The 57671-nt window shown below is 39.6% G+C and carries 41 protein-coding genes, 4 tRNA genes, 3 rRNA genes and 2 pseudogenes (2 of these 50 running past the window's edge); 43 read left to right on the forward strand and 7 right to left on the reverse strand.

Features of this window, described 5'->3' with window-relative positions; genetic code table 11:
* Positions 1–1098 carry the 5' portion of an ATP-dependent nuclease gene (locus V6668_RS30760; RefSeq protein WP_338709161.1) on the reverse strand. The gene continues 639 nt to the left of window position 1, outside the view, so 1098 of the gene's 1737 nt are visible here — the first part of the coding sequence; its start codon is at positions 1096–1098; its stop codon lies off the left edge, out of view.
* Positions 1099–1889: 791 nt separating this feature from the next.
* Here V6668_RS30760 and V6668_RS30765 point away from each other — a divergent pair.
* The 7 genes from V6668_RS30765 (at position 1890) to V6668_RS30795 (ending at position 7284) form a co-directional block, all read left to right on the forward strand.
* A 16S ribosomal RNA gene (locus V6668_RS30765) occupies positions 1890–3442 on the forward strand.
* A 311-nt stretch (positions 3443–3753) separates the two neighbouring features.
* Positions 3754–6679, forward strand: a 23S ribosomal RNA gene (locus tag V6668_RS30770).
* Positions 6680–6757: 78 nt separating this feature from the next.
* A 5S ribosomal RNA gene (gene rrf / locus V6668_RS30775) occupies positions 6758–6874 on the forward strand.
* Together the 16S, 23S and 5S rRNA genes with 4 tRNA genes alongside form the textbook arrangement of a ribosomal RNA operon.
* A 93-nt stretch (positions 6875–6967) precedes the next feature.
* Positions 6968–7039 (forward strand) — tRNA-Glu (locus V6668_RS30780).
* Positions 7040–7045: 6 nt separating this feature from the next.
* Positions 7046–7122: transfer RNA gene (locus tag V6668_RS30785), tRNA-Met, on the forward strand.
* 6 nt (positions 7123–7128) lie between these two features.
* Positions 7129–7202: transfer RNA gene (locus V6668_RS30790), tRNA-Trp, on the forward strand.
* A gap of 9 nt (positions 7203–7211) precedes the next feature.
* A tRNA-Lys gene (locus V6668_RS30795) sits at positions 7212–7284 on the forward strand.
* A gap of 471 nt (positions 7285–7755) precedes the next feature.
* Here V6668_RS30795 and V6668_RS30800 read toward each other — a convergent pair.
* The 4 genes from V6668_RS30800 to V6668_RS30815 are packed head-to-tail and all read right to left on the reverse strand — an operon-like array spanning position 7756 to position 9852.
* Positions 7756–8292 carry a phage tail protein gene (locus tag V6668_RS30800; protein WP_338709162.1) on the reverse strand — a complete coding sequence of 179 codons (537 nt, stop codon included), beginning with the start codon at positions 8290–8292 and terminating at the stop codon, positions 7756–7758.
* Between the two features lie 17 nt (positions 8293–8309).
* Positions 8310–8807: a phage tail protein gene (locus tag V6668_RS30805; protein ID WP_100529038.1), complete on the reverse strand. Its 498-nt coding sequence runs from the start codon at positions 8805–8807 to the stop codon at positions 8310–8312.
* 30 nt (positions 8808–8837) lie between these two features.
* Entirely contained in the window at positions 8838–9347 is a 510-nt protein-coding gene (locus tag V6668_RS30810; protein ID WP_100529039.1) for a phage tail protein, read from the reverse strand.
* Positions 9340–9852: a GNAT family N-acetyltransferase gene (locus V6668_RS30815; RefSeq protein WP_100529040.1), complete on the reverse strand. Its 513-nt coding sequence runs from the start codon at positions 9850–9852 to the stop codon at positions 9340–9342. Before V6668_RS30815 ends, V6668_RS30810 begins: the two co-directional genes overlap by 8 nt.
* 335 nt (positions 9853–10187) lie before the next feature.
* Between V6668_RS30815 and V6668_RS30820 the strand changes: the two genes are divergently transcribed.
* The 6 genes from V6668_RS30820 (at position 10188) to vanG (ending at position 20365) form a co-directional block, all read left to right on the forward strand.
* Positions 10188–15239, forward strand: a complete 5052-nt coding sequence (locus V6668_RS30820) for an Ig-like domain-containing protein (protein ID WP_338709163.1) — start codon at positions 10188–10190, stop codon at positions 15237–15239.
* Between the two features lie 108 nt (positions 15240–15347).
* Positions 15348–16442 carry a hypothetical protein gene (locus V6668_RS30825; RefSeq protein WP_091037026.1) on the forward strand — a complete coding sequence of 365 codons (1095 nt, stop codon included), beginning with the start codon at positions 15348–15350 and terminating at the stop codon, positions 16440–16442.
* A 466-nt stretch (positions 16443–16908) separates the two neighbouring features.
* Positions 16909–17073: a hypothetical protein gene (locus tag V6668_RS30830; RefSeq protein ID WP_165789932.1), complete on the forward strand. Its 165-nt coding sequence runs from the start codon at positions 16909–16911 to the stop codon at positions 17071–17073.
* A gap of 259 nt (positions 17074–17332) precedes the next feature.
* Positions 17333–18487 carry an alanine racemase gene (gene alr, locus V6668_RS30835; RefSeq protein ID WP_100528075.1) on the forward strand — a complete coding sequence of 385 codons (1155 nt, stop codon included), beginning with the start codon at positions 17333–17335 and terminating at the stop codon, positions 18485–18487.
* A gap of 139 nt (positions 18488–18626) precedes the next feature.
* Positions 18627–19259: a D-alanyl-D-alanine carboxypeptidase family protein gene (locus V6668_RS30840; RefSeq protein WP_279303091.1), complete on the forward strand. Its 633-nt coding sequence runs from the start codon at positions 18627–18629 to the stop codon at positions 19257–19259.
* A 53-nt stretch (positions 19260–19312) separates the two neighbouring features.
* A complete protein-coding gene (vanG, locus tag V6668_RS30845; protein WP_338709164.1) occupies positions 19313–20365 on the forward strand; it encodes a D-alanine--D-serine ligase VanG in 1053 nt (350 codons plus the stop codon).
* A 193-nt stretch (positions 20366–20558) separates the two neighbouring features.
* On the opposite strand, the pseudogene V6668_RS30850 reads toward vanG, so the two are convergent.
* Positions 20559–20975: pseudogene (locus tag V6668_RS30850) on the reverse strand (5-methyltetrahydropteroyltriglutamate--homocysteine S-methyltransferase); the annotation flags it as partial.
* Between V6668_RS30850 and V6668_RS30855 the strand changes: the two are divergent.
* The 19 genes and pseudogenes from V6668_RS30855 to V6668_RS30945 all read left to right on the forward strand — a co-directional run.
* Positions 20961–21421: pseudogene (locus V6668_RS30855) on the forward strand (IS3 family transposase); the annotation flags it as partial. The pseudogenes V6668_RS30850 and V6668_RS30855 overlap by 15 nt on opposite strands.
* A 530-nt stretch (positions 21422–21951) precedes the next feature.
* Positions 21952–25059 carry a hypothetical protein gene (locus V6668_RS30860; protein ID WP_338709165.1) on the forward strand — a complete coding sequence of 1036 codons (3108 nt, stop codon included), beginning with the start codon at positions 21952–21954 and terminating at the stop codon, positions 25057–25059.
* Between the two features lie 905 nt (positions 25060–25964).
* A complete protein-coding gene (locus tag V6668_RS30865; RefSeq protein WP_100528079.1) occupies positions 25965–26528 on the forward strand; it encodes a hypothetical protein in 564 nt (187 codons plus the stop codon).
* 299 nt (positions 26529–26827) lie between these two features.
* The gene (locus V6668_RS30870; RefSeq protein WP_100528080.1) at positions 26828–27262 is read left to right on the forward strand and encodes a hypothetical protein; all 435 of its coding nucleotides are present in this window, start codon (positions 26828–26830) and stop codon (positions 27260–27262) included.
* 246 nt (positions 27263–27508) lie between these two features.
* On the forward strand, positions 27509–27913 hold the full coding sequence (locus V6668_RS30875) for a TrbC/VirB2 family protein (protein WP_223200059.1): 405 nt from the start codon (positions 27509–27511) through the stop codon (positions 27911–27913).
* A gap of 104 nt (positions 27914–28017) precedes the next feature.
* Positions 28018–28332: a PrgI family mobile element protein gene (locus tag V6668_RS30880; RefSeq protein WP_091037044.1), complete on the forward strand. Its 315-nt coding sequence runs from the start codon at positions 28018–28020 to the stop codon at positions 28330–28332.
* 75 nt (positions 28333–28407) lie between these two features.
* Complete coding sequence (locus tag V6668_RS30885) at positions 28408–29283, forward strand: hypothetical protein (protein WP_338709166.1); 876 nt, start codon at positions 28408–28410, stop codon at positions 29281–29283.
* The gene (locus tag V6668_RS30890) at positions 29231–31282 is read left to right on the forward strand and encodes a VirB4 family type IV secretion system protein (RefSeq protein ID WP_223200057.1); all 2052 of its coding nucleotides are present in this window, start codon (positions 29231–29233) and stop codon (positions 31280–31282) included. The genes V6668_RS30885 and V6668_RS30890 overlap by 53 nt, the downstream gene beginning before the upstream one ends.
* Positions 31282–33711 carry a hypothetical protein gene (locus V6668_RS30895; RefSeq protein ID WP_149847005.1) on the forward strand — a complete coding sequence of 810 codons (2430 nt, stop codon included), beginning with the start codon at positions 31282–31284 and terminating at the stop codon, positions 33709–33711. The genes V6668_RS30890 and V6668_RS30895 overlap by 1 nt, the downstream gene beginning before the upstream one ends.
* A 65-nt stretch (positions 33712–33776) precedes the next feature.
* Positions 33777–35651, forward strand: a complete 1875-nt coding sequence (locus V6668_RS30900) for a bifunctional lytic transglycosylase/C40 family peptidase (protein ID WP_338709167.1) — start codon at positions 33777–33779, stop codon at positions 35649–35651.
* Positions 35652–35679: 28 nt separating this feature from the next.
* Complete coding sequence (locus tag V6668_RS30905; protein ID WP_338709168.1) at positions 35680–36162, forward strand: hypothetical protein; 483 nt, start codon at positions 35680–35682, stop codon at positions 36160–36162.
* 46 nt (positions 36163–36208) lie between these two features.
* Positions 36209–36676, forward strand: coding sequence for a hypothetical protein (locus V6668_RS30910; RefSeq protein WP_188310593.1), 468 nt, complete (start codon positions 36209–36211; stop codon positions 36674–36676).
* Between the two features lie 287 nt (positions 36677–36963).
* Positions 36964–37665 (forward strand): hypothetical protein, encoded by a 702-nt coding sequence (locus V6668_RS30915; protein ID WP_338709169.1) that lies wholly within the window; start codon positions 36964–36966, stop codon positions 37663–37665.
* A 192-nt stretch (positions 37666–37857) separates the two neighbouring features.
* Positions 37858–38055, forward strand: a complete 198-nt coding sequence (locus V6668_RS30920) for a hypothetical protein (RefSeq protein ID WP_091037065.1) — start codon at positions 37858–37860, stop codon at positions 38053–38055.
* Positions 38056–38283: 228 nt separating this feature from the next.
* Positions 38284–40503 (forward strand): S-layer homology domain-containing protein, encoded by a 2220-nt coding sequence (locus V6668_RS30925; protein ID WP_338709170.1) that lies wholly within the window; start codon positions 38284–38286, stop codon positions 40501–40503.
* Positions 40504–41211: 708 nt separating this feature from the next.
* Positions 41212–41574, forward strand: coding sequence for a helix-turn-helix domain-containing protein (locus V6668_RS30930; protein WP_149846999.1), 363 nt, complete (start codon positions 41212–41214; stop codon positions 41572–41574).
* Entirely contained in the window at positions 41568–42437 is an 870-nt protein-coding gene (locus V6668_RS30935) for an ImmA/IrrE family metallo-endopeptidase (protein WP_149846998.1), read from the forward strand. The genes V6668_RS30930 and V6668_RS30935 overlap by 7 nt, the downstream gene beginning before the upstream one ends.
* A complete protein-coding gene (locus V6668_RS30940; RefSeq protein ID WP_149846997.1) occupies positions 42434–43183 on the forward strand; it encodes a hypothetical protein in 750 nt (249 codons plus the stop codon). Before V6668_RS30935 ends, V6668_RS30940 begins: the two co-directional genes overlap by 4 nt.
* Before the next feature lie 1502 nt (positions 43184–44685).
* Complete coding sequence (locus tag V6668_RS30945) at positions 44686–45642, forward strand: tyrosine-type recombinase/integrase (protein WP_338709171.1); 957 nt, start codon at positions 44686–44688, stop codon at positions 45640–45642.
* Positions 45643–45788: 146 nt separating this feature from the next.
* On the opposite strand, the gene V6668_RS30950 is transcribed toward V6668_RS30945, so the two are convergent.
* Positions 45789–46214: a hypothetical protein gene (locus tag V6668_RS30950; RefSeq protein WP_100528098.1), complete on the reverse strand. Its 426-nt coding sequence runs from the start codon at positions 46212–46214 to the stop codon at positions 45789–45791.
* Positions 46215–46538: 324 nt separating this feature from the next.
* Here V6668_RS30950 and V6668_RS30955 point away from each other — a divergent pair, with 324 nt between their 5' ends.
* From V6668_RS30955 to V6668_RS31000, 11 genes are all read left to right on the forward strand, one after another.
* Positions 46539–47552: a G5 domain-containing protein gene (locus V6668_RS30955; RefSeq protein ID WP_338709172.1), complete on the forward strand. Its 1014-nt coding sequence runs from the start codon at positions 46539–46541 to the stop codon at positions 47550–47552.
* 527 nt (positions 47553–48079) lie between these two features.
* Positions 48080–49378, forward strand: coding sequence for a sensor histidine kinase (locus V6668_RS30960; protein WP_100528100.1), 1299 nt, complete (start codon positions 48080–48082; stop codon positions 49376–49378).
* Positions 49379–49513: 135 nt separating this feature from the next.
* Positions 49514–50155, forward strand: a complete 642-nt coding sequence (locus V6668_RS30965) for a flagellar brake protein (RefSeq protein ID WP_091037139.1) — start codon at positions 49514–49516, stop codon at positions 50153–50155.
* A gap of 216 nt (positions 50156–50371) precedes the next feature.
* Positions 50372–50671 carry an AbrB/MazE/SpoVT family DNA-binding domain-containing protein gene (locus V6668_RS32270; protein WP_422395299.1) on the forward strand — a complete coding sequence of 100 codons (300 nt, stop codon included), beginning with the start codon at positions 50372–50374 and terminating at the stop codon, positions 50669–50671.
* A gap of 411 nt (positions 50672–51082) precedes the next feature.
* On the forward strand, positions 51083–51616 hold the full coding sequence (locus V6668_RS30970) for a hypothetical protein (RefSeq protein WP_100528102.1): 534 nt from the start codon (positions 51083–51085) through the stop codon (positions 51614–51616).
* A gap of 45 nt (positions 51617–51661) precedes the next feature.
* Positions 51662–52174 carry a hypothetical protein gene (locus tag V6668_RS30975; protein ID WP_100528103.1) on the forward strand — a complete coding sequence of 171 codons (513 nt, stop codon included), beginning with the start codon at positions 51662–51664 and terminating at the stop codon, positions 52172–52174.
* 256 nt (positions 52175–52430) lie between these two features.
* On the forward strand, positions 52431–52817 hold the full coding sequence (locus V6668_RS30980) for a hypothetical protein (RefSeq protein ID WP_091037154.1): 387 nt from the start codon (positions 52431–52433) through the stop codon (positions 52815–52817).
* A gap of 202 nt (positions 52818–53019) precedes the next feature.
* Positions 53020–53718, forward strand: a complete 699-nt coding sequence (locus tag V6668_RS30985; RefSeq protein ID WP_338709173.1) for a DsbA family protein — start codon at positions 53020–53022, stop codon at positions 53716–53718.
* Positions 53719–54375: 657 nt separating this feature from the next.
* On the forward strand, positions 54376–54951 hold the full coding sequence (locus V6668_RS30990) for a hypothetical protein (protein ID WP_338709174.1): 576 nt from the start codon (positions 54376–54378) through the stop codon (positions 54949–54951).
* An 862-nt stretch (positions 54952–55813) separates the two neighbouring features.
* A complete protein-coding gene (locus tag V6668_RS30995) occupies positions 55814–56926 on the forward strand; it encodes a hypothetical protein (RefSeq protein WP_338709175.1) in 1113 nt (370 codons plus the stop codon).
* 605 nt (positions 56927–57531) lie between these two features.
* On the forward strand, positions 57532–57671 hold the start of the coding sequence (locus tag V6668_RS31000; protein ID WP_338709176.1) for a hypothetical protein. The gene runs 1411 nt beyond the window's last position; 140 of the gene's 1551 nt are visible here — the first part of the coding sequence; the start codon lies at positions 57532–57534; its stop codon lies off the right edge, out of view.

Here is a 57671-nt window from a genome sequence, read left to right on the forward strand (position 1 = left end):
TTGTGAATCATGCTTGCTAAAATGCCTAATTGATTCTAATGGTGCAAAGCTAGCAATGTAGGGTGAATGAGTACTGATTATTTTCTGACCATTAAATGATGCCATTTGTTTTAAAATGTTTCTCTGTGCCTGAGGATGTAAGTGTGATTCAGGCTCCTCCAGTGCTAAGATACTCCAAAAAGGTAAGTTCTTTTCTTGGTTAACTCCCTCAATCCATGAAGCATAACTACGAAAAGCGAGTAAAGTTGCCCAGCTCCTTGTTCCCATGCCATGATATTCAAGTGGAAAGCTATCATCACCTGGCTCACTAAAGAGAACGTCAATACCTCGATATATATCTCTGATCTTTCTTACTATAGGTGTTATTTCAACGCCATTGTGTTCTCCCGATGAAAACAGATTTAGCTCTTTTAGATTCTGCTGTAAATGTGCCAAAATGGTACTGTTGCTAACAATCTCTGTGTTTAATCTTAGAAGATCAGCTTCGATGCGTTCCAATTGATCTTCATTTAGATTAATGTCGGAAATTAGTTTACCCCAAAAGGAATGAGGATTTCGCATTTCTCTATGGATATCTCTCTGTGCGTCTAGATACAACAAAGGTAGTTTTTCCATGATACTTAATGGAATTTTATCTAAAACAGTTGATGTCCACCATTCGTCAGGATTCTCGTTCCAATCGGATAGAAAATGTTGTTCCAATGAGAAGTCTCTTTTTAATTCATCAAATTTGATTGTAGTTCTAATAGCAACGTATTCTGAATCATTTTGATCCGTTCGTATCGCGTTTGCTCCCCAGTGACTCGACCATGTTTCATCAAAAAATTGAACTCTCTTTGAGTCTTGCCCTGTGGGTGTAATTAAAGTATCTATAGTAGAACTCTGTTCAGTCGCTATCAGTTTATCTACAGTGGCATGAAAGTCTTCTTTACGAATAAGTTTGCGATCTAACCCGAATACAAGCTCTAATGCTTTTAAAAATGATGTTTTACCTGAATTATTCGTCCCGACTAGTATCGTGAGAGGGGACAATTTAACTTTTATATCTTTCAGCGCTCTAAAATTTTTTATTCTGACTTCGTGCAAGATTATACTCATTGTTCCCTCCAGTAGTATCGTTTAAACTAGATAAGCATATGATATTCGACACATTCTTAAATACACCTGTAAGCATGGATAAGTGATATTACTATTATTCTATTTTTACTTGTTGAGAGAGTCAGCACTAATTTATGTATTAGTATTAAACATTCACTCTTGTTTAAGATAGATTATATCGTTATGGAAGCTCTTGGAGATGATGAAAGGAATTAATGTCTGGATCGGTAAGAACGGAACAAGAGAAATACAACAATGAAACTAGGGGATTTAATAGGATTTACTAAGTAGTAGCTAGTACTTATTGTAATCTCAACAATGTTCGTAGATTATCATTAACAAAAATAGATATACACGTTACACGCATAGGGGCTGCCTGGAGGAATGGATTTTGATATTTCGTACGTATGAGTTTTATAACTCAACAAGGGAGCTAAAAGAAACGAATATACATACTTGGAGCCGGAAGTATGGTTAATAAGCAATCTTATAATTTACATCATATTAATTAGGGTTAAGTCTGGTGCATTAAATCTTCTGCCGTAAAGAGCTGATAAAAAAATAAAAAGACTTTACAAACAAATCCTAAACATGATATATTACTTATCCGGCCAAGAAATGGTCGACAAAACAAGTTTGATCTTTGAAAACTGAACAACGAGTGAGTAAACATTCTGCTTGCAGAATGAACGCAAAAGTTTGAGACAAGCCTTGGCTTGAATCGACTGGAGCACAAAAGAGATTTTTAATCTCGTCAGATTCAAAATGAGCTTATCGCTCTTTTCAATACTTTATTGGAGAGTTTGATCCTGGCTCAGGACGAACGCTGGCGGCATGCCTAATACATGCAAGTCGAGCGGACTTGAAGAGAAGCTTGCTTCTCGGATGGTTAGCGGCGGACGGGTGAGTAACACGTAGGCAACCTGCCCTCAAGTTTGGGACAACTACCGGAAACGGTAGCTAATACCGAATAATTGTTTTCTTCGCCTGAAGGAAACTGGAAAGACGGAGCAATCTGTCACTTGGGGATGGGCCTGCGGCGCATTAGCTAGTTGGTGAGGTAACGGCTCACCAAGGCGACGATGCGTAGCCGACCTGAGAGGGTGATCGGCCACACTGGGACTGAGACACGGCCCAGACTCCTACGGGAGGCAGCAGTAGGGAATCTTCCGCAATGGGCGAAAGCCTGACGGAGCAATGCCGCGTGAGTGATGAAGGTTTTCGGATCGTAAAGCTCTGTTGCCAGGGAAGAACGCTTGGGAGAGTAACTGCTCTCAAGGTGACGGTACCTGAGAAGAAAGCCCCGGCTAACTACGTGCCAGCAGCCGCGGTAATACGTAGGGGGCAAGCGTTGTCCGGAATTATTGGGCGTAAAGCGCGCGCAGGCGGTCATTTAAGTCTGGTGTTTAATCCCGGGGCTCAACCCCGGATCGCACTGGAAACTGGGTGACTTGAGTGCAGAAGAGGAGAGTGGAATTCCACGTGTAGCGGTGAAATGCGTAGATATGTGGAGGAACACCAGTGGCGAAGGCGACTCTCTGGGCTGTAACTGACGCTGAGGCGCGAAAGCGTGGGGAGCAAACAGGATTAGATACCCTGGTAGTCCACGCCGTAAACGATGAGTGCTAGGTGTTAGGGGTTTCGATACCCTTGGTGCCGAAGTTAACACATTAAGCACTCCGCCTGGGGAGTACGGTCGCAAGACTGAAACTCAAAGGAATTGACGGGGACCCGCACAAGCAGTGGAGTATGTGGTTTAATTCGAAGCAACGCGAAGAACCTTACCAGGTCTTGACATCCCTCTGATCGATGCAGAGATGTATCTTTCCTTCGGGACAGAGGAGACAGGTGGTGCATGGTTGTCGTCAGCTCGTGTCGTGAGATGTTGGGTTAAGTCCCGCAACGAGCGCAACCCTTATATTTAGTTGCCAGCACTTCGGGTGGGCACTCTAGATAGACTGCCGGTGACAAACCGGAGGAAGGTGGGGATGACGTCAAATCATCATGCCCCTTATGACCTGGGCTACACACGTACTACAATGGCCGGTACAACGGGCTGCGAAATCGCGAGATGGAGCCAATCCCAACAAAGCCGGTCTCAGTTCGGATTGCAGGCTGCAACTCGCCTGCATGAAGTCGGAATTGCTAGTAATCGCGGATCAGCATGCCGCGGTGAATACGTTCCCGGGTCTTGTACACACCGCCCGTCACACCACGAGAGTTTATAACACCCGAAGTCGGTGGGGTAACCGCAAGGAGCCAGCCGCCGAAGGTGGGATAGATGATTGGGGTGAAGTCGTAACAAGGTAGCCGTATCGGAAGGTGCGGCTGGATCACCTCCTTTCTATGGAGAATCGTTTCCTGCAACGGAAACATTCAAATACGCAGCTTAGCTGCAAAACACTCACTCGTTGTTCGGTTTTGAGAGCTCAAACTCTCAAACAGCTTGCTTTTGCATGGAGCTTGTTCTTTGAAAACTAGATATCGAAACGAAACAAACGCGAATTAGAACATTCCTTTTTAGCTGAACTTGTGTTAAACAAGTTTCAATAAAAACGGTAGTCAAATTGCTTTTGTGAGGGTATCGGGTGAGAGCGACTTTTGGCTTTGCGCAAGCAAAACAAGGGAAGCGAGCGACCGAAACCGGAACAAAATGGTTAAGCTACTAAGAGCACACGGAGGATGCCTAGGCGCTAGGAGCCGATGAAGGACGTGGCGAACAACGAAACTGCCTCGGGGAGCTGTAAGCAAGCTTTGATCCGGGGGTGTCCGAATGGGGAAACCCAGCTGGGGTAATTTCCAGTTACTCACAACTGAATACATAGGTTGTGTAGAGGCATACCAGGGGAACTGAAACATCTAAGTACCCTGAGGAAGAGAAAACAATAGTGATTCCGTCAGTAGCGGCGAGCGAACGCGGAGAAGCCCAAACCAGAGAGCTTGCTCTTTGGGGTTGTGGGACGTCTCACATGGAGTTACAAAGGAACCGGTTAAGCGAAGAGGTCTGGAAAGGCCCGCCAAAGAAGGTAAAAGCCCTGTAGTTGAAAGTCTGTTCCCTCCGAGACGGATCCCGAGTAGTGCGGGGCACGTGAAACCCCGTATGAATCCGGCAGGACCATCTGCCAAGGCTAAATACTTCCTAGCGACCGATAGTGAAGCAGTACCGTGAGGGAAAGGTGAAAAGCACCCCGGAAGGGGAGTGAAATAGAACCTGAAACCGTGTGCTTACAAAAAGTCAGAGCCCGTTTTAGGGGTGATGGCGTGCCTTTTGTAGAATGAACCGGCGAGTTACGTTCCCGTGCAAGGTTAAGGTGAAGAGCCGGAGCCGCAGCGAAAGCGAGTCTGAATAGGGCGACTTAGTACGTGGACGTAGACCCGAAACCGGGTGATCTACCCCTGTCCAGGGTGAAGGTGCGGTAACACGCACTGGAGGCCCGAACCCACGCATGTTGAAAAATGCGGGGATGAGGTGGGGGTAGCGGAGAAATTCCAATCGAACTCGGAGATAGCTGGTTCTCCCCGAAATAGCTTTAGGGCTAGCCTCGGAAAACAGAGTCGTGGAGGTAGAGCACTGATTGGGTGCGGGGCCCGCAAGGGTTACCAAGCTCAGTCAAACTCCGAATGCCATAGACTTACTTCCGGGAGTCAGACAGTGAGTGCTAAGATCCATTGTCAAAAGGGAAACAGCCCAGACCATCAGCTAAGGTCCCCAAGTGTGTGTTAAGTGGGAAAGGATGTGGAGTTGCACAGACAACCAGGATGTTGGCTTAGAAGCAGCCATCATTGAAAGAGTGCGTAATAGCTCACTGGTCGAGTGACTCTGCGCCGAAAATGTAACGGGGCTAAACACACCACCGAAGCTATGGCTTGATGCTTTGCATCAGGGGTAGGGGAGCGTTGTATAAGGGTTGAAGGTGTACCGTAAGGAGCGCTGGACATTATACAAGTGAGAATGCCGGTATGAGTAACGAAAAGATCAGTGAGAATCTGATCCGCCGAAAGCCTAAGGGTTCCTGAGGAAGGCTCGTCCGCTCAGGGTAAGTCGGGACCTAAGGCGAGGCCGAAAGGCGTAGTCGAAGGACAACAGGTCGAAATTCCTGTACCACCGTAAGCCGTTATGAGCAATGGGGGGACGCAGTAGGGTAGTGACGCGGACTGATGGATGTCCGTCTAAGCAGTAAGGCTGATGTGTAGGCAAATCCGCACATTGTAAGGCTGAGCTGTGATGGGGAGCGAAAATTATAGTAGCGAAGGTCATGATCTCACACTGCCAAGAAAAGCCTCTAGCCAGGTGAAGGTGCCCGTACCGCAAACCGACACAGGTAGGCGAGAAGAGTATTCTAAGGCGCGCGGAAGAACTCTCGTTAAGGAACTCGGCAAAATGACCCCGTAACTTCGGGAGAAGGGGTGCCCCGGTAGTGTGAATAGCACGAGGGGGCCGCAGTGAAAAGGCCCAAGCGACTGTTTAGCAAAAACACAGGTCTGTGCGAAGCCGTAAGGCGAAGTATACGGGCTGACGCCTGCCCGGTGCTGGAAGGTTAAGGGGAGTGGTTAGGAGCAATCCGAAGCTGTGAACCGAAGCCCCAGTAAACGGCGGCCGTAACTATAACGGTCCTAAGGTAGCGAAATTCCTTGTCAGGTAAATTCTGACCCGCACGAATGGCGTAACGACTTGGGCGCTGTCTCAACGAGAGATCCGGTGAAATTTTAATACCTGTGAAGATGCAGGTTACCCGCGACAAGACGGAAAGACCCCATGGAGCTTTACTGCAGCTTGATATTGAATTTGGGTACGATCTGTACAGGATAGGTGGGAGCCTTTGAAACGTGAGCGCCAGCTTGCGTGGAGGCAACGTTGGGATACCACCCTGATCGTATCTAGGTTCTAACCTGGTACCGTAATCCGGTGCGGGGACAGTGTCAGGTGGGCAGTTTGACTGGGGCGGTCGCCTCCTAAAGAGTAACGGAGGCGCCCAAAGGTTCCCTCAGAATGGTTGGAAATCATTCGAAGAGTGCAAAGGCATAAGGGAGCTTGACTGCGAGACCTACAAGTCGAGCAGGGACGAAAGTCGGGCTTAGTGATCCGGTGGTACCGCATGGAAGGGCCATCGCTCAACGGATAAAAGCTACCCTGGGGATAACAGGCTTATCTCCCCCAAGAGTCCACATCGACGGGGAGGTTTGGCACCTCGATGTCGGCTCATCGCATCCTGGGGCTGAAGTAGGTCCCAAGGGTTGGGCTGTTCGCCCATTAAAGCGGTACGCGAGCTGGGTTCAGAACGTCGTGAGACAGTTCGGTCCCTATCTGTCGTGGGCGTAGGAAATTTGAGAGGAGCTGTCCTTAGTACGAGAGGACCGGGATGGACGTACCGCTGGTGTACCAGTTGTTCCGCCAGGAGCACCGCTGGGTAGCTATGTACGGACGGGATAAACGCTGAAAGCATCTAAGCGTGAAGCCCCCCTCAAGATGAGATTTCCCAGTATGTAAGACCCCTTGAAGACGACGAGGTAGATAGGCTGGGGGTGGAAGTGCAGCAATGCATGGAGCTGACCAGTACTAATCGGTCGAGGGCTTATCCAATAGCAAGTGATAATTCGCATGTTTCGTTTCGAATCTAGTTTTCAGAGAATGATCTCTGAATGTAAGCTAAGCTATGCGTTTGGTGGCGATGGCGGAGGGGTTCCACACGTACCCATCCCGAACACGACCGTTAAGCCCTCTAGCGCCGATGGTACTTGGACCGCAGGGTCCTGGGAGAGTAGGACGCCGCCAAGCGAAACCCCGCTGGGGTATTTTTTTTGGCTTTTCTTGAGAATTTAAGTGATGAGAACAATTGGCAGATTTAAATTCTTCTTCAGGAGTAAGTAAGGCCCGTTGGTCAAGGGGTTAAGACACCTCCCTTTCACGGAGGTAACAGGGGTTCGAATCCCCTACGGGTCATAATAAGGCGGTGTAGCTCAGCTGGCTAGAGCGTACGGTTCATACCCGTGAGGTCGGGGGTTCGATTCCCTTCGCCGCTACCATTTTTTAGGGGCATAGTTTAAAGGTAGAACAACGGTCTCCAAAACCGTTGGTGTGGGTTCAATTCCTGCTGCCCCTGCCATTTTATTAAGAGCCATTAGCTCAGTTGGTAGAGCACCTGACTTTTAATCAGGGTGTCGAAGGTTCGAGCCCTTCATGGCTCATTGTTATATATGCGTGCGGTATAAACTCTTCCCAGGTGAATCCTCTGTTATAGTAAGACATGGTGAAAAGATCGAGAGTAATCTATACAAACTATGGTGTCTGTTGAAGAAAAACCTTGAGTAATACTCAAGGTTTTTTTGTTTCTTAAACACTGCGGAATGTGTAAGGTACAATTTTCTCCCGTAAGGAAGTCCTATGTAGAAAAGGTCATTTGTGTACAGTTTCAATGTAAGCAAAAAAACTGGCATGACAGATCTCACGATTTGCATAGTCAAAGGTACACTGTTTAGTCCCCTTTTTCAATGTACGAGATATGCTATGTATGTTTGAAATAAGACTTGTTCGGATAATAGAATATGCCCTGTAGTCATGTTTCTGGGAACTCAATAACTATTGAATTATAATTCCCCATGAGAAAAGAGGCGTCCTAGTGAACAGCCTCTTTCTTATATATATTGATATTGAATTACTTAACCACGTGAAGGAAATTCGCCTTGCAAGCATATGATAAAAGTCTGAGTAATAAAAGGTTGCATATTGTTATGTGGCTGAGATGAACCAGTCACTCCTACAGCCATAGGCGTCATATCTGTGCTTGGTGCGTTATTGTACAATGGGGGCTGCGGTGCTGTGGGAATAGGCTTGGCAGCTTGGGCCCAGTACGCATCTTTAGGTGAAGTTTGATTCCCTGTCGCAACAATACCTTGAGGTGTGTGCGTATGAGCAGGGATTCCGGTTTGATTTAGCGTGACAGTTGCATCTCCAACCTTTTCTCCAACAGTACGAGGAGTTAGACCTGTTCCGGAACCTTGATGAATAACAGCGGAACCCATCAGATTGGGCAATGCAAAGGTCGATTTTCCATCTCCACCATACTGTACACCCAGTATAGAAAATAGAGCTGTATTTTGGTTAATTGACATCAATTGACCATTACATAAGGCCCAGCCTTTTGGTGCGAAATTTCCAGAAAAAATTCGGATTTCACCGATATACGCATCAGCCAAAGTCATGTCCTCCTTAATTAGTTGCGAGAAGGGAAAATTCCCTGAATCGCAATGGCGTAATTCAATACGGTGTATGGTTGCATATTGTTATGCGGTTGAGAACCGCCGGCTCCTGAGAGACTTCCTGAATTCATAGTTTCTTGTCCAGGGGTGGATCCGAATGAATTCGGGACAGCTGCCCAAACGTTATTTAGTGGAGTTGCCACCGATGGATTGGTTTCAGAAGCTGTTACTTGATGGTTATGTATCGGCATCTCATTAATGGTTAACGTGTGAGCTGCTTCACCCTGTTTAGTGCCCAGAGGAATTGTATTTGACACATGTATCGGTACTCGTCCACGATAGTCTGGAAGTGCGAAAGTAGTGATACCATCTCCTCCGTAGACGTTGCCAAGCAAAGAGTAGAGAGCTTGGTTGCTGTTGATCTGCAAGATTTGTCCTTCGCAATAAGCCCAGTTACGAGGGGCATAGTTGTTGGCGAACAATCGGATCTCGCCCAAAAATGGTTCTGACATGAGGTGACCTCCTCTATTTTTTTATTCTCTTTAAGGTTGAGACGGGAATATGCCCTCTAGACAGATAATGAACGAAATGACAGTTGAAGGCATCATATTGTCATGAGCCTGGTTTCCACCGACAGAAGATACAGCTGCAGTGTTCATATTCACAGTAGTGGCTTTATCTGAAGTGTAATAGATTTTTCGTGGTGAGTTAGACCAGGTTGCATTACTTGGTGTTGATGTAATTGTAGAGGAATCCGATGCTGTGTACACCGAATGCGTATGTACAGGGAGTTGATTAGATACCAATGTAACCATCTCATTACCTGCTTTTTGCCCACGAATAAACGTAGGGTTTGGATGTACAGCCACTCTACCTTGCAAATCAGGCAAAGCAAACGTGGTTTGTCCATCCCCGCCATACGTTGTTCCAAGTAGAACGAACAGAGCCTCATTTTCAGCAATGGGTATTGTTTGTCCATTACACAAAGCCCATCCAAGAGGAGCAAAATTCCCCGCAAACATCCGAATCTCACCTAAATAAGCTTCACTCATTCGTTTTCACCTCACTAAATTCTGATGTTGATTCATTTGTTCTCAAAGGATACCATTCCATTAGTTGATATAAACCTGTGCTGTGTACAGGAACGAAGTTGAGCTTCTGATACAGCCTCATTGCCCTGTTCATGGGAAGTACGCTTAAACGAATAGTTGCGCCAGCATGACTTGCCCTCTGTTGTAGATCCATAATTATGCTCATACCTATTCCCCGATTCCGATACTCTGGAAGTAGAGATATATCAATGAGCACCCATTCTTGCCCTTGTTCAAGTACGTACGTTTGACCGACAGAAACATTATTGTCACGAACGATTATACGAATTGCATCTGGGTAAGAGGCCGCATAAGACATGGTTTGAGCTCTCCATTGCATACGCAAAAATAGTTCTTGTTCCTCTAGCTCCCAGTTCCAACTTTGTAATTCGTCTTGGCGGGTTAATGAATACAACTGAAACAAAAACGCTTCATCTTCGAGTTTTGCAGCAACTGTATCAATCACTTTTTATTTTCTCCTTTAATTCCAAGGTGATGGCTAGATATAGTTGTCATAATTTGTTTATAACAGATGGAAGAAGGGCTGTCATTAAAAATTTTGCAGTTTCAAATCGAATGGTGACGAAAATTTATAACAAAACTTCAAAAAAACACGCTAGATCAATTTTGAAATGGGTTGAAAGCCATTGTTTTATGAAAAAAGTCCCTAAAATTATATTTACCTATACCAAAGTCTCGTTTATGATGAGAGTAATTTCCATTTCATCATTCGACAAACTTCATCGGGAAATAGATAGGCAATAATAATTGCCGATTAAATCCAATTTTAGGGGGCCGGATATGTCTTTGTTTTCGAGAAAAAGAAGTTTGAATCGTATACTCCGTACTACATTGGCAAGTATTTTACTCATTAGTTCTTTTAGTGGTGGGATTTTTTCTTCTAAAGCGAACGCTGCGACTTGGAGTCCTGTACATCAGGTGCCTGCAAGTCTTCAAACTTTTGTGGAATATGGCAATGGTACATTTTTGTCTTTAGGCTATTTTCTAGACTATCATCTGTCGACAGATTCCGTGACCTGGGATAACCGGAATCTAGAGATTTCCATTGAACCGACTAACGTCAAGTTTTTGAATGCAACTTGGTTTATTACTGCGTCGGATGGAGTTTATAAGTCATCTGAACCCACAACCACCGGATGGACGCCTGTAAATTCATTTTTCCAAAACAAGCAGATCAACGATATTGCTTATAGTCCCGTTACTAACCGTTATGTGTTAGCAGGAAAAGAAAAACTTTACTCATTCATAGAAAATGGTACTCCAGAGGTAGTGTATACGAATACAAACCTTGATTTTTACCGAGTAGTGTACGGCAATGGGATGTTTATTGCAACAACCTATAATGAAGGACAAGCGGCTAAAATCTTCCGTTCTTCCGATGGGTTAGCATGGACTGAGGTATATACAACTAATCCGACCCAAGCCATTTTCGATGTTGCCTATGGAAACAATACATTTGTAGCGGTTGGTGAGGCTGGACAGGCATACGTTTCAAATGATGGAGTAACTTGGAGCAAGACGACCGTATTGAATTACAGCAACGTTAGTTTAGCTTCAGTGACTTATGCTGCAGGTAAATTTTATACCGTTAGCGCAAATGAAAGAGTTGCAACCTCGATAAATGGGGTTGTTTGGGAAGAGGAATGGAGTAATCTATCCTCATCCATTGATTTTGCCGACGTCATTATAGGTGGAGGACGAGCAGTTGCAGTAGGTTATGACAGTCAAACATATGACGGTCATATAAAGTCGGCTCCCGCCCCACAAGTGAATAGTGTGACTGTGACCCCAGCTAACCCAATTGTGAAGCAAGGGGACACAGAACAACTGACAGCAACCGTGGATGTAAGCGGTGGAGCGGCCCAAACAGTTACGTGGACCAGTAGTGACACGAATGGCAATGTCACGGTGGATGCAAATGGATTGGTGAGTGTGGCAGTAAACACTACACCAGGCACATATACGATTACAGCAACGTCAACAGTTGATGGCACCAAGTCAGGTAATGCAACGATTACGGTTACCTCGGCACCGGCAGTAAACAGTGTGATGGTCAGTCCGACTAGCTCTAATGTGGTGCAAGGAGATACAGAGCAACTAACGGCCACTGTGAACGTCAGCGGTGGAGCGGCGCAAACTGTTACGTGGAGCAGTAGTGACACGAACGGCAATGTCACGGTGGATGCAAATGGATTGGTGAGTGTGGCAGTAAACACTACACCAGGCACATATACGATTACAGCAACGTCAACAGTTGATGGCACCAAGTCAGGTAATGCAACGATTACGGTTACCTCGGCACCGGCAGTAAACAGTGTGATGGTCAGTCCGACTAGCTCTAATGTGGTGCAAGGAGATACAGAGCAACTAACGGCCACTGTGAACGTCAGCGGTGGAGCGGCGCAAACTGTTACGTGGAGCAGTAGTGACACGAACGGCAATGTTACGGTAGATGCGAACGGACTGGTGAGTGTAGCAGCAAATACCCCACCTGGTCCTTATACAATTACAGCAACGTCAACGTTTGACGGTACTAAATCAGGTAATGCAACGATCACGGTTACCTCGGCACCGGCAGTAAACAGTGTGACGGTCAGTCCGTCTAACCCTAGTGTGGTGCAAGGAGATACAGAACAATTAACCGCCACTGTGGATGTAAGCGGTGGAGCGGCGCAAACTGTTACGTGGAGCAGTAGTGACACGAACGGCAATGTTACGGTAGATGCGAACGGACTGGTGAGTGTAGCAGCAAATACCCCACCTGGTCCTTATACAATTACAGCAACGTCAACGTTTGACGGTACTAAATCAGGTAATGCAACGATCACGGTTACCTCGGCACCGGCAGTAAACAGTGTGACGGTCAGTCCGTCTAACCCTAGTGTGGTGCAAGGAGATACAGAACAATTAACCGCCACTGTGGATGTAAGCGGTGGAGCGGCTCAAACCGTTACGTGGGCCAGTAGTGATTTGAACAGCAATGTTACGGTAAATGCGAACGGACTGGTGAGTGTAGCAGCAAATACCCCACCTGGTCCTTATACAATTACAGCAACGTCAACGTTTGACGGTACTAAATCAGGTAGTGCAACGATCACGGTAACTTCAGCACCAGCAGTAAACAGCGTGATGGTCAGTCCGTCTAGCCCTAATGTGGTGCAAGGTGATACAGAGCAACTGACCGCCACTGTGGATGTAAGAGGTGGAGCGGCTCAAACCGTTACGTGGACCAGTAGTGACACGAACGGCAATGTTACGGTAGATGTGAACGGACTGGTGAGTGTAGCAGCAAATACCCCACCTGGTCCTTATACAGTTACAGCAACGTCAACGTTTGACGGTACTAAATCAGGTAGTGCAACGATCACAGTTACCTCGGCACCGGCAATAAACAGTGTGACGGTCAGTCCGTCTAACCCTAATGTGGTGCAAGGAGATACAGAGCAACTAACGGCCACTGTGAATGTCAGCGGTGGAGCGACCCAAACTGTTACGTGGAGCAGTAGTGACACGAATGGCAATGTCACGGTAGATGCGAATGGATTGGTAAGTGTGGCAGCAAATACCCCACCTGGTCCGTATACAATTACAGCAACTTCTTCTTTTGATAGCACCAAGACAGGTAGTGCAACGATTACAGTGATTTCTGCACCAGAAGTCAACAGTGTAACAGTGAGTCCTACCTATTCAAGTGTGCTGCAAGGTGACACACAGCAGCTGACAGCTACTGTGAATGTAAGTGGGGGAGCAGCCCAAACCGTTACATGGAGCAGCAGTGATACGAGCGGAAATGTCACAGTGGATGAAAATGGATTGGTAAGTGTCGCTCCAAACACCACACCTGGTCCATATACGATTACCGCGATATCAACGGCCAACGGCAGTAAATCGGGCAACGCTACAATAAACGTAGTTACTGAAATCGAACAATTCACTGTGACGATAAACAATTTGGTAGGCGGCACAATTAGTGTTGCCCCTACGATCTCCCCAGCCGGTAACTTAATTAGCTTGAACATTCTACCGGATTTCGGGAAGAGAGTAAAAATAGGATCGCTGAAGTATATCTTTAATTCTGTGGGTTATCCGATCGTGGGTGAAACTTTCATCATGCCAAGCGGGAATGTTACCATTAGCGCAGAGTTCGAAGATATCTCAGAGACGATACCTTTTTTAAGTATTGTGGCTCCATTATTTTCACCTGTAACGGTTGGTTATGAACAACCTTCTGCAAAGAAATTAATCATCACGAATGCCGGGGCGGCTGATACCACCATTCGTAGTCTGACTTCCAGTGAACCCAATACATTTGTGGTTGAAGGAAGTGGCAATAATGTAGCTGCGGGTGAAAGTATCGACACGTGGAGCGTTAGACCGGTAGTAGGCTTACCAGCCGGAACCTATACTTCTGTGATTACAGCTGTTTATGGAGACGGGGAAATAGCAACAACTAACCTTGTACTTACTGTCAATTCTTCCAATAGTTCAGGTGGCGGTGGAAATTCAGGCAATAGCGGCAGTGGAGGAGGCTCACAAGGTGGCGGAACACCATCAACAAACCCACCTCAGCTAGAGCCAAGTGGTGTCCCTGTTGTAATAAACGGTAAGTCAGAGAAGATCGGCAGGTTGGATACAAAAATCGTTGATAATAGAACCATAACAACTCTTACGCCGGATCCTAGCAAACTTCTAGAATGGTTGGCGAAAGAAGGTCAGAATGCTGTAGTGACTATTCCTGTGAATGAGTCATCGGATTCCATTGTGGGAATATTAACAGGGGATGTTGTTAAAAAGATGATAGAGCAATCTGCCGTCTTAGAACTGGTCACCCCGCTTGCCACGTATAGACTACCTGCGAGCCAAATCTCAATTGAGACGGTAGTGGGTCAACTTGGTGCGGATGATACACTATCAGACATGACGATTGAATTAACAATCTCAAAAGCTCTTCCTTCGGAATCAAGCATTGCAAAGGACTCGGCAATTTCAAAAGGTGCTTTACTTTTAGTGGATCCTGTCCATTTTACGTTAATGGCTGAATTTAACGGTTTAAGAAAGGAAATAAATCGCTTCAATACGTACGTTGAACGGTATATTCCACTTCCGGAGACCGTCGATCCAAATCAGATTACGACAGGAATTGTTGTAGGTTCGGATGGTTCCACTCATCATGTACCAACTTATGTTGAGAAGAAAGATAATCGCTACCACGCAGTGATTAATAGCTTGTCCAATAGCTTGTACACACTGGTTTGGCACCCAGTCGAATTTACTGATGTGACGAACCATTGGGCAAAAGACGCAATCAATGACATGGGATCACGAATGATTGTTACGGGAGTTAGGGAGGATATTTTCGAACCGAATAGGAGCATTACACGTGCAGAGTTCTCTGCTATGGTTGTAAGAGGGCTGGGTATAGTACCGTTAACTGGCGAAACTTCATTTATCGATGTAAATAAGTCCGATTGGTTTGCTGATTATATCTATACAGCTCACGAATATCAATTAATTGAGGGTTATAATGATGCTGAATTTGCTCCTATGGATACCATCACTCGTGAACAAGCTATGACAATTATTGCGAAAGCGATGAAGATCACAGGTATCAATCCGGATTTATTGCCTGATCAAGTAAACACGTTGATCGGACAATATAAAGACGATTCATCGATTTCAAGCTATGCCAGAGGTCATATAGCAGCTGGTTTAGCAACGGGTATTATGAATGGTAGAACAACGACTACGATTCAACCGAAGGGCCAAATCACACGTGCTGAAGTGGCTACGTTACTTCAAAAATTACTTAAGAAGTCGAATTTGATTCAATAGAAGCATGAAAGCGAAGGATCAGACCAAGAGGGTCTGATCTTTTGCTTATTAAGATTCCAATGAGCAAATACGATCTGTATTTTTGATTAGTTAAAGAGAGGGGATTCAATGAATAAGTCACGTTTGGGGAATGCGTATTTAAAAAAGACTGTAATTATATTAGGTATGTTTTTATTGTACTTTCCATTGTTTTTAGTTATATCCATGTTACTTTTCGGAATAACTAACATAGTCGATCCGGGTGCATATTATAGATATGCTACTGAGAGCAAGTATAGTGAGGACGTCTTTTTCTCACCTGAAATTGATGCTAAAACAAAAATAGGGAATACCATTACAAAAACTTTTATTGTTATGGAAAAAGATCTACCAGATAACACCCAAGCAATGTTTCATGAGCTTTTAACAGAGGAGAGTTCATTTCTCTCACAGCTTAAAGAAAATAAGGCGTATATGGATTACTTGGTCGATAATAACTTAACTCTTGAAGAATTAATTACATATATGAAGTCGATCTCTAATTTAAGCAATGAAATTTTAAATGGTAGTTTGTACTTTTCAGCAGTAATAATATTTATCATTGTATACATCCTGTTCCGCTTTAGATTAGAGTTATATTGGTTAGCAGGAATATTGTATGTATTTTCAAATCTGGATGGTTTTACGTCAGGAATCTTTTCAAATATTTTCTATAACCCTATGCGTTGGGCGAGTATGATGATTGGACAGGAATACACAATAAATCAATACAACATGTACATAGAGTTTTTACCTAAAATCAAAGAAGCATTTTTGACTTTCATTATCTTTGACACTGTTGGCCAAATATACAGGGAGAAATGGGAGAAGAAAAGATTAAAAAAACTCACAGAGATTTATGTTTCATTAGGTGCAGCTTTAAATTTGATGAGAGATTTAAGAGCTGCAAACAGTAACACTCCCTTCATAAAGATTACTAAGGTGAACATTGATTTATATTATCTAAGTAAATATGCATCAAAAAACAGAAATGATATTGCCTTAAAAGAAGTGAGAGAGCTTACAATAATGTTTTTACGTAGAATTGAATCTAGTTCACTATCACTAGACGATGTCATCCGTTTTTTAGAGAGATTAATAGTGGAGTTAAATGGCTCGGAGGACTTCAAAAATAAAATTAATCTCGTTACAATTTTATCAAACAATCAAGTTAAGGGAGGTTGATATAAATTTTCAAGAGGATTCATTTTGGTGATACTTGCTCCTACACTTTCAAAAGGAACGGTGGTATTTCGAACGATCAGCGTCACTTCTCCGGTGGAGGTATAGTCAGCCGCCTTCCAGAGCGCTGACGACTTCCCATTGATAGGACAGAGTCCCTTCAGGCGCGCCATCATCGCACCTGGTGGTTCCCAGATCTGCGCTCAAGGTCGAGTATTGGGATTTATTTCATTATATCTTCAGAGAAGTTACGCTTCTCCACATAGTACGCTTATGAAATGGAACAGAAAGATTTTTCCCCGTTCCAATGTACGAGCACCTGTCCTTCATTTATAAAGTGGAGATAATGGGGATCTGTCTCATCCATTCTGGATTTGGTCATAATAATTTGCTTATAGATGCCTCTTGCTTTTGGTACCTTTGGGATCGATTTTTGGTTGTTTCAAGATGATGCAATAGATCGTCTCCGTTGAGAAATTCCGCAAATCGTCAAAATGGAAAATTCACCGTCGTTATGGGAGGCTTCGAGAATCGTGCAGATGCAGAGAAACATTTGAAACAATTTACGGTCCGGGAGGACTACAGTGAACCACTGTATGTTGATAGCTGGATGAGCAATGAAAATCTACAATAATGAAAGAAACCTGCCCTAGTGCAGGTTTTTTTTTTTTAACTATGAGATGTGGAGAAGTGCAAATCTGTAATCTTACATCGTTGTCAGTTTTGTGTAAGTTTGATCGATAGGAGCTGAAGTGGCCTTAATATACACTTAAATCAATTCAACGCACCACATTCACACCTTTAGGAGGCCAAACTATGAAAAGTGCATATGCGGATCTACTAAAAATAGTAAGTAAAAACATACCATCTATTCGGTTGAGGGGATTATTCGAATGTACCGAGATACATGGGCTGAAATAGATTTAACGAAAATTCGCGAGAATGTCATACAGATCCGCAAATTTCTACCCCGTTCGGCCAAATTAATGGCAGTTGTTAAAGCAAATGCATATGGCCATGGAGATATTGAGACGGCCAAAGAAGCAGTAGAGGCAGGCGCGGATTATTTAGCGTGTGCCTTCATTGAAGAAGCCATCCGCTTAAGAAATGCCGGCTTAGCACAACCGATTCTTATTTTGACTCCGATACGTCCCGAACTTGTACCTCTGGCTCTGGAACATGATTTGATGATTACCGTTACACAAGCTTCATGGTTTCAGCAGATGAGAAAATACAAACCTGTTCATACCCGGCATAAGCTATCTGTGCATGTGAAAATGGATACTGGACTTGGGCGAATCGGTATACGTACGGAAGAAGAATGGCTTGAAATGGTTCCATGGCTCCGGGCTCCAGATGTAATAGTAGACGGGTTCTATACTCATTTCGCGACAGCGGGTGAGACAGACAACAGCTATCTGCAGCTTCAGATTCAACGCTTCCTGGAAATGAAAGAATGGAGCAGTATATCCCAGATTCCAGTCAATCATTATCACTGTGCGGGAAGTGTGGCAGCACTTCGATTTCCGGAATTGTGTATGGATATGGCTCGAATAGGAGCTGCAATTTATGGTTTTTATCCGGAAAAACTAGTATCGAACATCCAGGTAAAGCCTGCATTCAGTATGCACAGTAGATTATTGCAAACGAAAAGATTAAAAAAGGGCGAATATGTGGGTTACAACAATGCTTATCAAACAGACTCCGATCAATGGATCGGAACAGTGCCTATCGGTTATGCAGATGGATGGTCGCAGAGAATGCAAAATACGAAGGTGTTGGTGGAGGGGCATCAAGCAGAAATTATAGGAAAAATCTCCATGGATCAATTGATGATTAAGCTTCCCAAGTATTTTCCGGAAGGATCCAAAGTGACCTTCATTGGTTATTCAGGTGAACAGAAAATTACGGTTCAGGAACTGGCCAATCATATCGGTGGTGTATCTCAAGAAATAACGAGTTCCATCACGGACAGAGTATTGCGAATCTATAAAGAAGGCGGGGAAATTCAACGTGAAATCACGGGAAGTCGTACAACAACATATTGAAATCAGCGTAAGTAACGAAGAACTATGTCACGGGCACTTAGTGTTAATAAATTTTCAAAACCCAATCAGAAGGCAAGTACAAGCTAATCAACTAGAGTCCTTGGATTCCTTACTTTCAATAAAGAAGTTAAATAAGGAGATGCTTCTGGAGAAGCAGTGCTTCAAACAATTTCATGCTCTACTTAAGGCTTGTGGGGGGATGGATGAAATTGTCGCTGTCAGTGCATATCGAACCAAAGAAGAACAATCCCAAATCTATCAGGATTGTTTGATAGAACAGGGACCAGAATATACTTCCAAATACGTAGCCTTGCCTGACCAGAGTGAGCACCAAACAGGGTTGGCTATCGATGTCGGTAAATTGAAATCGAATATCGATTTTATTGCACCTTCCTTTCCTGACACGGGCATATACAGGTCCTTCAGACAACATGCCATACAATTCGGTTTTATTCTTCGATATAAGCAAGAAAAAGAATCAATCACTCGTATTGCGTATGAGCCATGGCATTTTAGATATGTAGGATACCCCCATTCCAAAATCATGGAAGAAAACAATCTATGTTTAGAGGAGTACATCGATTTTGTACAGCAATATCGGTACTCTGGAGAGCAGCTCACAGTTAAAGCAAAGGACATGACAATCCAGATATATTATGTTCCAGCGGATAAAGAGGCGTCTAGTCATATCCCGATCTTGAAATGTGATTCTTATCGGATATCAGGAACGAATCGTGAAGGATTCATTGTTACGACTTTCTCCAACAATTAAGTTATAACAATAGGAATTATATAGATTATATTACATTTTAGGAGGATTTTAAGATGCAGAAGAAGTCGATTGCGGTATTGTTTGGCGGATGTTCAGGTGAGTATAACGTATCTTTGAGTTCGGCTGCTTCAGTGATTGAAAATTTGGATACCGAAAAATACAATCTTGTGTTAATTGGAATTACGCAGCAAGGTTCTTGGCTCAGATATAGTGGAACGGTTGAGGATATTCGCAATGATCGATGGCATTTGCATCCGAGTTGTATCCCATCCTTTTTCTCACCGAGCAGAGAAGTCAGAGGACTCATTGAGCTAGTGCATACGGAATATCATGTAACACCGATTGATGTTGTGTTTCCAGTGCTTCACGGCAAATACGGTGAGGATGGAACCTTGCAAGGATTATTGAAACTGTCGGGTATACCGTTTGTTGGATGTGGCATGTTATCCTCTGCGTTATGTATAGACAAGGAACTGGCTCATAAACTGGTGCAGGCAGCAGGGATTGATATACCGCGTTCCCTTACAATACATCGAATTGAACGGATGGAAAAAGTGTTATCAGCAGCAGAAGCACTGGGTTACCCTCTCTTTGTTAAGCCGGCTAGATCAGGATCATCTTTAGGGATATCGAAGGTGAACAATAGGCAGGAATTGATTACTGGGACTGAACAAGCCTTCTTACACGATAGTAAAGTTGTCATTGAGCAAAATATCAACGGTTTTGAAGTGGGGTGTGCTGTATTGGGCAATTCTGATCCCATAATCGGCGTTATTGATGAAATTGAATTGCAGGGACAATTTTTTGATTATTCGGAAAAGTACTCCTTGTTGAGTTCGAAGATTCACTTGCCAGCCCGTATTGATGAGGATACTGCAATGAAGGTTAAAGAGAGCGCTCTGACTATTTATAAAACGCTTGGATGCAGAGGGTTTGCGCGAGTAGATATGTTCCTGGACACTGACGGAAGAATTGTGTTCAATGAAGTCAACACGATACCTGGTTTCACATCGAATTCCCGCTATCCTAACATGCTCCAAGCTAGCGGCATGACTTATGCCAATATTCTTGACCGGCTCATCGAGCTCGCCATTGGTGTGAACTGAGAGCGGTTGAACTTGCGGTTGAGCGAGGATTGGATGGATTCATTGTCGATGATCTCGTTCAAAGGAACGGATATGCAAAAATGAGCAAAAAGGCAGTTTCAGTTTTTATTGGTTCATTTAAAAGGCGGACATTCCATAACATAGGAATGTCCGCCTTTTATAAACGAATTCTTGAATTCTTTATCTATTCAACTTAAACCGTTGCTGCAACATGCTTCTCACGGGGAATCTTGGTTGCATCAACCATGTTGCGCAAGGAAGCAATGGTTTCTTCGAGTCCACGAGTTTTGAGACCGCAATCCGGATTAATCCAGAACAGTTTAGGATCCAATACACGCAAGGCACGTTCGATCATGCTTGTCATTTCATCCACACTTGGAACACGTGGGCTATGGATATCATATACGCCAAGTCCAATGCCCAGTTTATACGTGTTCAACTCAAAGCTGTGAATGAGTTCACCGTGACTGCGGGACGTCTCGATCGAAATAACATCGGCATCCATCGCTTCGATGGAATCATTCATGTCATGGAATTCTCAATAGCATATATGTGTGTGAATTTGAGTCGTGTCTTGAACCGTGCAAGTGGAAATACGGAAAGCTTTGACATCGGAGAAAAACTATATTTATCTCCCATACTTGATCTGTTTAACGGAGAAATTATTACATATACGATTGGTTCAAGACCGGTCTACTCGCTTGTTTCCACGATGTTAGATCAAGCATTTTGCAGTTTAACAAAAGAAGAAAACTCCTTATTCATTCGGATCAAGGCTGGCACTACCAGATGAGACCATATCGTCATGCCCTTGAAAAACGTGGCATCACGCCAAGTATGTCCCGTAAAGGGAACTGCTACGATAACTCCGTCATGGAGAACTTCTTTGGCATCATGAAATCCGAGTTTTTGTACTTAAAGCAATTTGAAAATATCTCATATTTTAAACAAGAACTATCCAAATACATTGATTATTACAACAACAAACGCATTAAGGCAAAACTAAAAGGCATGAGTCCGGTACGGTACCGGATTCATGCCCAACAAGTTGCTTAAAGAGATAATCTGTCTAACTTTACGGGGTCACTTCAACAAGACGTGGTTTTTTATTTTTTGGAGGAGGTTTATTTCAGCAATATATTCTTTCTATTTCGACATTGAACTAACTACTTGTGGACGGCTCTTTATTGTGGGATAGAAAAAAGATAAAGACAACATGGACATTTAATTGGCAGTGAGATAATAACGTTGTACATAAATTTTTCATGTAGTTGTGTTGTTTTAATTTCAACATGCTGTGTAAAGTGATCATCGCACCATAACTATTAAAGAGATATGCATAATACATGTTAAGGAATAAGTCATGATTAAAGCATTCATTGATGTAAGAAAACAACATTATATAAAAAGCATATTATGAAAATAAAAGTCGAAAATCATCAAAAAAAATATATATTTATGGATAAAATTAACTTATAATTAGGTATAAAGTGATAATTATCACTTTTCAGAAGTTATTAAATAGAACTTTTGGATTACATAAAGATGAATTAATAATTATCAAGACCTAAGAGGAGGAACCAGAAATGGGAGTTGCAGAAGTCAAAACTCAGTCATTGTATTCCAATGTTCAGCGGGGAAAAAAAGAAGATTTTATTTATCTAACAGCTTCCGATTTAATCTTAAAGCAAGATTACTTTTCGGATGCTACAGCTCACTACTGGGTTCAGGCAGATACCGTCCATCTGGATGGATCGATACGTTTGCCTGGGCGTAATCTAATAATAAATGCGAGAGTTATTTCTTCCCATGGAAACATATCTATTAGTACGTCTGGATTACCCGTTCCTCCGGATCAGGACTTCGTACAAGAACCAAAGGCCGATTCCGGCATCAAAGCGATCAAAAGTGGAGACGATGGCGGAAAGGGTCATGACGGTTCCAGTGGAGCCAATGGGATGGCCGGCGGGCATCTTGTACTGACAGCAGAGCGCTTCAATCTAAAAGGAGAATTGAATCTCTCAGCAAATGGCAGTAATGGAGGTCGCGGGCAAGACGGAGGAGACGGGATGGATGGCCGGTCAGGAGATGATGGAAGAGATGGCGAAACCCATATATTCTGGTTTAATGATCATTCCACATCGGGTGGCGATGGAGGTAATGGAGGAGACGGTGGTAACGCAGGAAGGTCCGGGAATGGTGGAGACGCTGGACATATTTTTATTGGATATGTGGTTTCAAGCGAAGAGCAGAGAGTAACGATGGAAACGAAAGTGGGTATCGCTGGAGCGCCAACCTTGCCCGGAAAAGCAGGAGCTGGATGTCCGGGAGGCATAGGTGGCCTTCAACTGGAGACAGTCTCGGTAGGGAAGAAATCAAGCGTTACAAAGCGCAGCAGTACGAAGAGATCCGCTAATGGAAAGGACGGCGTAAATGGCACAGTAGGGATCAGCGCAGAACATGCAATTGATGGTAAACCTGCTCAATCCATTATTGCACAGATTGGATATAGTCAATTTTATGGAGCGAAAATCGCCGATACGGAAATATATAAGAGACTATCTCCTGTAGATTTAGAAACTGGCTTAAGTGCCTCACTTGAACGTCAAACATTAACCTTACATAAGGCAGGATTGGCTTATCTGTCTGGGAGTGAGGAGAAACTCGAAGAGGCTGCCGATTTACTAAACTGGCTGCAACAGACAATACCGAATGAGTCCTGGTTTAATGAGGTACGAGCTCAAAGTACCTATTCCGAATTCCAAAGCGATATGCTGGACGCTTCCATTCAGTGGCTAGCACTACGAAATAAAGCGATGATCCTTATTACACAGTTGGGACAGGGTCTAGACTATTTTAGCCATCCATGGAACTGGGTGCCTCTGATGCCTCTAAATAAATATCAAGACTTGGGTGTCAATCTGATAAACGCAGCTCAACAAGCTGAAACGTTATATCGTGATTACATCTTGGCTGAGAACGATCAAAGAGGGCGCTTAAAAGTATTAACCGATGCCATTTCCGTTGCAGTAAATCGAATTAATGATATAGAGGGTCAAAGGCAAGATTCAATTAAAGAGCGGGCACGCTTGGAAATAGAAGCAGACAAGTTATATGAAGATATACTTTCAAAAGAGAAGTCGCTCCAGAAAGTGGCTGAAGAATTTGTAGAAGCGCTACGGAAGAAACTTGCTTTGTCCACCCTGAAGGCTACATTTGATTTGATAGTGAATGGCGTAGCGCTGGTTACCAATGTAACCCCTGCCCTAACGGCGCTCAAAACAGGCGGTGCCATAGCATCAGCAATGAGCAACTACTGGGATACAGGAAAGACCATTGTGATAGACGATACGTTCAAAAACGCCAAAACGGTAGAAAAAGAAAAAAAGAAAAAAGAAGAGGAACTTTCTAAATCCATTAAAAATGTGACTACCGCTGCTTCTTCGGGGTTAGCAATTATAAAGGATGGAATAGAGATTTACAATCTGATGGGGCAAATGCAAGAAGCACGTGATTCCTTTGGATATTCTTCATCCATGCTTGCCATGTCACGTGAGAAATTCGAAGAGATGTTAAAACCGGTTTATGATCAAATGCCGGAAGATAAAGTGGAAGAATATCGTAAGGCCTTTAATCAATATCTCAACGTCGTTGAAGAATACCAGCGCAAAAAACAAGCAGTGACAGCTAAACACCTGGAGGAAGCAAAACTATTTGCTGAAATGGCACAACGACGTGCAGATCAAGACCGAATCAAGCAGGTAATGGGAGATGACGTGGATGCGGGCTTGCCACTGTTCCATACGTATATTTTCGACCTGTACAACGGCTTAAAGCTGGCATTAACAGATTTCCTGTATCAAGAATACCAAGCATATCGCTATATGGTCCTGAGCCAAGAGCTGTTCCCGTTTGTTCAAGATAGCCACGTTGCCGAGCTTAGTCGTATTCATGCCGATATAACCGTTAAGTTGACAAACGCACTAAATGCTTCAGAAAATCCGGTGCAACCATTCAAAAACGTAACGGTTATCTTTAACGAAGCATCTTTCCCAGAGCAATTTGAAACGCTGCGAGCACATGGAACGGCATTCTTCCCCTTGACACTGGATAACCAACTCATTCGGGAGAGAATTGCAGGTAAAGCTCACATGATGGTTAGTGACTGCCACATTCAGATACCTGGTGCACGGAATGCCGCAGGAAGCATTCACATTGAATATACTCACTCAGGTCATTCAACATTTCTAGATTCGTATGGTCAACGTTTTGACTTTGTACACAACAAGAGCCATGGATTCTTTGAATATGAAGTAACTCCGGATCGAGGTGCAACAGGTGATATAGAACCTAAGGAACTCATTCGGAATGAGTCTGGTGGTGCTGTGGGTGACGGGACTAGCAGAATTATGCCAGGTTTATTGTCAGTATGGTCGATAGAGGTACCTGGCGAGGACCGAGGCGGTCTTGTACTTAATGAGGGCGTGGATTTGAGTCAAGTGAAGAAGATTATCATGACCTTCCAAGGGAAGGCAGAGGCTTATGCTGCTAAAGCTCCAGGAACAAAGTTTACCTCTTTTGTAGCAAAAAAACCTATTTCTGAAAAGTTTGCTGATCATGAGATGTTCGGATTACCGGATACTGGAACAGAAACGGAAATAGGGAAAGAAAATTCAATCCTTATTGAACTCTAGTGTCCTATACCAATCCCACAACAGCGAATGCTAGAGATGACTGAATTATTAGGATTAGGATTAATATATGTGTTAGTAAGGGCCACGGTATGACATGGAAAATACTCCATATGGAGGACAATTATAAAAATACCAGACTGGCGTCGGTGCACAACCGGCGTCAGTTTATTTAATTTGCACGTCGGTCATCTCCGGTTGCAGATGTGGAGATTCCTTCCGTTTTGAGATACGAGATGAAGCTTTCTATAGATGTGTGGTCCAGGCAATTATCCCGACGTATATCGTGCGTACTAGAATTTCTGGACGCTGGGAACGACCAATAGTCATGTCTATTTGCTTGGTATACACTTTTAGCAAAGTCTACGATGTATAGGTCTCATTTTCGTTTCATTCTCAGAAGTAGTAGGCTGCAATCTGGTTGTTAAATACGACTTGAATGATACAAGAATCGCTCACTAGATATGGTAGTAGTGCGTAGCAATCGTCATTCACTTCAAATTAAGCTTTTCTGGCTTAAACTCTTGGGTCAGTAGATTTTCATTTGTTCAGAAACTGGGGATCACCCGCTCTGTTTTTTTCTATTCTTTTGTTTATGGTGTTGTCGAGTCGAATTATATTTGGTATTATAGAACTATATCAATTGTTTAATTATTCTATTACCTGAGCCATGAGGCAAACAGGTCATTCTAATTTGAATTATTTATTGGAATATTTATGTCTAAATACACTCTTTAGGTGCTTGAGTATCATTTTGGATACTTCTATGTACTTTTAGGGTTTTTATTATTTATTTTCCTTATTTCAAAACACCTTTGGTGGAGTTAATTCTTCGGATAACCCACTATAGGTGTTTTTTTATGCTATATATTACAAAACCTAATCAAAATATGAGGGGAATCATTTGATTGAAAACTAAAGTCTTTCAAGTGTCAGAGCTACCTGAAGCTCTCAACAACTCTTTAGATGAACTGTTTAAAGCAATTGATGAGAAAAGTGATTTAAAGCGGGAAGGCGAATCTACATCATGTAGTGGTATCAGTGAGGAATTAACGTATACTTCTAAGGAGTACAGAGAGAAAGTTCTTTCTATTAATACTAGAAATGAACAGTTAAGTACTGAGTCTGTTAATACAGAATCGGTTGCAAATCGCTCAAATTATCCTATTGGACTGCGTGAATATTGGGCTTTGAGAGGTAAATATGAATCGAAGCTCGTAGATAAGATTACGACGACCCCTGCATTAGGTGCAACTGGGAACTATGATGTAATGATGGGGAGATTATTCCAAATAAACGGCGTCACAATACTACAATATGCAGAACAACAAATCCAGATTCAGGGAATGCCTGAAATGGAGGGTGCTTACCTTGTAGAAGGCTCATTTGTTAAATCGAACTTGTTTTGTGCAAACAAATTTATTGATCTGGAAACGAATGCTCACAAAAGACTAATAACAGTGGGAGTTTAGACGCTCTCCGCTTTCTCATATATCCGATAGGTACATATGACTATTGGTTGTTTGAGAAAGCGGAGATACACACTGTTATAAGTCAAAATTCCTAATATTTCGCAAATTCATATCGACAATCTTCTAACAGAAGTGTAAAATGATTTCATTCATATGAAGTTTCACATATTTACCCATATGAAAAAGTGAAATCGAAATATTTACATACATAATTTTTACAATAGATTCATATTTGCACTATTTTTTTATATTTTAAATCTTTTGACCTATAACATATACATTTAGTGGAGGCGTTGAAGATGTCAAAACAATTTGCAAGAACCGGTGGTATTAGCGAGGTAATGAATAAGCCACTTGACAATAGTATACTAGTAGAAGAGATCAAGGCTGCTATATTAGTGGAGTGTTACCCATTAGTGATGTCAAAAAAGAAAGAAGGTTCTTTGAAGTTCTCCGTACGTAGCGGACGCCTAGCCATTAATCATGTTTTAGAGAAGAAGGTCCTAAGTCCTAAGACTATGGATGTGTGTACGGGGAAAGCGGAAAGTTCTACTCCTATTGGAATGAGCAGAAAAGGTCTTAAGACATTGGTGATGATTCTCGATTCTGTACTGAAAGAAAATGAACCGATTGATCATGCGACTATTCTAGTTAATTATTCGGTTGAGGAGAATGGGGAGTATGCTGATGGTGAACTTATTGTAGAACGAGGGATACACCATGCTAGATATTAAAACATCTCTTGACATTAAAGCTCTTAATAAGGATAATCATAGTAGATTATTCTTTAACTAACTTAATACTGACAAGCGGAAGCACCGCCTACCTTGGATCAATTCCAAAGGTTTGGCGGTGCTTTTTTTTGTTCCCAAAAAAGGGGGAATGTACGTTAGATTGTGATTACAAATTGAGTTTAACTCAGTAACACATGTTTTAAAACAAATATGTTAACACCGCTTATAAGCGAAAGGAGAATTATCTTGTTAAAAAAAATTGTATTAACCTTAGCACTTGTGTTCGCTCTATTTCCAGTATTCGGTCTTGTAGTTCATAATAGCGCGAGTGCCAATGGCACTGTAATAGACTCGGAGTTAAAGGACGGAAAAATGTATGATCCCAATGGAGACGTAGCTAAAAAAGCTAATGTCGATAAGGTTAATAAACCTCTCAAGTTGATTGTACAAATTTTTGGAGGCGTAGGGGGCACATGTTTTGTACTGGCTGTCATGTACTACGCAGTAATGATTATCTTTGGTTCGCTTAATCCTCAAAAGGCAGCAACTTATTGGAAAGCTTTGTTGGGCTGTGCTGCGGGGGCATTTGTCTTCTTCGGTGCCGCAACCTTCGCGGATGTTATTGCGGGCTTATCAAATTCAGCGAAGTAGAAGTTAAGCACTGAGCAATGGTCACAATACCGAATATGAGGACGCTATATGTCTGAAATCATATAGGTAACGGTGACCGTTTCTCATTCACTAGGGGGTTGATTATGAACAATGAAATAGTCGTACCGATTGATATCACTCAAGAGGAAAAATCAATTTTGGCTGTCTTGTCGATTCGACAATTTTTAATTATATTTCCTACACTCGTTTTTTGCGGAGTCTTTTTCATCTTCGGGGGGCTTCCCTTTTTGGATGGCGGTGCAGAGTGGATAGGAAAGTTGATTTTATTTGTTATCCTAGGTGCCATTGCAGCTTTCTTTGCATTTTTTAAGTTCGATAAACATGAGCAATATGCGAGTGAGTTTGTCGTTTCTAGGATTAAGTTTCTACGCTCTCAAAAAACGTTCACACATAACTAAACGAAAGAAGGACCTTAAATGCAGATTTTTATTTTTTGCATGATGGGATTCCTGGCACTAATGCTGGTATTCCTAATGATTGCAAAAAAGAGGATGGACAAGAATGAACCTATTATTGGATGGCAAAGAAAACAGCATCTTGAGGAAGTGAGTGCTGGATCCGTAGAGCATCAAAAAAAGAACCTCAATAAACACGAGGAGAAGCAACTCAAAAAAGATCGGCAGGACATGAAGGATCTGATCGGGATTGAGGATATTAAACAAGGCATCTTTGTTAAGCGAAATAACGAATATTGCCTGATCGTCTCTACAGATTCTGTCAATTATGATCTTTTGAGTGCTCAAGCTCGCCAATCCACAATTCTGGGATACAGCAGTTTATTCAGAGTTGTTCGATTCCCAATTCAGATTTTAGGGCAAGCCGTTAGGCAGGATCTACGGAAAGAAGAGAACCGTTGGAAATCTAACTTAGAAAAATGTAATGCACAAACTATGGATTACAACACAAAAGTAATTAATCATATCAAGAACAAATCCGAAAAAGAATTTCGAATATCTCGAAAAGTGTATTATGTGATCACCTACGTCCCATTGCCTAGTAAGATGGGAGCGCTCAAACCCGAACAACGCGAAGAAATGATTCGAAATGAATTATATCAACGTGCGGCAACCGTAGTAGGAATGTTAAGACAATGCGAAATACACGCGGAATTGTTAGATTCCCTCTCTGCTATGGAAGTAATGAAAAGAGCACTAAACCGGGATCGAATGGTATTGAATCCGATCGATGATTTGGTTACACATGGAAGAGAAAAGCTATCTTCGTATATTACTGTCGACGTTACTACCATGCCTGGATTTGAAGATCTAGTATATGAAGTGGAGGAAGTGCGAGACTATGTTCAAGCGTCTGAAAAAGAAGCAAGAGGACTCATCGAAGTTGCAAATTGATGATGTGCGCAAAGGCAGTAAAGATGATATACCACTTTCATTCCCCTCTATCGTTGACAATATGTTGAATGATGGAGCTCATTTTGAGAGTGATTATTTCACTTTGAAAACGGGACTTGGGAATCTGAAATATGGAAGGTCCTTTTTTGTTAAACCGAGTGGTTACCCACGTACGGTTCGAATAGGGTGGCTCGAAGCACTCTTTAGTGGGGACGATTTGGATTGTTCCGTACATATCGAACCAATTGATCGCAACGTTGCGATCAAGAAGCTTCAAGATAAAATTGACGAACTAGATACAGTTATTTATTCTGCTGCAAATCGAAATGATCAAGCCAAAATTGATGATTCCGTTCAGAAGCGCGATGATACAAAATTCCTTCAACGTCAGATAAAGAGCAATCAAAATGGGCTTTATTATGTATCCATTCAAGCAAGTGTCTACGCAAATTCTTTGGATGAGCTTAACGCGAAGTGTGTGGAAGTGGACAATGCTGTATCCGGTGAATCTATTGAAATCATAAGTGCTTTTGATCGACAGAAAGAGGCTTTTCTTTCATGTATGCCACTGGGAAGAAACTATCTTTCTAAATCTGATCGCAATTTGGATCAGCTTGCGCTAACGGCCATTTTTCCTCACGCATCATCTAAATTGAATCATCAAGGTGGATTCCCTATTGGTCGCTATGGTCGTGATTATGTTTACTATAACAACTTTGATGCATCATTAAATAACTATTCCCTTGGCATTTTTGGAGTGTCCGGGTCAGGTAAATCCGTGTTGGTAAAGCAGATTATTGCACGGGGCTACATGGACGGTATTATGAAAAACGTGATCATCGATGTGGAGCCGGAGTATCGTGAATTAACGTATGCTCTTGGTGGAGTGGTCGTTCCGATCTATCCATCCAAAGAAGATGATGTTAGTCGAATTAATCCACTCGATATTTTCCCTGAAAAAGAGATCAAGAACAAAGGCACAGAAGATGAGTTTATTGATGAGAAAATTAACTTGAATGAGAAGGTCAAAGAAGCTCTTGAATTCTTCAAAGTCATGAAAGAATCATTGACGCCAGATAATAGGGGACTAACCGCTGTCGAAATCGGGGTCTTGAATGATATTTTGGAAGAATTATATCTCTCTCGAGGGATAACGGAGGATCCAGACTCTATTTACGAACAAATTGAACATATTGATGACTTTGGCTCTATTACGTACCGCAAAAAGTTAATTGAAATGCCGACGATCACTAATGTGTATGATGCACTTCTACATGAGGCTAAGAATGATTATGGTGAGGAGCTCCGTGAACTGTGTAACGTAGTAAAACTATTCACGAGAAACAAAGCATTTGGTATGTTCGATGGCCAAACCAGAATTATATCCGAAAATAATGTCTCTCTGGATGACGCACCTGTGGTTACTTTTGATATTAGTAAACTTTCAAGTAATGGTATAGAAAGACCTTTAGCTCAACACGTTCTTATGACTTGGGTGTGGAGTAGATTCATCGTTTCTAATCCGAAAGTGAAAAAGCGGGTTATTTGTGACGAAGCATGGATGATGATCAAGTATGCATCCATGATGGAATGGCTTAAAATCCTTTCTGCTAGAGGACGGAAATGGAATGTATCTCTTACTTTAGTGTCTCAACGATATGAAATGTTTGAGCGAACAGAAGCAGCCAGAGATGTCGTGGCTCAGTTTGATACGGTTTGCTTCTTGAGACAAAGTGATCAAGATATTTCCCCGATACTCAATACTTTCAGGCTTTCAGAAGATGTTGGTAATCTCATCAGGACATCTTCAACTGGTCAAGTGCTCATGAAAGCCGGTAAACAGATCGTTTCATTCCAATCTGAACCGACTCCTGAAGAATGGGTATACCTGAATACGAACCAAAACGTCGAAGTTCCGATGAAGAAAAAGACAACTCGTGAAGACATGATAGGTTGGCTTGAAGATAAAACTCATATACCGGCAGGTGGTGTGGCGTGATGAACCGTTCGAATCTGCTACTGGCATTATTGTGTTTAGTAATGTTGCTTGCGGGTTGCGGATCAACGAATACTACGTCAGAAACCGTGGCTGCATCGACAAGCAAAAGTAGTGGAGCAACACCTTTAAGTACAACCGATGGGACAAGTTCAGATGTTTCTTTCAGTCCTGAAGAACTCGGTAGTGGCGGAGATAACAGTGGAGCTCTGGTCGGAGAGAAAACGCAAGAAATGTTAGACAAAGCAGAAGATGATGCGAACCTAATGAACGGTTTTATTATCGGACAAGCCAACAATCTATTTAAGATACCTGGTATTAATAGCATCCAAAACTTGGTGTTTGGTAATCCCTACAAGACATGGGGATTCGGTGAAAATGAAAAAGACGAGCTTGTTGATGGCATCTTTTATCAATCTGAAATGGATCATGTCATCAATCCACTAATTGCTACGTTTTCAGGAGTCTATGCAACCATTTTGATGCTAGCGATCATGATGTCCAGTTTAAAGTTTGGAATGAAAGCACACAGTCCTCAGTCGAAAGAAGATTTCTGGAAAGATATCCACATGTATGTAGCATCCGCGTTTTTTATGGGTCTTTTCTGGATGTTATTCCATACGTTGATGGCACTGAATTGGGGAATTGTACAAGGCGTGGGTTCTACGCTTAAAGGGCTAGGAAAACCTCTAGATGGAGTTTCTATTATCGCAACCGCTACAAATGATGGTGCATACTCATTTAAGATGGGAGATCTCTTTGTATTCTTAGCAGAGTGGGGCCTTTCAGCATATCTTAACTTTATTTACATTGCACGAAAAATAATCATTGTTCTCCTTTGTGTGATGTCGCCTTTTGCAGCCTACAGTTTGTTATTTGCAAAAACGCGTTCATTTTTTGGTACCTATATTAAAGAATTGTGTGGAAATATCTTTCTACCGGCTATTCATGCGATTATTCTATTCGTTTTCGTCCAAATGGCAGGTAATTTAGGTTCTGGGATGGGCCCAATGATATTTAAACTTGGCATGATCATTATGTTTGTTCCTATAACCGGCATGGTAAGTAAGTGGCTTAACCTCGGAGACTCGAGTTCTTCTGTAGGTCGAGCTGCGAATGCTATGGGCTTGGGGGCTATCGGCGGAGCCATGATGTTATCTAAAGGTGTCATGAATATGTCCGGAAAAGGGCGTACCACAAACACCACAGGTTCAACAGGTGGGGGAACGGAATCGCCAGGCGGATCTGAAGTTTCTATGGGGAACGATGTCGGTGCATCTACTTTAAGTAAGGCTGCAGCGGGTGGATCGGCGTTTAACAAAATCAAAAAGGCTGGCTCAATAACTGGCGGGATTTTAGGGGGTACTGTAGGTTTGCCATTTGGGGGCGCTGGTGTGGCAGCTGGTGCTGCAGTGGGATCTAAGCTAGCAACCGGTGTTTTGCAAGGTACTCGAAATTCAGCTAAAGGTTTACATGGCACATACAGTACAATTCGGAACGCGGGTCAAGGACAAAATCCAGACGGAACTTCTTCTGGATGGAAAATGTCAAATGTGAAAGAGAAATGGAATGATCTCGCAGAGCGACGTCAGTTGATGGGTAATCTTGGCGAGTCTACTGGGATGCTTGCAGGTGGTATAGGTGCTGCGATTGGAATGTCGGTAGCCGGCCCACTCGGAGGAGCAATCGGTGGTACGCTTGGCAATAAGTTTGGAACAGCTGGTAAATCTATGGGACAAATGTTGTCAGGTGTAAGCCGTCAAAGAGCATTTGATTCTGGAAGCGGAATGCGAGCTGATGGAACGATGAGTCCACGTGGGATGACATTAAATAGTCTCTCTGAAGATCCACGTTTCAGTGGGAGTCAAGCTCGATGGAACCAAACGAATGACCGCTCCTGGTATGAAGCCAAGGACCAGTCAACTGGAAAATGGGAGAAAATTGGGGGCTATGGTGCAGGTGATGCTTCTCTCAAAACGGGTCAACAACGAATGGTAGATTATCAGATGCGTAATCCGAAACAAGACGGCCAATGGAATCGTCAAGAGAACGGTTCATATATGCGATCTATTGAACACCCGAGTACTGTTAGTCCGGTCAATGTGAGGCCACGAACTGAGAGAGCATTAGTTGGGATGAGTGGATCAACAGCGGATCTTGGAAGAAGCAGTGAGGCTTATATTGCTGACAGTGGTGGCCAAAAGCTATACTCCGACAACACGTTTGACATGCGAAGACTTAATCCTGAAGATTACTTCAATCATAAACAACCAGGCAAAGCAGGTGGAGATGACAAAGTGGCTGATATGGTTGGAAAGATACCGCAAGCTACGCGAGCAACCGGTAGGAATCTAATGCAAGGTGCTAGTCGAGTTGCATGGGCTCAATCAGGTGCATATAACAAGGGAAATAGAACAAGTGATATATCTTAATCAAATTTGGTGGGTATTGAGGATGTCTCGTAGGAGATATCCTCTTGCGATTGTGGGGTGAGAAATTGAGTGCGAATGAGATAGGCGGTCAAGCTGCTGGACAAGCAGGGGGAGCATTAAAAAAAGGCGGTACAAAAGTAGCCTCTAAAGCGGTAGGAAAAGCGGGGAAGTACCTAAAAAAACTACTCATGAAATTCTTGAAACAGCTTGTATTATCGATTGGGAAGCTTATTGTCTCATTGATAGGCCCTTGGGGATTGGTAATAATCTTAGCTATTCTTCTTACTTTAGCTGCCCTCTCTGCCATTCCATTTGCGGACTGGTTTTTAGGTGGGAATGCTCGTAGTGAAGAGCAACATGCGGCGGATGTAAAATATGAAAAAGAGTTCAAATCTGCAGCTGATAAAACAGTTGCTGAACTTTGGGGGATTGAAGCAGATAAAAACTGGCTTAATCAAGTTGTGAAGACGGTAAAACCGAGTTGGGGCATACCTGCATCTCTTGTTCGCTATGAAATCATGGTAAATGAAAAGAAAGTTGAACTATCTGATTATAAACCCGAAGAATTGATTAAGAGCTTTCAACCCTCATTTTCTTATACTACAGTCTCCGATGATAAGGAAAGAACAAAATCTATTGTAGCGTGTACGGTTACAACTACAGATGGAGAAGGTAACTCATCTACACATACGACAACTGAAGAGACTCGATCAGAAAGCACCAGAAAAGCACATGATGTGCTATCAGATATTACATTGGATTACGGCCATATGAATATTAAGCCCCTGAAGTTGTACTATCCTGGGGGTACAACGACAATAACAGATCAATGGGATCTTGTGGGTACAAGTACTAGTGGTGATTGTACTACGACCACCTATCAGCAATATGATCATACTACTGTCGATGATCGCTATGTCCCGGACTTTGTGGTTGATGGTGAAAAGTTCCAGCAAATACTAATTAACCTCGGGGTAGATAAAGATGATATGAAATTATTCTATGAGTTTATATCCGTTGCTGATCCTGATTGGAATCCTGCTTTATATGGAGGTAAGGCATCAGCGAACTATAGTGGTAATTGGTTGCCAGGCACAGCTTCAGTTCCTGCTGTGGTCTTGAGATATGAACCTATAGTAAGGAAGTATCTAGCAATGGTAGGGTTAGAGGAACATACTCAGTTGCTGCTAGCCATGATCATGCAGGAGTCTGGAGGCAAATTGCTAGATGTTATGCAATCTTCCGAATCAATTGGGAAACCGCGTAATTATATTACCGATCCTGAATTATCAATCAAAGTAGGGGTAGATCACTTCTCAACAGTATATAAAGCTGCTGGGGGAGATGTGGAAATAGCACTCCAAGCGTATAACTATGGTTTAGGTTACGTTAAATATGCACTAAACGCTGGTGGATATTCTAAGGAAAATGCATTAGGGTTCAGTTTAATGATGCGAGAGATAAGTGGCTCAAAGGGATATGGTGATCCCAATTATGTAGATAACGTGATGAGATACTATAATGCAACAAGTACGGTCATAAAAGTTCCGAATGATGGCCAGATATTTGATGTACAAGAGGTACTAGACGTTATGACTAAATATCTCGGGCATCCATACTTATATGGTGGAAGAGATCCATTCGGAAAAGGTATTGATTGTTCAGGTCTTATAGAATTTGCTTTTGGGCAAATCGGAGTTGATTTGTCGGGCTCTACAAGAAATCAATATGATAAAACAGTTGAAATAAGAGCCGAAGATGCCAGACCAGGGGATTTTGTGTTTTGGTCTACCTATAAGGCGGGTCCTTCACACATAGGCATGTATCTTGGAGATGGCAAGTTTATCAATTCAGGAAGTACGTATGGCGTAAGTATTGATACTATGCACCGTTGGAGAAAGATACCTTTCTTCGGATATCGTCGCCTTGTTGAAAAATAATACTACCGAAAGGAGTAATTTAAAAACCATGACAAAAAGAAGTTTTTATGCAGTATGGTTAGCAATTTTTCTATTAGGCGGAGTAGGTATTGGCTCGTTGGCTTATACCAGTAGTCTCAACCAAGAAAAAATGAAAGAACAGACAATCATGCAACAGAATAGGCTATTTGTCGAAGGATTCTTTAACTTTGAAACGACAAATCAACGTTATAAAGCTATAAGACCTTATACAACTGAGAAGGGATATAGATCTACATTTCCTTCAGGAATAGAACTGCCTCCTGATAGTGAAGTTCATTCAACGGTAAGTGACATGAAAGCTTATTTACAACATGATCCTTCTTCTGATAAAAAACATACTGAAGTCTTGAATAAGTTTTCACTTACTACAGAATTCAATGGGATAGGAAGTGTGCAAACAATTGTCATGAAGACAGTTCTTGTGGATGAAGGACGTGGAGATGGCTGGAAAGTAGATGATATAGAGATGATTATTCAAAATACTCATTAATAAGAGCGTTTGAAAGGTGGATATTTTCATTATGCATGAGAATATAATGCAATCTGTTTTCCAAGTTATTCGACTAGCTCAGATTGTAGGGATTCCTGTTTTTGCTTGTTTATTTGGACTTGGATTTATACTTTTACTGACTGCCGGGAAAAACCCAATTCGAAAACGAAGAGGCCTACTTTTTGTGATTGCGTTTGGTTTCGGAACTTTCCTCATTGCATACGTACCGGCGATTGTTCATACATTCGTAGGGGACGCACCCAACCAAACCTCTACTGGACAATCAGTAAAGCAACTTGTCGATTCAACCATGCCATTCGGCTCGATCATTTTCAATGGGCTTAAATGGATTGCCATTCCTGTAACGGGAACGATGTTTTATATCGGTATTTTTGTTCGTTTGATGGCTGCGAAAAATCCAGGAAGAAAGAGAATGGGTGTTGGACTCGTAATGTTTTCGCCACTCACATTGGGAGTAGTATTACTTATTCCTAAATTACTTCCAAGCTTATAGATGAAATTAATCTAAAAAATTGTACCTGGTGGGATATCTCAAGAAGATTTATGAATCTCTAACTATGCCCAACTTCTCAGAGTGATAGTTAAATCTTAATCCTAGTGAAACTCTCGCTGAAACTTTTGAGTTCATGATACCGATTAATGTAGAATCCATACTTTTCATACGTATTGTTCAAAGAAAGAGGGTATTTCCTCGTTTTTTGCTTACTAATTAGTAGACATACGTGATTAGAACCAATCCCGTGAGGATAGTGATGATTTTTTTGATGCATCAATTATGATATGATTTGGATAAATGATTCTACTATCTTTATATTGGGATTGATATCAATGTTGAATAACTTATCTAGAGAAGAAATAGAGAAAATTCACGCTGAAATTATGTTTAAATTAGCAGCACCATTTCCTCCTAAAACGGTCGAATTCAAAAATGCAAATGCACGCAGCGCGTATATTCCTGTTCATCCCATTCAATATAGGGTAAGGTCAGCTGCCGGACCATATTGGTCTTGGAGAATTACTACTGATAAACCCATCTACCATGAGGAAACGGATGAAATTGAAATGCGCGGTGTCTTGAACATTCTGAATTCAAGTTCTGAAGGACAAGGATTTGCAGTTCTAGAACGGGATAAAAGTAATAAAAAAATTCAATTCTATAGGGAATCTATTCGTTCAGCGGTAAGTGACGCTTTTCGAGATGCTGCAGATTATTTTGCAGTAGGACATCAAGATTTAGCACCCTATCGTAAATGGGCGGAAAATCCAGGAGTTTTACTTAGAAGCTTGGAAGATCAATCTGAAGGACATAGTCTAACAGACACGGGCAATATTGAAGTGAAATACTGCCTTAAATGTGGCGTTGTGCTCTCACAAGATGATTTAGACTATCTAAAGATAGTACGCTGGAACAATACAGTCTGTAAGGAACATGTTCCAGTTCATCAAAAGAAAAAAAACGATCCTAACTTTTTAGACGGTTAATATCAGTGATAGATTCAAAGCACTCAAGTAAAACAGTCACGTTCTTAGTAATATGTTCTATATTTTAGTGTTTTCTGTTATAATAATTTTTATTAAATGAATAGATACGACAGCCGGAAGCACCGCTGATTAGGATTATCCTAATTTGTAGGTGCTTCTTTTTTTTCAAAATGATTAATGGAGGAGTAATTTATGTTAATGGAAACACGTATTCCAAGTCGTTTTATCGGTATGTACCCAGGAGAATTTATGGTCGTTGGATTATCCTTTAAATCAATGCAAGAGAGGATACTACCAAGTGGAGATACTAGATTTAAAATCGGAGATATTGAAAAACCTTTAGATATTATTGCTGCTCTTCATTTGAGTGAGCAACATTTGTTGAACTGAACACATGTGAGAAGTTCAGAAGATGGATAAATAACCACCTGCTGATTATGTAAAAGGTGCTACAATAAAAATCATTGAATTAGTTCCAGTTATTCTATATAATTAACTTAATTGAATAATATTACACCTACGTGGAAGAACCCGGGGTCATTGGATAACAATCCAATGGCCCCTTTTTGCGTTCGTTTGTTTCATTCAATGATACATTAAGAGGAAGGGTGGATTAGTTTGAAAAAAGGAAAGAAAGTAATCTCATTTTTTATGGTGCTGGCAATGTTCGTATTCTCTTTACCTATGCAGGTATTTGCTGAAGAAATAGGAGAAAGTCGGCTTTTTAGTGTTGATTTTTCACCAAAGGTAGATATGAATAGAGAATTTAATCCTGATATCTATACATATACGACATCCGTCAATACTTCAGAAAAAAGTATCGCGGTTACACCTTATGCCATGGACTCAAATACAACAATTCGTGTTAATGGAACTGTAGTTACCAATGGTACACCTTCATTACCGATCACACTTGATCAAGAAATAACTTTAATTACTATTGAGGTACAATCCATTGATGTGCCGAGCAACGTAAAAAACTATGTGTTTTCCGTTAAAAAAACGATAAATCTGGATGATACCGGGTTGAAGTCGATTGTGGTTGAGGGTGCAACAGTTGATCATCCATTTAGTACAGAAAAGTCCTACTACACTGGACGTGTAGAGGCTACTCAATCGTATGTGAGTGTAAAAACAACAGCATTCAATAGTGCTATAACTAAGATTAATGGTAACTTAGTTAGCTCTTCAGGAAGTCTGGTTGTGGAGATGAAAACGGGAATCAATACAATCTTTGTTGAAATGACTTCCCTAAATGGTGCATCTAAATCTTATACATTCGTTTTAACCAAGCCTGAAGCCAATAACAACGCTAATATCAGAAGTATACTCATTAATGGTAAGGATTTTGCAGAGAACGGTTCAGTTTTTGTAGATTATGTGAGCTCCAATGCTACTAATTTAAATGTCGTCATCAACCCATCCGATAACTTTAGCTCGATCAATCTGGATGGTAAATACGTTACGGCTGGATCCTCAACAAACTTAAACCTAAGACAAGAAAGTATTAATGTATTCCCCATTGTCATTACTGCTGCTAACGGCATAACTACTAAAACTTATAATCTTCATATTATCCGCCTAGGCACATCGAATTCTACTACGGGTGATGTCAATAATAATGCTGCTTCTGGTACCTCATATGCAGGGAACACTAGTCTTGCGGTAGATAGCAAGGGAGATGTTGTTGTTACCGATGGTGCTGGTGCAACCACAACGCTCTCCAGACAAGGGTCGGGTCGTTTACACTCGGTCAACTTGGATACTCAAGCTATCCAGAAGATACTCCGTTCAAATTCTAAAGTTTCGGAGATCGTAGTAGACTATTCTAAAAAAACAGGTTTGAATGATTCATTAAATTTGAATATTGATAGTACTTTAACTAAACTGCTTCAAGATCGAAAAGTAAAGGTCAAGCTCATGTCTATAAATGGTTATGCTACAGCAGATTTAACTCTTTTGAGGGATTGGAATAACGGAGGTAGTATTACCATCTCACGTGCCAATATTGGAGTGAACTATGAGGATGAATATATACCTGCTAGTGGTTTTATCCGTTTTGAATATACTGGTGGTCCTTTAGGTGTATACAATCCTCTGGACATAGAAATTCCAATCTACAGTGACGCTGATGTTAAACTAGCCAACGTTTATCGTTTCGATGAGATTTCAGGATTTACGTTAATCCCTAGTACAACAGAGGAAAAAGTGAAAAGATCTAAAGGAGTAAGTGATGGCGACTTTATTGTCATGAACTTCAAAAAAAGCTTTACAGATATAAAGAATCATTGGTCTTTTAAGCTCCTTGATTTTATGTCAAAAAAGCAAGTTATCTCTGGTTACCCCGATGATTCATTTAGACCTGATCGCTATGTAACACGTGCTGAATTTACTTCAATGCTTATTAAAGCCATTTCTGAACACTTGGATACAGTTAATGTGGGAGAGGAGCCCTTTTCTGATGTAAATACTAATGACTGGTATTATGCTGTAGTGGATGAGGGATGGAAGGCAGCTCTAATCACGGGTATTACCTCTGACTCCTTTGGACCTAACCAAAATATAACTCGTGAACAGATGGCAGCCATAGCGGTACGTGCATTTAATCAATTGAAAACACTCCCTGAAATGACAACCACTCAGGCAAACAGTATTTTAGGAAAGTATAATGACTCTAAAGTGGTTAGTTCTTGGGCTAAAGTTGATCTTGCAACTGCTATTGATCATAAAATTATTGATGGGCTCGGAAATAATAGACTTGCTAGCCGAGATCTAGCTACACGTGCACAAGCAGCGACAGTTGTTTATAAAGTTTTAAATGAATCCATCGGTTTTTAATTGGTTAAAAAGGACGCAGTACATACTTTAGCAATAGTATGTACTGCGTCCCTTTTATGCATTCTTAATCTTTTCCGAAACTAACAAATGGATATTTAAACAACCATAATCATCTTAGTTTCTTTTTTATACTAAAACAGTAATTAAACTGATAACCATTACTAATTAAGATAGGCTGGTATAAATGAATTGGTAAGGGGGCCATAACACAGTTTGCTTGTAAAAGTGAACTGATAGACAGAATCATCAATACAAAAGAGAGACAAGTTAGGGGAAAGAAAAGGAGTCTTAGTATTCTCATACCGAAACTATAGAAATTGGAACATTTTTTCAGTAATCAATGGCTATCTATATACATATCGGGGGAGGTCAGACTTTATGTTCTCAAACTTGTGATAAAGTGAGCTTGTAGTTACTTTTCCGTTAGATTTTTTTTTTTTGGACATACACTAATCAATACTGCTAATTTTCATTAAAGTTTTAGATGTATCCTTCATAGGAAAGTGTGGATCGTGATGGGCTGGATTTTAGAATTTTGGAATCATTCCATCATAAATTATATAATGGGCTATAATTTTCAAATGAATTATGGTTTCAACCCTAGAATTATATCTTTTATATATAAAAGATATAATTCATTTATATTTATTGTAATAAGATTATATGTAATGTATAATTTGATTATAAACAGTTGGAGGGATCTAAAATATGAGTATCTCACTTACAAAAATTTCTGGGATTATACATCATAAACGAAAAAATGTACGAAAAATCACTTTAGAGGAATTGAGCAGGGAGACCAATATTAACAAAGATACATTAAGTCGCATAGAGAACGGCCGTTTTTATCCAAGCATTGAACAAATGAATACGCTCATGGAAGCCTTAAGCTTTTCTTTAAAAGATATTGAGGAAAATCCGGATGAAAAAAAGGTGTTCCTAGCAATGATGGGGAGCGCAACGACAGAAAACGAACGTGTAAACTTTGACAAGATGATTTCTATGATGCTTTGCCTCAGAAAACACGACCGTCTGAGAAAAAGTCAAGGAGAGGAAATGACTTCGTGTTAACAACAGAAGATCTTTATACTATTGAAGAACTTGCTAAAGAAAAACGTAGAATGTTGGAACTTGGCATGGGACCATTAGGTGATAATCTTTTTAAAGTTTTACGGACATTAGGCATTCAATTGATACAAATCCCCTTTTCAAATGAAGAAAATGAATCTGATAATCCTCTTGCAGCTCTATATCTCTCTTCTAAAGAAGAAGATGGGTACTCAATATGCTATATCGGTTTGAATACAACGGATTATTGGGATAAGCAAATTTTTGCACTAGCTCATGAACTTTATCATCACTTTGAATCTTCTGATCCTTTTGTTTTATGTAGAGGACTTGATCATTCAAGTGACATCAGAGAATTGAAAGCAAACCGATTTGCAGCAGAGTTCCTACTTCCTACAGAAAAACTTATACATGAAATTAAGGAAAAAAACAGAGGAAATCATGACTTAAAAGGATGGAGCACGAATGCACTGCTGCGCTTAATTGCCGAGGTTCATTGTGATTACCGATTACCTTTTAAAGCAATCGTTCGTCGTTTACTAGAAGCTGGAGCAATATCGAAAGCCACCCTTGAAAACCTATTAAAAATTGATGCAAGAGATCCTGAAGGCATTTATTATACTCTTGGTGCTAATATAAACTTAAAGACTTTCCAGCAACTAAATTCCAGAACCAATCTATTTGGAGTAGAAGGAGAGAATTTAGGAAAACTGATTGAGAATTATGAAGAAGGAAAAGTTTCCCTTAGTGAACTATCAGACGATCTTTCTCTATTTGGAAAATCATTAGATGACTACAAGCTAATGGAAAAAGCTGACTCCGAAGATGATGATCTGGCCCTCTTGTTTGAGGAGGAAGAAGATTGAAAGTCAATGTTACGGATCAGAACCCTGCTCTTGTTTCGCTAATTCACAATTTTGCTCAACAGATTCCGCTGGATGCTAACTTCTTTATTCCTTTTGATCGTTCAAATACAGTTAAAGGTTCAATGGCTATTACTTTTAGTGCATTTAAAAAATATTGGCTTGACCCACTTTTTGTTACTTTCCCCTATTTATCGATTCATGCATCAGTATTTAATGAGCTTGTAAGCGGCGAATCAAAAAAATATGCAGAAAATCGAAGAGATCAAGGGAATCTTATTGTTATGGATGATAGCGAATTTGACACCAATAAAGAAGTTTATAGAAAGTCAGTGGAAAAAGTAATTGCCGCCCATACTGCCTATGAACCTGAGTTAGATAACGCTGATGATAGGGGTGAAGTTAAATCTTTAGCCTATATTGCTACAAAACCTCTCAATTTCTTTGCTTCGCATGATTCAAGAGCGTTGAGACTTTTGGAATCACCAATCAAAGAAAAGATTGGGCTAGCAAGTGTCGGGGCAATTGAAATTTATGAACTCTTGTATTATTTACGACGAATGGAAATGGTAGAACCTGACAAGGTCAATGGTTTGAAAATGATGTATAAGTACTTGTATTGTCTTACAAAAAAAGAGAAAGAGAATAATCCCCAATGGGGAGATTTCTATCAACTTATGGATAATTTATATAAATCAGAAATTATAAAAAGCACTGGTAAACCAACACCTTATAGTCCATATAATTAAAATATATATCCCAAGCATGTTTATGACTAAATTCTAGGAAAGAATGAATTAGCAAGCATGCTTTTTTATTGTATTCGTCGCTTCTTTTAAACACAAATGGAGAAACAATTTAATTGAACTGAATATTTACATACAAATATTAGTCAAGACATTTAGTAGGTATGGGTCAACCAACCATGATTGTATCCTTTTAAAACGTATTGTTTTCATAAGAATTTGTATTTCATGTGTTCAATATTTTCAAGATGGAACTTGATAATGTTCAGGTTCTTTCTTGAGTGAAAAACATTATATCCGTACCAATTCAGAGAGTAAGTTCTAAGATATAAAAAAAAACGCTATGCTGAAAATGTCTCTGTTGAATACATATATTTGTAAAACAGATTAGAGATTCAATGAAAGAGCAGTAACGAAAATGAGAAAAACCTTATCTAGGGTTTGTAGTTCTTCAACAGTTGATACTATTACAATAATTTATATATCACACTTTAGAATTTTTCAGAATGAATTCACAATTAGGTTTCTTGAAAATAATCCTAAATAACTTAACACATACGGTTTAAGTTGTAGTATTAACAAATGAAGAAGAAAATTCTCATCTGATTTAATGCAATTGAGCTAATTCATCCTATGAATAGAATTATCTAGAAATGGTACACGCTGCGGATATAACAGTGTGCACCTTTATTTGGCTTTATCCCAAGTAACAATCTATTTTTTTGATACAGTTTATTGAATTTTGGTGCGTGCGAAGTATAAAAGGGTAATGTATGGTCAATTTTCTTGAATTAGTTTAGATAAACAGTAAGTAAAATCTTTTTCTGACTATGTTAAAGTTCGTAGGTGACTTTTTCTTTTGTTTCTAAACCTCACATGGACTACCTCTTTTTTCTCATCCAAATAATGTATTACAAAAGTATTCAGTCATATATTAAGTAATATGTTTTTTTTAATTTTACTTAATATATGACTGAATACTTAACAGTAATATAATTAATTAACTAAACATAAAAGTATTCAGTTAACTATTATGACATTACTCTAATTCGTTTTTTAGAATGTAAGTGGGAATACTAGTACTGACTTTGGTTTACAGTAATATATATTATGTAAACCAAAACAGATAAGAATGTTTCATTACGTCCTTATAATGTGCTAGACTAACTGCTTTAAAGTCTCTGAAGAATTTTAAAGCAGTTAGAAAGCATGAATATAGCGCTGATGATAACTTAATGTTGAGTACTTTGAGGGGGAAAAAGCAATATTTCAGGAACATATGTGCTATAATAAAGAGCGCCAAATCCATATTTTGCGCCCTTTAAGTTTAAAGGCAATTTTACTACTGATAATGGGAAGTTGTATGTGAATTTCAATCTTCATAAGTTTTATATTAATGAAAGTTATCAACATAAATAGATATTTTTTATATTATTTATAATTTACTTACTTCTATAGATGTATTTTGAATTTGATTAAGAGTTTATTGTTAGGAGGGAAAGTTAATGAGAAAACCTTATGAGCTCGAGGATTTGTATAGTGAGCAGATTCGAGCTTTTCGAATATACCTGAAGCAATCCGGATACACCGCCTCAACACAGAAAGAATATATGAGAGAGTGTTTTACCTTTCTAGACTCATTAAACGGTTCCCCGCCCCAGGAGGTAGGGAAATTGCATATTATGGAGTTTCTGAATGATAAACAAGCAGCAGCCGATATAACACGGAACAGAACTCTTTCCGCTATCAGGACATTTTATACGGCATTAATGGATTTTGAACTTGCTTCTAAGAATCCGGCTGCAGAAGTGAAAAAGTCCAAAACGGAAAAAAATAAGAAGCCCGTGTATCTTGAGGAAGAGGATCTCACAGAGAGCCTTAAATTTATCGAAGGGCGTTACCGAAACAGAAACATAGCTATATTCTTACTTATGGCTTACTGTGGATTACGGGTAGGGGAAGTTCACCGGTTGAATTTAAAAGACCTGAAAAAGACTAAAGGAGTAATAGAAGTGTTTGGTAAGGGTAGAAAATGGAATGAAATACCCGTTCCAGACGTTTTACTAGACTACCTACTAGAAGTTGAAAAAGAGAGGATTTCGCCTTATAGCCTTAGGGAAGATGCATTCTTTGTATCTCAAAAAGGGAGAAGACTCTCGATCAGACAGATTCAAAAGCTAGTTAATCAAACATTTGAAGCATTCAAAAAGAGTAATCCAAATGTAAGTGATATGAAACTATCTTGTCACAAGCTAAGACACTCATTTGCTACGATGCTTCTCAAAAATGGAATTGATATACGAGTCGTAAAGGAACTTATGGGCCATTCATCAATAGAGACTACAATGATTTATACTCACGTTAACGATGAACAAAAGAAACTGGCTATGGCAACCATGAATGTTCCTTTAGATTCTATCGGCCAATCAAGTGTTTATTTGCAAGAGACCCCTCATCCTTAGATGATTAACAACTCAACAGCAATGAAGGATATGAACTGAACGCATCTAAATCGAATTGATATGAGTTGAAATATCATTAATAAAATATAGTTTCATGTGAGTTCAAAGTGAGAGGCATGATAACGCCTCTCTATAATTCTTTTTTTCTAGTCATCTGACTTCTTAGACTGCATGTCTAGCTCTGTAATTGGCTCAGAATTTGGAGTATAGAGACTTATTTCAACGATAGACTCCACCAAGCGTATGATAATAAAGATTGCTAATATCAAGATAGAAGTGTTTGTATAAAAGTCATTCCCCGTAAAATAGCCAATGATTAATCCTGAAAACAGAAAAACAAATTTAATAATATTATCACTATTTGTCAATCTAAATACATAGACTATTATCCCAATAAAAAATGCCTCAAATGCTGTAAAGTATGCTACGGCACAGAAGGCCAAACATACTGTGATAAGGGCAGTGTCTATAAAGTACATCCGAAGTTCTACTTTTTTTAAAATTACCAGAGAAATCAAGCTTAATACAATTAATAAACATAAAATTATAGCTATTGGCCAGTTGGCATCCATAATGAACAACACTCCTTATTTTGAATTCTTAGAATTAGATGGACCGTCGTTGTCCGAATTAATCCATTGTTTTATCCTCCCTTTCTAAAGACAAAAAAAGCACCACTATAAACCTTAGAGGTTATAGTGGTGCTTCCACATTTCAACGTATTTATTTCATTCAATTTTATCATATTAAACTCAGATGCTCAAAGAGTATTTAGGCTTGTCTGACTGATGGTTGTACTTTATACTAAGATTAATCAAATATCTTGAATCTGGAAGCACCAGACTGCTCTAAAAAGCGGTTTGGTGCTTTTTTTATTTTATTGAAGGAGTGACTTTATGTATTACCGTAGAACAAAAAAATGGCTAATAGCGTTGGCAATTTCAGTTCCTATCTTATCTGGCTCATCTTTGGTGTATATTCTCCAGACAGAAAAGCAACAGAATATTGGGAGCTTGCAGCTACCCAAATATCGTGTTGTCGTAATGTCTGACAACCACAATACTACAGTGGATACGCATGCTGAAACAGTTGGAGAAGTATTGACACAGCTAAATATTAAATTGGGTAATCAAGACATTGTAGAGCCTGCTGCGACGGTAAAGTTGACCTCTAATACACAAATTAGAGTTACGCGGCTTGCGAAATCTGAAAAAGAATATGAAGAAGAGATCCCGTACACAATAGTAAAATATAATGATCCTGATCTGTTTATTGGTGAGGAAAAAGTAATACAACAAGGGATACCAGGGAAAGAGATAGTTAGTCGATCTACAGTGTTAGAAAATGGTCAAGTATCGTTAGAACACGAACGTTCACGAAGAGTGATCCATCCCTACACGCCAGAGGTTATAGCTGTAGGGACAAGGGTTCCTGAACCTAAAGTAGAGTATAACTATACTGATGTAATTGAAAATATAGCTGCTACAGAAGATGATAATATCAATCAACCACAAGAGGGTTCAATAGTTCTCGTAGAAAACAAGAAAAAAATCACCACTATTGAGGAAAGACCGGTAGAATATAAATTTATTTTGGAAGAGGTTGAATTAACTGCATTTACAGCAGGTGTTGAGTCTACTGGTAAGGATCGAGGGCATCCACAGTATGGTATTACAGCTTCAGGAGCTACAGTGGAAGAAGGTCGAACAATTGCAGTTGATCCAAGTGTAATACCAATGGGTTGGTGGGTGTACATTGAAGGTGTAGGCTATCGAAAAGCGGAGGATACAGGTAGTGCGGTAAAAGGTAATATCATTGACGTATTTATTGAAGATCTCGACAGTGCGATACTTTTTGGTCGACAAAAGAACAAAAAGGTATACGTAATTGGACCGAATAAACCAAAATAACTTAGTTATCAGGAATTACATATTGATTAAACCTTAATTTAACATTTTCTTGCTTTCAAATTAATTTAAAACGTACAAATGCGAAGCACTCATCGTCCTTTAAGGGCGGTGCGTGCTTTTTTTATTCGAATTTGCTTTTAAATCTATACAAATTGAATTTGATACTTTGATAGTAGGTCTGAGAGAAAAGCGTCTATTATAAAAAATACTAAGGAGTCTAGTACATGTATAGTGGAGAGTTTTAGTCATGTAATAATTAAATTGTTCGATTACAAGAAAAACAGATGAGCAATAAATTAATTGGTCAATTAAGAAGCGTCTAGGTAGTGTCTTTACGTATTAGATAGATAGGGATTACGCTGTTGCTTTTTAATCAGTATAGAAAGCAACTAGTAGGCCTACTTTAGAAGTGTTATTTAAATTTAAAATATCACTTTAGTACATATCATTCAGTATCCTTGAATAAATAATGGAGGATAGTGTCGATAAGGATAGAGAAGTATACTTAATCAAGCTGGAGGAACAACATGAAGGCTTTTCTGTTCAAAACGAAACAAGTGAAAATCATTCTTATAATTGCTATTTTACTACTTACTATTTTAGGTCATTTAAATCAAAAATACTATAACTCTACTCGAGAAGCGCTTATTTACGAGCAAGTTGAAAAGATGCAAGCTGAAGCATTAAACATTAGCATCTGCATTCAATTATCACATAAGGGGGGAAGGTCATTAGAAGATTTAATTAAACAGAATGTAATGTCAACTTCATTACAAGAGGTAACGGTGTTTGATCCATCCATCTTTCTTAAACAACAGAGCAAATATCAGAAAATTGGTGATACGGGAAAATATGAACAAGGAATTCTTTTCGGAACTTACCAGTATGACATTGAAGAAGATTATGATTACGTGAGAAGGGCATATGAGGGCAAAAAAGAATTCACCTTTGAAACTGAAATAGACCGTAAACCCATTCTAAAAGCTTACTTCTATTTCCATCTTGGGTATCCGGTGATCATTAGTATAGTATCGGACATTAGCAAAATTAATAATTACATGGTCTCATTTCTTCTTAAAATGCAGTTGCTGATTGGAATTTCTACTCTACTCGTATTGATTGTACTAGGAATTATATCGAGAAATTACACAAGTAACATAATTATGGGGCTACAATCTGAAGAGGCAGCATTTTTTAGTAACATGGATCTTCTCTTCACTACGGTTAAGGAACAACGACATGACTTTAATAATCATATGTCCACTATTCAATCACTAATAGCTACTGAGCAATATGAGGAACTTAGAAAGTTTACAGATGAGATGATTGGAGAAGTAACAATTATTAATGATATCATCAATATTAATTCTCCAGCACTAGCAGGTTTGATACAAGCTAAATTAACATATGCTTCAAACCATAAAATTGCATTTAGTTATGAGATTAGCAGCATGCAACTCGAATTTTTAAAGAGTACTGATCTTGTAAAAATAATAAGTAACCTGATTGATAACGCCTTTGACACTGTAAAAGCACTACCTGAGCAAGAAAGAAAAGTAGAGCTGACTGGTTACTTAGAAGATGATCGATTGTTATTCAAAGTATTCAGTAGTGGTCCTCCAATTCCTGAAAATTTAATTGATAAACTCTTCGAAAAAGGATTTAGTACCAAAAAAGATAAAGGACATCATTCTGGATTGGGTTTATATATAGTTCAGAGGATCATTAAACGATATCATGGCCGCATAACTGTTGATTCAAGAGCCAATGGAAACACATTTACTATTTCGATACCTATAAAATCAAAAGAGATCTGTTCTCTCTAAGAGGTTTACCGTCTCTTCCGATTATGATAAAATGAATCAGAAATGAATACATCTAACGCGAAGCACGCGCATGTCCTAAAGGACTGCCGTGCTTTTTTTGCGTTTTAAACTACTTAGGAGGGATGACAAACAATAATGATTGCTCTTGATGCGTTATTTGTTGATCAATACGTGGAGCTTGAAGACAAACAAGGTAATATGTTGGTTGCACAAATCAAAGCTATTGATTCAGAGACATTTCGAATTGGCTCCATTGTGGTTAAACATCGGATATCGATACCTAAACTCGTAAAGAAGGAGGTTTACATATATTTTGCAGGAGGATCAGGAGAAAAATTTCAATTCAAGACTTGTGTTCTTTCCCAATCTAGAGGTGAACCAGTAGAGCTACAGCTTTCCATTCCAGAGGACGTTTCCATATTAACGGTACAAAAGAGAGAATTTTTTCGGGTACCTGCAACCGTGAGTTTTAAACTTGATGTTGGAATAAGTGATCATCCGATGAAAAGTTATATCACGAAGGATATAAGTGGAGGTGGGCTTTCATTTATAAAAGATGGACATTTGTTTGAATACAATTCGGAAGGGCTCAACGGATTATTATTTATCGAAACAAGAGATTCCACTCATGAAATTCCCTTTAGAGGGAGATTCGTGTATCAGAATTTAATTGAAAGTGGTCTTCAAATTGCATTAGAATTTACAGATATACGGGAATCACATCGAGACATTATAATAAAATATTGTATGAGAGTTCAATTGCAGCGTAGACTTTAGCATGAATAGTCGGTCTAATATTAACTGCATTAATGATTTATGATGCTAATTTCTAATGACGTAAGCATGTTGAATTAAGAATATTTATGAATAATCCAGCACCCCATCAAAATCAATGAGATAAAATGTAGTGATGGGGTGCATGTTTCTTGATTGTTATAGGAAATTATTGTGATATAATGTAATATCTAAAGAAAGGTTGAAAGGACGTGAGCGATGAGTTTTGTTCGAAAAATTGAAGTAGAAGGTAGATTATCTATCCCTAAAGAACTTCGAGATAGGAGACATATTTATTGCGGTAGTGAACTCATCATTAAAACAGAAGTGGATAAGTTGATTCTTATAATTCCTCAATCAAATTGTATACTTTGTTGTAAGAACACAGGCTCGAAGCTTATTGATTTTAAAGGAAAAATTGTGTGTTATCAATGCCTAAAGATGGTGAAAGCTAACTCTACAGCGTTAGAGAAAAAACTGAAGAACTACTTGATAAGACAAGCAGAACCTCTAATCTGATTAAAATGAAAAAGTTAATTGAACTAGATCCTGAGATTAAGCAATATCAAATTGTTGAAATATTAGGCATTTCTCGATCTAGAGTTTCTCAAATGAAAAAAAGTCAGAAAACCAGTTTATAACAAAGAGAGTATTCGGTTGCAATCAAACTGAATAGCGACAATGCAGTATGATTAGTTATTACATAGAATATCACTGAACTCCTAGTAGGAACATAGAAACAAAGTCTGAGACCCCTCTTAAAAAAGATTGGGTAATGCCTTTATGGGAATTCTATAGACAGATTGTATCTCAGGGAATATAATGGAACTAATTAAATAAGAGAAGCGAGGAAGCACCTCGCACTTAGTCATTACTAAGTGTGAGATTGCTTCCTCTTTTTGCGTTTTAAATTAGTACAGGGGGTTAGTCATGAATACGTTGGATGTAGTAATCAATCTGCTTGAAACAGGGAAATCATTATCTTTGTTAGATAATCAAACAAACGGAAAGATGAATAAAAGGGACGCGATACATAAAATTGCCCAGATAATTAATGAACTCCTTGGTTATGATCGTACTACGGTTGTGACAAATTATATTGATGGAAAGCTGAATCTGAAAAATACAATTCTTAAATTAGTTGTTAAAGACATTGAAATATCAATTCCCTATCCACCAGAATCGATTGTAGGTAATATTGGACATTCTTATTCGAATTCAAATCTAGTCACACTACCTATTAAAAATCCAGTACAGTCATATTTTCATGGTAAATGTATTGAGGCTGTTCGGAAAGCCTCTGAACAATATGGTAGTTTTCTCTCAAGAAGTGATTACACAACTTTCGCGCAAAACAATCAAGGTTATCCTTGTGCAGAAACCATAATTAAATACCTGGGACAAGGTTCGACAAAGTGGAAAATAGCTATATCGAACGCTTTACAGTTAAGGTTGGCAAAGTAAAGCATCTATCGAAATTATTAAATTTATTTGTAGGGGGAGAAGAGAATGGCTCATTATCTTAAAGTAAACAAAGGAACGGAACAGTGGAGTGTTATCCATCATCAGTTTACATATCATGAAAAGTGGTTTAAATATAACGATGAAATTAGTAGTTTTTTAGGTTGGGATGTTAAGGAGGAATTTGGACTATATATGAATGTAGAAGTTTTAACACTAGAAAGGGAACACCTAAAAAAGTATAGGCCCGAGTGGATCGAGCAATTTAAAAAAAACTCCAAACCGGCTGAGGCTAAAATAAAATCGCATGTTAATAAATCTTGGATCAAATTATGTAAGGAATTGGGGTTAGAAGTTGCAAGATTCATTGATGTTAGGATTTCAACTGCTCTTCTTAATGAGCGTATTAACGTTCATCAACTGGAGGATTATTATATAGAAATACATAGTGAGAAGATCTTTTTGCCAAATAATTATAACTGGGGGGAAGAAGTTGATACCCCATCCTTTTTAAGATTACAAGCCGATCATATTGAAATAAAGAAACTACAGAGTGCGTGAATGTCTTACAGGCACTGATCAAAGAACAGTTTAGATGTTAATGATTATTTATTTGAAGTATTTTACAAAACGAGCATTCTGCGTGCTGCATCTAAACTCACTTGTACTTTCATAAGAGCCTTATTGTTTGTTTAAACGCCAGATGCTCAAAGGATATAACAAAAGTAACCGAATAACGACATGAGGAAGTACCTCCTACAACTGCTTAGGCTGTTGCATGAGGTACTTTTTCTATTTATAAGGAGTGAAATGGATCGTGAGGAAAATCATCCGCAGCATTTCATTATTCGTGGTTTTATTTATTGCTAATGGATGTAATCAGTCAACAAGTGTCTTACCTACTTTGCATGATTTAACCGAGAATTCCTTCATTGCTTACGATGAAACAATATTATCAGGTAAACAAGTGAATAGAGTATTGGACCGTTATACAGAGGTGGTACCTATAGTTGTTGTGAAAGACGGAAAAAATTATGTTTTTGGAGGAAAACAAGTCCTAATGGATTCAAATTTCAAAAGAACTACTAGTGATATTCTCGATAAAGAAACTCTTATAAACTTTGAAGCAACCTATAAAAGCCTTGTAGTACGTGACCTAAACAATGATATTGTGGGTATTAAACTAATAGAGAGCATCCCCTAAGATCTCTCTTGAGTTCATTTAGATTCTTAAAAGTTTGATTAGACACCAATTCATTCAATATTCACTTGGTTTTATGTACAAGCTGATGTATAATCTAAAGTAATTGAATACCCGGGAAGAGGAAGCACCTCAATAGGACCACATGGTCTTATTGAGGTGCTTTTTTTGTTTTTTCGGTACAAACTAAGAGGGAGTGTTATCAATGAAAATTGAGAAAAAAAGGAACTCACTAAAGAAAGGGATAATGGTATTTACCTTAATGGGATTACTAGTAGTTCTTTTAATGGTTCTTTTATCAGGTTTTAAATCAAAAGAGGAATTCCCCACTTTTCAGGATGTAGACGGTAAGATAGAAGTCATGGCAGGAGAGTACAAACTTGATAAACAAGCTTATATAGGTGATCCACAAGCGCCGGTTAAGGTCATTGAATTTGTCGACTACAAATGTCCCTATTGTATGGCCTGGAATAATGACAATTTCGATAAATTCAAAGATAAGTTTATTGATACAGGCAAAGCCCAACTCTATATAGTTAATTATCCTTTCTTAGGCCCAGACAGCATAAAGGCAGCAATGGTAGGAGAAATTCTTTGGAGACAAAATCAAGAGGCGTTTTGGGAGTATCACCATGCAATTTATAAGAACCAAGGAGAAGAAAGAACCGTTTGGGCGAATGAAAAGTTCCTACTTAAATTAATCGATGATTATGTACCGCGTGGTAATTCTAAATTGGTTGAAGAGAGCTTAAAGAAACTAGAGGGGTTATATGAAGTAAAAGAAGATTTTAAAATTACCTCCATTAATGGCGTTGCGAGTGTACCAACATTTGTTGTAGAGGGAGATAAATACGTTAATCCTAGTTTAGAACAGCTATCTGAGATCATAGAATCAAATATGTAGATATTAACTCAAACTCATTTTATATGATCACTAAATTTGGTATGTTTTCTCAAAACCAACAGGGGAATTAGTTGTTCAATTTAATTTTACATACTAGAGAAATCAAACAGCAGGGGGGATCCTCTGCTGTTTGATGTTTTTCTTGAGGAACCTACGAAAAAAGAGAATACTTCGAAGATCTTCACCGGTTCCGTGATAGTCAAAAGCTCTAGATCCAAATAGAAAGTAAAATTAAGGAGCTTCCACCCTGGAATTTTTCTAAGGGATACAGTGAGCATCATCTCTGTCGACGAAATTGTAATTTGAATAGTCATACTTACTGATTAACTCAGTTATTGATCTCTTCGTCGATGCTGAGCTAACTATTTTGTACGCTTGTATTGTGACTGAATGCTGCAGAAGGTAAGTCGTTGGCTTTACCAGATGAATAAGTATTTAAGCTAATTACTATGATAAAAACATTGAATCTTATGTCCAGAGTTGCTAGTACTACATAGGTATTTAAATATTTTATTCTGTGGAGTAGAGTAATCAATTAATGTTCGTAGATATCTTTTAGAAATGTAAAGAGATAAAATTCAGATCCTTGGGAATATGTTCATATATTTTGGGATATAAATAGAAATATCAATATATCAAATTCGGGGAGTGTTCATTATGGAATTGCGTAAAGACAGTTGGGACGTTGAAGCAGATTTGTTTTTAGCACAGACTGTATTACAACATATCGAATCTGGAAGTACACAATTAAAAGCATTTGAAGAAGCTAGTGAAAAATTAAAAAGATCAAAAGCAGCGTGTGGTTTCCGCTGGAATGGATCCTTACGTAAAAAGTATGAGGACGCTATTCGAAAAGCTAAACAAATCCGAAATCAAAACAAAAGTGATGGGAGTATTGTAACTATAACTAATTCAAGTACGATTGCTCATGAACTGAGTCCCATAGAAGAAGATAATACGGTTTATTCACTTCAAGACCCCATTCAACTAGACCAAGAGTTTGTAGTTACCTTTAATGAAATTATGGATAATCTGAATTCACATATTTCGTTGCTAAGAAAGATGACTCTAGAATTAGCAGGTCGTCTCGAAAAAGCGAATAATAAGAATGAGAAGTTGAAAAGTGAATATGCAAACTTACAAAGTGAAATAATTAACGCTGTTGACATGAATGTTTTTATGAGACTCGCTGATAAGATATCAAATAATAAAATGGAACAAATAACTGGGTAAACAAAAAGCAGCCGCGAGCTGCTTTTTTTATTTTCTTCAAGCTTGTGAAACATCAACTTAACTAAAAGATCAGGAGCAAAATGGATTATAAGTATTTTTGGGATATTATACCTATATCCTTTGATCATTTAGTGGTAGAATATTCTTGTTATTGGCAAGTTTGATAGGTATTACGGAACAGAAAACTACATTCAAGATTATGGGAAGGACGTGTAAATGAGCAGCATAACACATTCACATAAGAGCAGATCCCTAATAAAACTAACTCAATGTAGAAACACCCCACGTAACATTTAGATTCAAATTAACAAATCTGTTTAATCTCAATCTGAAAAAAAGGTCAATCCTAAAGAATACATAGCTTATATCAAGGAAGTATAGTCTGCTTTTAACATGTGGAGCGTGAAAGAATTGAAAAATCCGACTCAACTCTTATTAAGTGGTGCATTGGTATTGGGGATGTATTGATTCACCGGAAACACAAATCAGGCTGCAGTTACCTTATTTAAAGATGTACCTGCCTGCCATCGATGCAGCCGTAGCGAATGGCTATTTCAAAGGATATATTTGTTGGCACATTTAAGCCAGGTATGATGGTAACCCGTGCAGAGTTTGAAACATTTCTGGCTTGAGTGAGGAAGAAGTAAATGATGCAGTTCTTTAGGTTTCCTAAAACCCTCGGATTATCCGAATGGGTTTAAACCAAGCACGACGTTGACACGCGAAGAAATGGCGAAGTGGATCATCTACCAATGTGATTCAAAAGACTTATTATTGAATTTATTTTTTTCAAATTATCGATTAAGGGGACCTTATGAAAAAACTTAACTTATGCTTTCTTATTGTTATATCGCTCTTACTAATGGCTAATCCTATATCAGCAGCATCCACATCCTATGATTCTCTGCCTACGCCAGATTGGAGCATTGCACATAAGGATAGCTCTGACATTATAAGAAAAGTGGCACACTTTGCAAGAACAAAGGATTATCTTTATTTTATGGATTCGTCAGGGAAGGTCACCGTGTATAAAGAAAAAACCAGAGCTAAAGTTGGGACAGTTGATGTCATTTCATCTTCCCGTGTGATTTTTGCGAAATTTGGTTATAAAAATGAAATTTTCTCTAATGGAAATATGTCATTTATTACTGCTTACATGGATGAAAAAAAGAATCGAGAATTCTTCCAACTCCGTGTGTATTCTCCAAATGGTAAAAAACTATGGGGTTATACATTTACAGAGAAATCCTCCGACGAAGTAGGATCTTACATCATGAATGATGGTACACTGCTTGTTCATTTAAAACTAAACACCTCCAAATATGTGACATATCGTTTCAGTGCCGATGGTAAACTACTCAATAAGAAATCAATTAACGAATTTATGTACTACAAACAAAATGGCTTTATTACCACTCTTTCTAATTGGTCCTCAGCAGGTGAATACAAGTCTACGCTTTCCTTTTATGACGATCACTTGAATAAATCATTTAGTTACCGGAATATTGGTTTGTCTTTTATGGGTATCTTAAAAGATAAAACAATGTTATTTACAAAATTTGATCAAGGAGAGACAACGGCAGTTATTGCTAAAAACTCACAAGGAAAAACACTCTGGACAAAAACACTGCCAGAGTCAGCTGGTCCTTATATTGGTAATACGAAAATTTCAACTAACTCATTTTTAATGAAAAGTAAGACTTCGATTTACGCTTTTGACTCAAAAGGATTTATAAACAAAACCAAAATATCATCAAATTCTTTTGAGTTATTTGAATCGGATGAAGGTTCAACCATTCTTTTTCAAGATCAAAACCAACTTGGAATTCTGGATCGAAAATCACTAAAAATTAAATCACTGTACAAATTCAACATGGATTTAGGAGACGGACAATTATACTATGAAGGTAAGGGGATAGTTTACGTCCTGAATTATGCTTCAAGTAATGTGAGTAAATTTACTCTTTCATATTGAATTGAATGACGACCTCTCAAAAGGAGGCCGTCGTTTCTATTTCAGAAATCTTCAGAAAGAAAAAAGAAAGAAGAGCTTCTTCAGGATCTAATTGAACGTTTTAGTTAACTCAAGACTTTCTTGCAATGATGGCTTTCCTCATCCTGTAAGTCGTTTCGTAATACGTGCCGGAATCAAATAATGCAATATAAGAACTGCTTTGCAAACAGGATTCATGTCCTTACGATAAACAACATATGTTGCCTTGAAGGCGCCTGTTCTGCTCTCAGCTTATGATTGATCTCCATCTTGCTCGATAGCCATCCATTTCGCCTCATTCCCATGTCTGTTCGTGATACAAAATTTATGTAAGTCTTGGCGTTTCTTTGTGCTTACTCAATATTTAGCTTTCTTTTAACCTATAGCAGAAGGTAGATCTATTATTTTGACAAAGAATTGTTAGGTAGTTTATTTAAGCTGAGAGTTTATCGTTGATACTCCATTCCAAGACGAACGCATCCAACCATTAATTATGGCATTTATCTCACTCGAGAAGATTGAGAATGAATCCTTAGTTTGTAATGATGATATACCTAAAATAAATTGATTTGGATCGGAGAGTACTAATGAAAAAGATACATAATATAGCGGTTATAATCGTGTTGTTACTTGTTTTAGAGTGGACTGTTCCTGGAAAATTAGCTATGGCTAATGAGATTCCAACCGATAGTAGAGATAAGATCTATTTTGAATGGATGCAAGATTC

This window comes from Paenibacillus amylolyticus (assembly GCF_036894225.1).
Classification (GTDB): domain Bacteria; phylum Bacillota; class Bacilli; order Paenibacillales; family Paenibacillaceae; genus Paenibacillus; species Paenibacillus amylolyticus.

What these genes read in the sequence shown, in the direction of transcription:
- V6668_RS30945 (WP_338709171.1), top strand. Translation starts at nt 44,686, where the DNA reads ATGAGAAAACCTTATGAGCTCGAGGATTTGTATAGTGAGCAGATTCGA.
- V6668_RS30910 (WP_188310593.1), top strand. Translation starts at nt 36,209, where the DNA reads ATGCAATCTGTTTTCCAAGTTATTCGACTAGCTCAGATTGTAGGGATT.
- V6668_RS30885 (WP_338709166.1), top strand. Translation starts at nt 28,408, where the DNA reads ATGATTGCAAAAAAGAGGATGGACAAGAATGAACCTATTATTGGATGG.
- V6668_RS30810 (WP_100529039.1), bottom strand. Translation starts at nt 9,347, where the DNA reads ATGAGTGAAGCTTATTTAGGTGAGATTCGGATGTTTGCGGGGAATTTT.
- V6668_RS32270 (WP_422395299.1), top strand. Translation starts at nt 50,372, where the DNA reads ATGAGTTTTGTTCGAAAAATTGAAGTAGAAGGTAGATTATCTATCCCT.
- V6668_RS30990 (WP_338709174.1), top strand. Translation starts at nt 54,376, where the DNA reads ATGGAATTGCGTAAAGACAGTTGGGACGTTGAAGCAGATTTGTTTTTA.
- V6668_RS30890 (WP_223200057.1), top strand. Translation starts at nt 29,231, where the DNA reads ATGTTCAAGCGTCTGAAAAAGAAGCAAGAGGACTCATCGAAGTTGCAA.
- V6668_RS30960 (WP_100528100.1), top strand. Translation starts at nt 48,080, where the DNA reads ATGAAGGCTTTTCTGTTCAAAACGAAACAAGTGAAAATCATTCTTATA.
- V6668_RS30905 (WP_338709168.1), top strand. Translation starts at nt 35,680, where the DNA reads ATGACAAAAAGAAGTTTTTATGCAGTATGGTTAGCAATTTTTCTATTA.
- V6668_RS30950 (WP_100528098.1), bottom strand. Translation starts at nt 46,214, where the DNA reads ATGGATGCCAACTGGCCAATAGCTATAATTTTATGTTTATTAATTGTA.
- V6668_RS30895 (WP_149847005.1), top strand. Translation starts at nt 31,282, where the DNA reads ATGAACCGTTCGAATCTGCTACTGGCATTATTGTGTTTAGTAATGTTG.
- V6668_RS30860 (WP_338709165.1), top strand. Translation starts at nt 21,952, where the DNA reads ATGGGAGTTGCAGAAGTCAAAACTCAGTCATTGTATTCCAATGTTCAG.
- V6668_RS30915 (WP_338709169.1), top strand. Translation starts at nt 36,964, where the DNA reads ATGATTTGGATAAATGATTCTACTATCTTTATATTGGGATTGATATCA.
- V6668_RS30920 (WP_091037065.1), top strand. Translation starts at nt 37,858, where the DNA reads ATGTTAATGGAAACACGTATTCCAAGTCGTTTTATCGGTATGTACCCA.
- vanG (WP_338709164.1), top strand. Translation starts at nt 19,313, where the DNA reads ATGCAGAAGAAGTCGATTGCGGTATTGTTTGGCGGATGTTCAGGTGAG.
- V6668_RS30825 (WP_091037026.1), top strand. Translation starts at nt 15,348, where the DNA reads ATGAATAAGTCACGTTTGGGGAATGCGTATTTAAAAAAGACTGTAATT.
- V6668_RS30955 (WP_338709172.1), top strand. Translation starts at nt 46,539, where the DNA reads ATGTATTACCGTAGAACAAAAAAATGGCTAATAGCGTTGGCAATTTCA.
- V6668_RS30985 (WP_338709173.1), top strand. Translation starts at nt 53,020, where the DNA reads ATGAAAATTGAGAAAAAAAGGAACTCACTAAAGAAAGGGATAATGGTA.
- V6668_RS30805 (WP_100529038.1), bottom strand. Translation starts at nt 8,807, where the DNA reads ATGTCAGAACCATTTTTGGGCGAGATCCGATTGTTCGCCAACAACTAT.
- V6668_RS30840 (WP_279303091.1), top strand. Translation starts at nt 18,627, where the DNA reads ATGCTTCTGGAGAAGCAGTGCTTCAAACAATTTCATGCTCTACTTAAG.
- V6668_RS30970 (WP_100528102.1), top strand. Translation starts at nt 51,083, where the DNA reads ATGAATACGTTGGATGTAGTAATCAATCTGCTTGAAACAGGGAAATCA.
- V6668_RS30975 (WP_100528103.1), top strand. Translation starts at nt 51,662, where the DNA reads ATGGCTCATTATCTTAAAGTAAACAAAGGAACGGAACAGTGGAGTGTT.
- alr (WP_100528075.1), top strand. Translation starts at nt 17,333, where the DNA reads ATGTACCGAGATACATGGGCTGAAATAGATTTAACGAAAATTCGCGAG.
- V6668_RS30820 (WP_338709163.1), top strand. Translation starts at nt 10,188, where the DNA reads ATGTCTTTGTTTTCGAGAAAAAGAAGTTTGAATCGTATACTCCGTACT.
- V6668_RS30930 (WP_149846999.1), top strand. Translation starts at nt 41,212, where the DNA reads ATGAGTATCTCACTTACAAAAATTTCTGGGATTATACATCATAAACGA.
- V6668_RS30880 (WP_091037044.1), top strand. Translation starts at nt 28,018, where the DNA reads ATGAACAATGAAATAGTCGTACCGATTGATATCACTCAAGAGGAAAAA.
- V6668_RS30965 (WP_091037139.1), top strand. Translation starts at nt 49,514, where the DNA reads ATGATTGCTCTTGATGCGTTATTTGTTGATCAATACGTGGAGCTTGAA.
- V6668_RS30995 (WP_338709175.1), top strand. Translation starts at nt 55,814, where the DNA reads ATGGCTAATCCTATATCAGCAGCATCCACATCCTATGATTCTCTGCCT.
- V6668_RS30870 (WP_100528080.1), top strand. Translation starts at nt 26,828, where the DNA reads ATGTCAAAACAATTTGCAAGAACCGGTGGTATTAGCGAGGTAATGAAT.